Raw genomic sequence first — 56217 nt, 5'->3', positions numbered from 1 at the left:
CGATGTCACCGACCAGTTCCTCGGCGATGTCCTCGTAGGTGACGATCCCGGCCACTCCGCCGTGCTCGTCCAGGACGACGGCGAACTCGTCGTCCCGCTCCCGCATCTGCTCCACCGCCTCGGGCAGCGGCAGGGTGTCGGGCAGCAGCAGCGGCCGCCGGGCGAGGACGCCGGCCGTGGCATCGGCCAGACGGTCGGCGGGCAGCCGCATCAGCTCACGGACGCCGAGCACACCGGTGACGTCGTCCGGGTGGTCGTCGAGCACCGGGTAGTTGGAGTGACCGTGCTCCGCGATCAGGTCGACCGCCTCACCGGCGGTGGCGTCCCTGCGGACGAAGACGGCGTCCGCGCGCGGCACCATCACCTCGTCCAGGGTGCGCTCGGAGAACTCCAGCGCGTGGTCCAGCAGTACGGCGGTGTCCCCGGGGAGCCGGCCCTGCTCGTGCGACTCGCCGATCAGATGGCCGAGCTCCTCCAGGGTGGCGCCGTGACGCAGTTCCTCGACGGGCTCGATACCGGCCTTGCGCAGCAGCCTGTTCGCCGCGCCGTCGAAGATGCGCACGACGGGTCCCACGACCTTCAGATACGCCAGCGTGGAGCCGGCCAGTGACTTGGCCAGCTTCTCGGGCACCGCGATCGCGAGGTTCTTCGGGGCCAGTTCGCCCAGCACCATCTGCACCACCGTGGCACCGACGAACGCCAGGACCACGGACAGGCCGGTGACCGCCGCGTCCGGGATGCCCACGCCCGACAGGGTGGGTTCGAGCAGCGCGGACACCGACGGCTCGGCGATGAAGCCGACCACCAGACCGGTGACGGTGATGCCGAGCTGGGCACCCGACAGCATGAACGACAACCGCTCGAGCACCCTCAGTGCCCGGGTGGCCCCGCGGTCCCCGGCCTCCGCCTCACGGGCGAGAGCGAGCCGGTCGGCGGAGACGTAGGCGAACTCCTGGGCCACGAAGTAGCCCGTACCGGCGGTCAGCACGAACACGGCCAGCAGGCCCAGGACAGCGTTGGCGGCACTCAACTGACACCACCCCGCCGCGTGCCGTACTCAGGAGAGTCCTGGCGGGATGGTCGGGGACTGTGCCCCGGGGGGTCCGTCGGTCCGGCGGACAAGCTGGTGACTCCTTGTGCTCGGTCTGTGTCAGGACAACGCTTTCGACCCGGTCCGAGTTCCCGGTTCGCGCCTCGGTTCCGGAACGGGCCGCCGGTCGGGCGTCTCCCGTCGAAAAGCCCATTCCATGTTCGGCTCCACCACGAACCGGAAGATCCGCCGGACGGGCGGTGTGCACAGAACCGTCACCACCGCCGCGGCGACGAGGGTGACGGTGATCTCACCCGGTGGCCGGTGCACCCACCCGGGCGAGTACCAGCCCCAGAACCTCGACCCCTGCGCGAGGAAGCCGTGCAGCAGATAGCCGTAGAGCGTGCCCGCGCCCAGTGCGGTGAACCACGTCCGACGGCCCGGTACCCAGGACAGGAAGCAGACGACCAGCGTCATCGAGCAGCCGAAGACGACCAGTGTCATCAGCGGCCCGTACCAGGCCGGCGCGCCGAGTTCCGGCGCGCTGTCCCGGTGGAAGAACCAGGCCCCGGTCATCCGCGGGACCGTCCAGTACGCCACCACGAGCGCGCAGACCGCGACCGGAACGGCCGCCAGCCGTACGCGACGGCGGCGCACCAGCCGGAAGTGCTCCGGCCGCAGGCACAGCCCCAGCACGAAGTACGGAAGGAACTGCAGCACCCGCTGCAGATCGAGGTCGTTGCCGATGGACGGGGAGACGGTCGCCAGCGCCGCGACGGCCAGCGCGACCGGCAGCGGCCATCGCATCCCCAGCCAGAGCGGGGTGGTCAACCGCCAGATGAACAGCGCGATCAGGAACCAGGTCAGATACAGCGGGTCCAGCAGGCTGATCGGGCGGTCCGGCTCCTGGTCGGTCCAGCGGGTGAAGAGGGTGTACGCCGTCTCGAACACGATGTACGGGACGGCCACCCCGGTCACCAGCCGTCTGAGCCGCCCCGGGCTCGCGTCGAAGTTCCGCGAGAAGTACCCGGAGACGACGATGAACGCCGGCATGTGGAAGGCGTAGACGAAGGTGTAGAGCGCGCTGACGGTACGGCTGCCGTCCCGCAGCGGCTCCCAGGCGTGGCCGACGGCCACCAGCACGATCGCCAGGTACTTGGCGTTGTCGAAGTAGGCGTCGCGCTGCTTCTCGGTGGAGTGGGGCTGGGACATCCCAGCCGCCTCACCAGTTACGGCAGGCGTAAACCAACCGGATCGGCCGAGGCGGCTGTCGTGGCGGGCGCCGCCCGCGCGGGGGCGGTCAGAGGTCGAACTCGTGCGGAGGCAGGTCGAGGGCGAAGCAGGCCTCCCGGACCACGGCCTGTTCGGTCTTGTCGAAGTCGCCGTCGGCGCCGCCGATCACGATGCCGATCTGGATGACGGCACGCGCCTCGGCCGGCTTCTTCTTCGCCTTGGCGATCTCCTGCAGCACACTGACCTTGCCGAAGGCGAAGTCCGCCGTCAGCTTGTTCAGGTTGTCCTCGAAACGGCGGCGCAGGTCGTCGGCGGGGAAGTTCTGCAGGACCTCGTTGGTGGCGATCAACTGGGCCACGCGCTGCCGCTCGGCCGGGTCGATGGTGCCGTCGGCGGCGGCCACCAGGGCGCACATCGCCATGCTGGCGTCGCGGAAGGCGCCGCTCTTCAGGTCGTTCTTCTTCGCCACGAGCTGGGTCTGCATCGTCGACGCGGATTCCTTGATGCGGTCCCACAGGGCCATGCGAACTCCATGTGTTCGGTGTCGTGAGAGATCTGTCGTGAGAGATCTGTCGTAAGAGGTCTACAGCACCGTGGAAACTCATCGCGCGGTGGATAAGTTCCAGCCGTTCCAGGAAAGTTCATCCGCGGCGGGCCGCCGGAAAATCCGGTGCCCCGCGCCCTCCCGCCTCCCTACACTCGCCAGGCACCGCGCGTCGCCGTGACGTGCGGCACGAGTGAGGGGAGACCGGTCGTGCGTCACCGCACCGCTGTCGTCGTCCCCGGCTCGCGCTACGAGGTGATCCTCGTGTCCCCGTCCGTCCGGTGCCCGCTGCGCGGCCGGTACCGGACGCCCGTGGCGAACGTCTGACCCGAGGTCCGTTCGCCCGGGAATCGCGCTGCCCTTCCGATCGCCGTAGATCACCAGAAAGGCCAACGGGCCGTGCGCACCCACCTCAACCCCCTCACCGCCGTACGCAACCTCGGCATCCTCGCCCACGTCGACGCGGGCAAGACCACCGTCACCGAGCGGATCCTCTACGCCACCGGCACCATCCACCGGCGCGGAGAGGTCCACGACGGCACCACCGTCACCGACTTCGACCCCCAGGAGCGCGACCGCGGCATCACCATCTTCGCGGCGGCCGTGAGCTGCGCCTGGGACGGCCACCGGATCAACCTCATCGACACCCCGGGGCATGTGGACTTCGCCGACGAGGTGGAGCGTTCACTGCGGGTGCTCGACGGCGCCGTCGCGGTGTTCGACGCCGTGGCCGGGGTCGAGCCGCAGAGCGAGTCGGTGTGGCGGCAGGCAGACCGGCACGGCGTGCCGAGGATCGCGTTCGTCAACAAGCTGGACCGCGCGGGCGCCGACCTCGACACCGCCGTGGCCTCGATCCGGGACCGCCTCCATCCGGCGCCCCTGGTCGTCCAGTTGCCCATCGGCGCGGAGGACCGCTTCAGCGGAGTCGTGGACCTGTTGCGCCTGCGCGCGCTGGTGTGGGCGGACGACGGCGACGGCGCGGCCGACCTGCCGGTGCCGGAGGAGCTCCGCGAGGAGGCCGACCGGCGCCGACGGCTGCTGGAGGAGGCCGTCGCCGAACTCCACCCGGCCGCGCTGGAGGAGTTCGTCGAGCGGGACGAACTGTCCGCCGGGACCCTGGCCGCGGCCCTGCGGGACCTGACCCGCAGTGGCGACGCCGTGGTGGTCCTCTGCGGCTCCGCCTACCGCAACCGCGGTATCGAGCCCCTGCTCGACGCCGTGGTCGCCTACCTGCCCTCACCGCTGGACGTGCCCGCCGTACACGGCGGTCACGACGGCATGGCGCGGGAGCGGGCGGCCGATCCGGCGGCGCCGTTCGCGGCGCTGGCGTTCAAGGTGAACGCAACACCGACCGGGCGGCTGACGTACATACGGATCTATTCGGGAACGATCACGAAGGGGGACACCGTGTGGGACGCGGGCACCCGCCGCACGGAGCGGATCGGGCGCATCCTGCGGGTCCGGGCCGACCGGCACGACCGGGTGGACCGCGCGGTCGCCGGGGACATCGTCGCCGTCGTCGGGCTGAAGTCGGCCCGCGCGGGCTCGACGCTGTGCGCTCCCGGCGACCCGATCGTCCTCGAACCCCCGGGCGTCACCGAGCCGGTGGTCTCGGTGGCGGTCGAGGCCCGGCGGTCGGCCGACGCCGGCCGGCTGGCCTCGGCGCTCGCGCGGCTGGTCGAGGAGGACCCGTCGCTGGTCGTGCGTACCGACCCCGAGACCGGCCAGACCGTCCTGTCCGGCATGGGCGAACTGCACCTGGAGGTCGCGGCCGAGAAGCTCCGGCTCACCCACGGCATCGAGGTCAACGTGGGCCGTCCGCGGGTGAGTCACCGCGAGACGGTCGGGCGCGGGGTGTCCGGGTTCGTCTTCCGGCATGTCAAACAGGACGGCGGGGCGGGCCAGTTCGCCCATGTCGTGCTCGAAGTGGAGCCGCTCGAGGCGGGTTTCGAGTTCCGCTCGGCCGTCGTCGGCGGGTGCGTTCCGCAGGAGTACGTCCGCGCGGTGGAGGCCGGCTGCCGGGACGCCCTGGCCGAGGGACCGCTCGGCGGGCATCCGGTGACGGGCCTGCGCGTCACCCTCACCGACGGCTCGACGCATGTGAAGGACTCGTCCGACACCGCCTTCCGCACGGCGGGCAGGCTCGGTCTCCGCGAGGCCCTGCGCGGCTGCGCGATGGTCCTCCTCGAGCCGGTCGTCGAGGTCACGGTCACGGTGCCGGAGGACGCCGTCGGCTCCGTGCTCGGCGACCTCGCCGCGCGGCGGGGCCGGATCTCGGGCTCGGTCACCCGAGCGGGGGCGGCGGTCGTCACGGCCACCGTGCCCCTGGCCGAACTCTTCGGCTACGCGACCCGGTTGCGCGGTCGCACCCAGGGCCGCGGCACCTTCACGGCCCGCCCGACCGGCTACGCCCCGGCCCGGGCCTAGCGGCCGAGCACGGGCTACGCCCCGGCCCGGGCCTAGCGGCCGAGGCGGCCCCCGCCGTACCTGGCAGGGGCCGCTCCGGCGGCGATCGACCGCACGTGGCCGGCGTCGGCGGCCTGTGTCGTACCCCTTGACGGGGCCATCCGCCGAGGATTAACTCACGTTCTAAATTAAGCCATGAGTGCAATCTCCGAAGGGACACCGGGAGCCATGCGCAGCATCCGAGCCGCGGCCGTAGGCGCCGTCACCCTGTCACTCGCCCTCGCCGCCTCGGCCTGCGGAGGCGGTTCGTCGACGAGCGGAGGGTCCGACGACTCGCCGAAGACCCTCACCTACTGGGCCTCCAACCAGGGCGCGAGCATCGCCGTCGACAAGAAGGTCCTGTCGCCCGAACTCGCCAAGTTCGAGAAGCGGACCGGGATCAAGGTGAAGCTGCAGGTCGTGCCCTGGTCCGACCTGCTCAACCGCATCCTCACCGCGACCACCTCGGGCCAGGGCCCCGACGTCCTCAACATCGGCAACACCTGGAGCGCCTCCCTGCAGGCCACCGGCGCGCTGCTGCCCTGGGACGCGAAGCGTTTCGCCGAGATCGGCGGAAAGGACCGCTTCGTCGACTCGGCCCTCGGCTCGACGGGCGCGGCCGGCCAGGACCCGGCCGCCGTACCGCTGTACTCGATGGCCTATGCCCTCTACTACAACAAGCAGATCTTCGCCGACGCCGGGATCACCCAACCCCCGGCCACCTGGGCCGAGTTGGTCGCCGACGGCAGGAAGATCCAGGCCAAGGGCAAGTCCGCGCTGGGCGCGGAGGGTTCCAACCTGTCGGAGAACATCCACCACGTCTTCGTCTTCGCCAAGCAGCACGGCGGCGAGTTCTTCACCGCCGACGGCAAGGCCGACTTCACCCGTGACAACGTGGTGGCCGCGGTCAAGCAGTACGTCGACCTGATGGCCAAGGACAAGGTCATACCGACCGGGGACGCCGAGTACGCGCAGAACCAGTCCGTGAGCGACTTCGCCAAGGGCAAGCAGGCCATGCTGCTGTGGCAGTCGGCCTCCGCCAACCTCACGTCGCAGGGCATGAGCGAGAGTTCCTACGGTGTCGCACCCGTCCCCGTGCAGTCCGGCACCCCCGGCTTCGGCACCCAGGTCGACTCGATGGTCGCCGGCATCAACCTGGCCGTCTTCAGGAACAGCCACAACCTCGACGGCGCCACGAAGTTCGTGAAGTTCATGACCAGCGACGAGGAACAGAAGATCCTCAACACGGCCTACAGTTCGATCCCGCCGGTGAAGGCGGCGCAGACCGGCGCGGCCTTCGACTCCCCGTCGAACGCGGTCCTCAGGGACACACTCGCCAAGAGCGCCGCCGCGCTGCCGCAGGTCGCCGACGAGTCGCAGTTCGAGACGGCGGTCGGTACGGCGGTCAAGGACCTGTTCGCCGACGTGGCCGCCGGGCGCGCCGCCACCACCGACTCGGTGAGGGCGAAGCTCGAGAAGGCCCAACAGCAGATGCCGGCGAAGTGAGCCCGATGACCACCACCACCCTCAACAAGCCTTCCACGAGGGGGAGTTCCACCGGGGCGGCGGCGCCCGAGCGACGTCGCCGCCCCGGCCGGATCCGCCGCGTCGGACTGCCGTATCTGCTCCTGCTGCCCGCCCTGCTCCTCGAACTCCTGGTCCACCTGGTGCCGATGGTGATCGGCATCGTGATGAGCTTCAAGGAGCTCACCCAGTTCTACATTCGCGACTGGGGCAGCGCGCCCTGGTCCGGCCTCGGCAACTACCAGGTGTCGGTGGACTTCGACGCCCCGGTCGGCCAGGCCCTGCTGCACTCCTTCCTCGTCACCGTCGCCTTCACCCTGCTCTCGGTCGCCCTGTGCTGGCTGACCGGCACGGCGGCGGCGATCTACATGCAGGACACCTTCGTCGGCCGCGGACTGCTGCGGGCGCTGTTCCTGGTGCCGTACGCCCTGCCCGTCTACGCGGCCGTGATCACCTGGGTGTTCATGTTCCAGCACGACAACGGCCTGGTGAACCACGTCCTGCATGACCAGCTGCACCTCACCGGCAAGCGCTCCTTCTGGCTGATCGGCGACAACAGCTTCTACGCCCTGCTCACGGTGTCGGTCTGGAAGGGCTGGCCGTTCGCCTTCCTGATCGTCACGGCCGGCCTCCAGAACATCCCGAAGGAGCTGTACGAGGCGGCAGCCCTGGACGGTGCCGGGATGTGGCAGCAGATCCGCCGCATCACCCTGCCCTCGCTGCGCGCGGTCAACCAGGTGCTGGTGCTGGTCCTGTTCCTGTGGACCTTCAACGACTTCAACACACCGTACGTCCTGTTCGGCAAGGCCGCCCCCGAGGCCGCGGACCTCGTCTCGGTCCACATCTACCAGGCCTCCTTCGTCACCTGGAACTTCGGCACCGGCTCGGCGATGTCCGTGCTCCTGCTGCTGTTCCTGCTCGTCGTCACCGGCGGGTATCTCGTGCTGACCTCGCGTGGACGGAGGGCCGTCGATGTCTGACGCGCACCCCAAGTCCCCCATGGCGCCGCCGAGTTCCTTCGTCTGGTCCCGGCGCGTCTTCCTCACCCTGCTCACCGGGTTCGTCCTGGTGCCGGTGTACGTCATGGTCTCCAGCTCGCTGAAACCGCTCGCTGACGTGACGGGCGAATTCCGCTGGCTGCCCAGCCGGTTGACGATACGTCCGTACATCGACATCTGGTCGACGGTCCCCCTCGCCCGCTACTTCGTGAACTCGCTGATCGTGGCGGGTTCGGCGACCGCCTGCTCGGTGGTGATCGCGGTGTTCGCCGCCTACGCCGTCAGCCGCCACAGCTTCCGCGGCAAGCGCGTCTTCACGGTCACCGTGCTGTCCACCCAGATGTTCCCGGGCATCCTCTTCCTGCTCCCGCTGTTCCTCATCTACGTCAACATCGGCAACGCCACCGGCATCGCCCTGTTCGGCTCGCGCGGCGGACTCGTCCTGACGTACCTCACCTTCTCCCTCCCCTTCTCGATCTGGATGCTGATCGGGTACTTCGACTCGGTGCCCCGCGACCTGGACGAGGCGGCGCTGGTGGACGGCTGCGGGCCGCTGGGAGCCCTCTTCCGCGTGGTCGTTCCCGCCGCGATTCCCGGCATCGTCGCCGTCGCCGTCTACGCCTTCATGACGGCGTGGGGCGAGGTGCTCTTCGCCTCCGTCATGACCGACGACGCCACCCGCACCCTCGCCGTCGGCCTCCAGGGCTACTCCACCCTCAACGACGTGTACTGGAACCAGATCATGGCCGCCTCCCTGGTCGTCAGCGTGCCCGTGGTCGCCGGCTTCCTGCTGCTGCAGCGCTACCTCGTCGCCGGACTGACGGCAGGAGCCGTCAAGTGACCGACTCCGCCGCATCCGAAGGGACTTACGTGTCCGACCGCATCGACCTCGCCGCCCTCCCGTCCGACTTCCTGTGGGGAACGGCCACATCGGCGTACCAGATCGAGGGGGCCGTCGCGGAGGACGGTCGCGCCCCGTCGATCTGGGACACCTTCTCGCACACCCCCGGAAAGACCGCGGGCAACGACCACGCAGACGTGGCCTGCGACCACTACCACCGCTGGCGCGAGGACATCGCCCTGATGCGTCGACTGGGCACGAACGCCTACCGGTTGTCGATCGCCTGGCCGCGCGTGCGGCCCGACGGGAGGGGACCGGTCAACACACGCGGACTGGATTTCTACGACAGGTTGGTGGACGGTCTGCTCGAAGCCGGCATCACTCCGTCCGTCACCCTCTACCACTGGGACCTTCCGCAGGCCCTCCAGGACCGCGGCGGCTGGCCGGAGCGGGACACCGCGCTCGCGTTCGCCGAGTACGCCTCCGTCGTGGCGGCCCGCCTCACCGACCGGGTGACCCTCTGGGCCACCCTCAACGAGCCGCTCTGCTCGGCCTGGATCGGTCATCTGGAAGGCAGGATGGCCCCCGGCCTCACCGACCTGACGGCCGCCGTCCGAGCCTCCTACCACCTCCTCCTGGGCCACGGTCTCGCCACCCAGGCGATCCGTGCCGCGTCCCCGTCCGCCGAGGTCGGCATCGTCACCAACCTCTCCACGATCCATGCGGCCACGGACCGCGAGGAGGACGTCCGGGCCGCCCGCCGCATGGACGGCCATGTCAACCGCTGGTGGCTGGACCCGGTGCACGGCCGGGGCTTCCCGGCCGACATGCGTCGGCTGTACGGCGTCGAACTCCCCGAGCGGGAAGGCGACTTGGCTGCCATCGCCGCCCCGCTCGACTGGCTCGGGCTGAACTACTACATGCCGGCCACCGTCGCCGACGACCCCACCGGGCCCATGCCGAGGGTCCGTTCGGTCCGACGCCTCGGTGTCCCCCGTACCGGAATGGACTGGGAGGTCGACGCCGGCGGCATCGAGACGCTCCTGCTCCGCCTCACCGACGAGTACGGCGCGCGCAGGCTGTACGTCACCGAGAACGGCTCCGCCTACCCGGACGTCGTACGACCCGACGGAACCGTCCACGACCCCGAGCGCCAGGACTATCTGGAGCGCCACCTCGCCGCCTGCGCCTCCGCAGCACGCAAGGGTGCCCCGCTGGCCGGCTACTTCGCCTGGTCGCTGCTGGACAACTTCGAGTGGGCGTACGGCTACGACAAGCGGTTCGGACTGGTCCACGTCGACTACCGGACGCAGGTCCGCACGATCAAGGGGAGCGGACACCGGTACGCGGACATCATCCGCGCGCACCGCGAAGGAGCGCGGCGCGCGGCCTGAGGGGACCGGGCGTCAGCAGTCCCTGAACTCCGGTGACTGGTTCAGTACCTGGGAGCGCACCGACGTGAACCGCCCGTAGGTCTCCCCGTCCCGCGCCCCGGGCCGGAACGCCGCCACCCGGTGGCAGTTCTGGAAGGCCAGTTCGATGCCGAAGTGGCGTTCCAGACTGCCCCTGATGGCGTCGCTGGCGAGGGCGCGCAGGAGCTGTCCGCGCTCCCGCTCCGACGGGGGAGGGGTCTGGTTGTCGGAGAACTCGGCAGTGCCGGAGCCGAGTTCGCCGGCGAGGGAGGCGATGAGGTCGTAGGCGTACGGCAGGGACGTGCGGACCGTGTCCACGAAGTCCTCCTCGCGGATGTGACCGGACTCGGCTTCGGCGAGGAGCTTCGGGGAGACGTCGAGAGACATGAAGAGGCTTGTCCTGTCTGTGAGTTGTGGAGGGGAGGGGAGTGGTCAGGAGAGTGACACGGGGCCCGGTACGAAGTCCGGGTCGATCTGGGACGCCAGGTCCTCGCCGGCCCACGCCCGGGCGTTGCGCAGATGGAACTCGACGGCATGGCGGTGGAGCGTCCGCCAGTCGCGGGGGCTCGCGTCCACGGTTTCGCGCAGGACGTGCAGGGCCTGGCGGTTGGATGGCTCCAGGGACTCCAGCGCCTTCGCCCCGCCCTGCCGCCGGCCCTGTTCGGCCGCGCGGACCCACGGGGAGTGGACCAGATGGGTCAGCAGGTCGTCTCCGACCTGCTCCTTGAGGAAGAGCAGGTCGTCCTCGCCGGTCACCTTGTTGCCGACCACCGCGATCCGGATGCCGAACTCCCGGGCGTGGTCACGGTACTGGCGGTACACCGAGACGCCTTTGCGGGTGGGTTCCGCCACCAGGAAAGTCACGTCGAAGCGGGTGAAGAGGCCGGAGGCGAACGCGTCGGCGCCCGCGGTCATGTCCACCACCACGTACTCGCCGGGGCCGTCGACCAGATGGCCCAGGTAGAGCTCCACCCCGGCGAGCTTGGAGTGGTAGCAGGCCACCCCCAGATCGCTCTCGTCGAACTCGCCGGTCACCATCAACGGGACGTCGCCCACCCGGCGGACGTGCCGGGCGTGGAGGTCGTCGTCACCGAGCAGGCCGAGGAGACGGGAGCCCCTGCCGGGCGGTGTCGTCTTGATCATCGCCTCGCGGGAGGCGATACGGGGGTTGGTGCCGCGCAGGTAGTCCTTGATGTCGTTCAGGTGCGCACCCAGGGGCGGTGCGCCCGGCGACCCGCCTTCGTGGCCGAGCGCCTCGGCCAGGTGCTGGTTGATGTCCCCGTCGATCGCGAGGACGGGGGCGCCTGAGGCTGCCAGGTGGCGGGCGAAGAGTGCGGACAGGGTCGTCTTGCCGCTGCCGCCCTTGCCGACGAACGCGACCCGCATTACCGGGCCGACCTCATTTTGAAAATGAATGTCATGTCGCTAGGTTTTAGGCAGCCACCGCGACTCTGTCAAATCGACGGCCCTGAAGGAGGATGCTTAGTGCACACCGAGAGCCTCGCCGCCCACACCTTGGCGCTGTTGCGGCAGGAGCGGGGCGCGCCGCATGTGACGGCGGCCCGCGGACTGGGCGCGGACAGCCGGACATCCTCCTGCGTGAACTCCTCCCGTCGGTCGCCGCGCTCGCACTGCTCGGTGTGGTGGCGGTGAGCGGGGTCCGGGGAGTGCGGTCGCTCCGGCGTCGTATCGTCCGGACGGCCGTGGAACCCGACGCGGAACAGCACTCACCCGCAAGGGAGTCGGTGACCGCCGAATGAGCCGGCCGCCGGGCGGGCGGTACCCGTCTCACGCCCCTGCTCCGGCCGCTGATCGAGGGCGTGGACGCCGGCGGTCGTGGGCATGAGGGCGTCGGTCTGTTGGCGGGGAGGCTCTGGGGGCTTGGCGAGTCGCCCGTGGGGCGGGTGTCCGAACCGTGGACCTGGTCTGTCGGCCGGACCGCGCGTGGCCATGGGGGGAGTCGGTGGTGTGCCGGTACCCCGGCGCGCAGTGAGGTTTCCTCTGGGGCGGCCTGTCCGGTTCCCGGAAGCTGCCGTAACCCGGTGCCGGGAGGCGCTGCCGCTCATTCCCGGACGGCTGTCGCTCAGGAAGCGACCGTCTCCCGCTCCGCCTCCAGCTCCAGCATCTCCTCGACCTCGCCCTCCTGGACGCGGGAGGTGCGGTGCAGCCAGCGGACGTCACGGCCGAAGGACCAGGTCAGGGAGGCGAGGGCCAGGGCGGTGACGCCGAAGGACGCGGTGGCGGGAAGGTAGTCGGAGGCGGCCAGGAGGAGGCAGATGCCCTGCATCGCGGCGACCGTCTTGCGGGCCATGCTCGGCGGCAGCGGGGCGTTCAGCCACGGGTGGACGCGGGCCGCCGCCACGAAGCCGTAGCGCATGCCGCCGATCAGCAGGACCCAGGGGCCCTGCTGCATGGAGACGTAGACGCTCAGAACCAGGATCAGGAAGGCGTCCACCTCCATGTCGAAGCGGGCGCCCAGCGGGGTCGAGGTGTTGGTGGCCCGGGCCACCTTGCCGTCCACGCCGTCCAGGATCAGGGCCACCGCCGTCAGCCCCACGAAGACCGTCACCGGCGGGGAGCTCTCGAAGGAGTCCGCGACCAGGGCCGTCACACCGCCGACCAGCGTGGCCCGGCCGAGCGTCACCCGGTTGGCAGGCCCGAAGGAACGCGGCCGGGTCCGGTGCAGCGCCCGCGAGAGCACCGCCCAGGTGGCGCCGGCGAAGGCGAGGCCGGTCAGCCAGCCCGCCGGCCCCAGGCCGATCGCCGTACCGAGCAGGGCCAGCAACAGGATCTGGACGCCCGCCCCCACAGCGGTCTCCTGCTGAACCAGCCTCGCGTCGTAAGTGTTGTTCAGGGCCACCGCAGGTCCTCCGGCCATGTGACAGAGTCGATCACGCCGCGTACTGTGCGCGGCCTGTGCACACCTCGGTACGTGAACCACTTCCCGATCGTTCAGGAGTACGTCGATGAACCGCATGGCACGCGCGTTCTGGCTCGCCCGTCCGGGGCAGGGCGAGATACGGGACGTCGACCTGCCGGAACCCGCCGCGGACGAGGTCGTGGTGCGCTCGCTCTTCTCCGGGGTGAGCCGCGGCACGGAGACCCTCGTCTTCCGGGGCGGGGTGCCCGAGAGCCAGCACGCGGCCATGCGGGCACCCTTCCAGGAGGGCGACTTCCCGGCACCGGTGAAGTACGGCTACCTGAGTGTGGGCGTGGTCGAGGAGGGGCCCGGGAAGCTGGTGGGGCGGACGGTGTTCTGCCTCCATCCGCATCAGACCCGGTACGTCGTGCCCGCCTCCGCCGTCACCGTCGTACCGGACACCGTGCCCGCCGAGCGCGCCGTCCTCGCCGGGACGCTGGAGACCGCCGTCAACGCCCTCTGGGACGCCGCACCCCTGATCGGCGACCGGATCGCCGTGGTCGGCGGCGGCATGGTCGGCTGCTCGGTGGCCGCCCTGCTCGCCCGTTTCCCGGGCGTACGGGTCCAACTGGTGGACGCCGATCCCGGCCGCGCCAAGGTCGCCCAGGCCCTGGGCGTCGACTTCGCCCTGCCCGCGGACGCCCTCGGCGACCGGGACCTCGTGGTGCACGCGAGCGCCACCGAGCAGGGGCTCGCGCGCGCCCTCGAACTGCTCACGCCCGAAGGCACGGTCCTGGAACTGAGCTGGTACGGCGACCGGAAGGTCTCCCTCCCGCTCGGCGAGGCCTTCCACTCCCGGCGGCTGGTCATCCGCTCCAGCCAGGTCGGCACCGTCTCCCCGGCCCGCCGCGGCAGCCGTACGTACGCCGACCGGCTCGCCCTCGCCCTGGAACTCCTCGCCGACCCTGCCCTCGACGCCCTCGTCACCGGTGAGTCCGCCTTCGAGGAGCTGCCGGACGTCATGCCGCGACTGGCCTCCGGGGAGATCCCGGCGCTCTGCCACCGGGTGCGGTACGCGGACACAGCCTGACGCAGTCGTTCAATCCGGGACGACTTTCGGGACGGCAGGACCGCCTGACCTTGAGAAAAGAGTGAGAGGCGGCTGAACGCGGGGAAGCGAAGAGCCGTACTACACGGCATCCCCCGGCGGCCAACGGCCGGGGGACCAGACGCGCCGCACCTGGAGGGTCGTCCGTTGTTCAGTGTCACCGTCCGCGATCACATCATGATCGCCCACAGCTTCCGCGGCGAGGTCTTCGGGCCCGCGCAGCGCCTGCACGGAGCCACGTTCCTGGTGGACGCGACGTTCCGGCGCGAGCAGCTGGACGACGACAACATCGTCGTCGACATCGGACTGGCCACGCAGGAACTCGGCGCCGTGGTGAGTGAGCTGAACTACCGCAACCTCGACAACGAGCCGGAGTTCGCAGGGACCAACACCTCCACGGAGTTCCTCGCCAAGGTCATCGCCGACCGGCTCGCCGAGCGCATCGCCAAGGGCGCGCTCGGCGAGGGCGCCAAGGGCATCGCGGGCCTCACCGTCACGCTGCACGAGTCGCACATCGCCTGGGCGAGTTACGAGCGTGCGCTGTGACCGACGTGACCCTGGAGAAGGAGGCGGGGAAACGGGCACTCGACTACGTGCCCGTGCAGAACGCCCTCCTCAAGAACGCCGAGATCCTGCCCATGTCCCTGCGCTCCGTGCACTTCGTGATGCCGGGCGGGGTCGACGACCCGGCCGCGCCGAGCGGTGGCAACGCCTATGACCGGCGCGTCAGCCTGGACCTGCCCGGCTTCGGCTGGCAGGTGCACAAGCACGCCGTGAGCGGCCGGTGGCCCCGGCCGGGCGCGGAGGCCCGCGCGGAACTCGCCCGTACGCTGCGGGAGTTGCCCGACGGGACCGTCGTGCTGCTGGACGGCCTGGTCGCCTGCGGCGTCCCGGAGATCGTCGTACCGGAGACGGAGCGGCTGAACCTCGCCGTCCTCGTGCATCTGCCGCTCGGCGACGAGACCGGCCTGGAGGCTTCCGTGGCCGCCGAGTTGGACGCCAAGGAGCGTGCCGTGCTGCGGGCCGTGCCCGCCGTCGTCGCCACCAGCGACTGGGCCGTACGACGTCTGGTCTCGCACCACGGCCTCGCCCCCGAGCGCGTCCATGTCGCCGCCCCCGGCGCCGACATCGCGCCCCTCGCCTCCGGCACCGACGGTGTCTCCCGGCTGCTGTGCGTGGCCGCGGTGACGCCGCGCAAGGGCCAGCACCGGCTGGTGCAGGCGCTGGCCGCGGCGGCCGACCTGCCGTGGAGCTGCACCTGCGTCGGCGGGCTCGGACAGGACCCCGAATACGTCGCCCATCTGCGGACCCTGATCAGGGAGAACGGTCTCGAGGACCGTATCCGCCTGGTCGGTCCGCAGGCGGGCGCCGAGCTCGACGCCAGCTACAACAGCGCCGACCTGATGGTCCTCACCTCGTACGCGGAGACGTACGGCATGGCGGTGACCGAGGCCCTCGCGCGCGGAATCCCGGTCCTCGCGACCGATGTCGGCGGGGTTCCCGAGGCGGTCGGCCGCGCCCCCGACGGCGGTGTGCCCGGCATCCTCGTCCGGCCGGAGGACCCCGCCGCGCTCGCCGCCGAACTGCGCGGCTGGTTCGGCGAGGCCGACGTACGGCGCCGGCTGAAGGCCGCGGCCCGGCGGCGACGCTCCGCCCTGGACGGCTGGGCGACCACGGCCCGCAGCCTCGCCGGAGTACTGGGCCGGCTCCCGAGCGAACCCAGGAGGGCCGCATGAGCAGGACGGTACGCATCAGCGGAAAGATCCCGGCACAGCCGGGGCCGAGGGAGGCGAAGGTGGGTTCTGCGACAGACCTGGAGCTCGGTGCGGACTCGGTGATCCCCGGCGCCGGGCCGGCCGGCCGCCCCGGTGAGCGGGCCACCGTACGGCTGCGGGAGGCCGGTCCGGACGAGCCGGCCCGTTACGCGCCGGAGTGGCTGGAGCTGCGGGAGCCGGCCGACGCGGCCGCGCGCTCGCACGACCTGCTGGACCCGCTGCGGATCCGGCTCGCCAACCTGCCCGGCAAGGCCGGTCTGGTCATCCACGACCTGGGCTGCGGCACCGGCTCCATGGGCCGCTGGCTCGCGCCCCACCTCGACGGACCCCAGCACTGGGTCCTGCACGACCGCGACCCCTATCTGCTGCACTTCGCGGCCGTCGCCTCGCCCCGGGTCGCCGCCGACGGCAGCCGGGTCACCGTCGAGACCCGGCGCGGTGACGTCGCCCGGCTCACCCCGGACGGACTCGCCGGCGCCTCCCTGGTGACCGCCTCCGCACTTCTCGACGTGCTCACCCGCGAGGAGATCGAGACCCTGGCCGCCGCCTGCACGGGCGCGGGCTGCCCGGCGCTGCTGACCCTCTCGGTCGCCGGACGCGTCGAACTCACCGCGTCCGACCCGATGGACGAGGAGATCGCCGAGGCCTTCAACGCCCACCAGCGGCGCGACGGCCTGCTCGGCCCCGACTCGGTCACCGTCGCCTGCGAGGCCTTCTCGGAGCGGGGCGCCACGGTACGGGTCAACCCCAGCCCCTGGCGCCTCGGCCCCGGCGAGGCCGCGCTGACGGCCCAGTGGCTGCGCGGCTGGGTCGGCGCGGCCGTCGAACAGCGCCCCGAGCTCCAGGTTCGGGCGGAACGGTATCTGCGCGACCGTCTGGAGGCCTGCGCGGCCGGCGAACTCCACGTCACCGTCCACCACAGCGACCTGCTGGCGCTGTCCCGCCCGATGGGCGGGGCGTCATGAGCGTGGAGACGGTGCGCGCGGCAGCGGCGGGTGTCGATGGTGTGTCCCGGGTTCCGGCGGGCTCCGGGGTCGTGGAGCGGGCCGAGGGTGAGATCCGCGCGGCGGCGAGGGGGCTGGGTGTCGTGCCCTGGACGTCGGCGGGTCTCGGCGCCGGGGAACTCGCCGGGGGTGCGGGAGTGGTGGGTGCGGGTGGCGTGGCTCGGGTTTCGGCCGGGTCCGACGCCGAGCGGCGGGACCGGTGCGCGGTGCGTCCGGTGCCGGAGGACGCGGCTGCCGTGCCCGCCTCGGTCGTGGTCGAGGTGTGGGAGGACGGGTCGGCCTGTCTCGCGGCGCGGCAGGCGGCGCTGCGGGCGCGGACCGGGGTCCTCGACGCCGCCGTCTCCCAGGACCGTATCGGCGTGATCGTCTCCTCCGCGCGACCCGAGACCCGGGCGCCCCGGTGGCGCCGGGTCCTGTCCCGTCTCAACTCCCGTGCCGTGCGCACCCACTTCGGGACCGTCGCCGGTGTCGTCATCCTCGGTGCGCTGCTGTGGCGGCTCGGCACCGGCGTGCTGCTCGACGGGCTGCGGCGGATCGACGCGACGACCCTCGTGGCGGCACTCCTGATCGGCGTCGCCACCACCGTGCTCAGCGCCTGGCGTTGGGCGCTGGTGGCCCGGGGACTGAAGATCCGGCTGCCGCTCGCGGCGGCCACCGCCGACTACTACCGGGCGCTGTTCCTGAACGCCGCCCTGCCCGGCGGTGTCCTCGGCGATGTGCACCGGGCCGTACGGCACGGGCAGAGCGCCGGTGACATGGGCCGCGGTGTGCGCTCGGTCGTGCTCGAACGGGTCGCCGGGCAGATCGCGTTGGCGGTCGTGGGCGGCGCCGTACTGCTGACCATGCCGTCGCCGGTGCTGAGCGAGGCCCGGCACTTCGCCCCGCTGGTCGCGCTCGCCGCCGTGGGCGCCCTCGCCGTGGTCGTCGCCGTCCGGATGAACCGGCCGGCTCCGTCCCGTCGCGGTCGGGCCCTGCGCGCCACGCTCGCCGAGGCCCGCGAGGGTCTGCTGTCCCGCCGCAACTGGCCGGGCGTCACCGTCTCCTCGCTGCTCATCCTCGCCGGCCATCTCGGGATGTTCGTGCTCGCCGCCCGCGTCGCCGGCTCCGGCGCCTCCGTCGCCGTACTGATGCCGCTGGCCGTGCTGGCGCTGCTCGCCATGGGAGTGCCGCTGAACGTCGGCGGGTTCGGGCCCCGCGAGGGCGCCACCGCCTGGGCGTTCGGCGCGGCCGGGCTCGGCGCGAGCAGCGGGGTGGCCGTCGCCGTCGTGTACGGGGTGCTCAGCTTCGTGGCCGCGCTGCCGGGCGCCGTCGTCCTCGTCGTCCGCTGGTACGAGGGCTTCCGGACGGGTCGCCGGGCGGCCCCGGAACCCGCCGCCGACGCCTACGCGGGCCCGGTCCCGGAGTCTTCCGGCGCGAGCAGCGAGAAACACGCTCCGAAGGAATCCACGAGGCTCGCCAGCAGTTCCTTCCCCTTTTCCGCGGAACCCAGCGAAGGGCGTCCGATGACGCCCGAATCGGTATAGCCGGACATACCGAGGGTGAGCAGATGACGCCGGTCGTCCGCGACGAAATCGGAGGTCTCATAACCAGGCTTCAGCAATTCGGGGTGCGTGTGCAGAAGGATGGAGGTCTCGATTTCTCCCGCGTGCATGTCGGTCAGCGGCGAGGTGACCACCCCCGCCCGCCGCAGCGCCGCTTCCCAGTCCTCCGCGGCCGGGAAGAGCGCCATGCGCTCACCGCGGGCCGAGGATTCCTGGACGACGTTGCCCAGTACGTAGTTTCCGCCGTGTCCGTTGACCACCACCAGGGCGTCGACGCCGCTGCGGCGGAGCGAGGCCGCGATGTCCGACACCACCGCATGAAGGGTCACGGAGGAGATGCTGACGGTACCGGGCCAGGCCGCGTGCTCGTGCGAGCAGGAGACCGTCACCGGCGGAAGGAGGTGCACCGGGTACGCCTCGGCGATCTCCCGGGCCACGGCACAGGCGACCAGCGTGTCGGTCGCCAGCGGAAGGAACGGACCGTGCTGTTCGAAGCTTCCCACCGGAAGGACGGCGACCTGCTTTGAGACACCCGCCGCCCTGGTGCGTACCTCTTCGGTAGTGTCCGCCGGCACCAGTCCGTATGCCGCCGTACGCGCGCCCGAACCACTCATTTCTTCACGGCCTTTCGTCTCTGCTTAGGAATCAGATCATGACAGACAACATCGGCGTACTCGGCAAGAAGACCGTCAAGCGCACCGGCGTGGAACGCGTCGTGAATGCTCCACTGCCCACGGTGTACGGGCAATTCCGGGCGGTCGGCTACATGGACCACGATCGCGGCGACGAACAAGTGGCCCTGGTTCACGGTGAGATCGGCACGGACGATGTGCTGACCCGACTGCATTCCGAGTGCCTGACGGGGGACGCGTTCGGCTCCCAGCACTGCGAGTGCGGTGATCAACTGGCCTCCGCGCTGAAGGCGGTGGTCGCCGAGGGAAGCGGCATCGTCGTGTACCTGAGGGGACACGAGGGCCGTGGCATCGGCCTGCTCGCCAAGCTGCGCGCGATGGCCCTGCAGGCGGAGGGGCTGGACACCGTCGAGGCCAACCTGGCGCTCGGACTGCCGGTGGACTCCCGTGACTACAAGGTCGCCGCCGAGATGCTGCACGACCTGGGGGTGAACTCGGTCCGCCTGATGTCCAACAACCCGCGCAAGCGTGAGGCGTTGGTGCACCACGGCATCAAGGTCGCCGAGACCGTCCCGCTGCTGATACCGCCGTGCGAGAGCAACATCACCTATCTGCGCACCAAGCGCGAGCGGCTCGACCATGTGCTGCCGCACCTGGACGCCGTGGCGCACCTGTCCTGAACATGCGATTACGGGCCGGGGAGTACGGACAGGAACAGGGGACGACCCGACACCCCTGGGAGGCTCGCCCGTGAACATGCAGGCCAGTGCCGTCGTCATCGGCGGTGGGGTGATGGGCGCGAGCATCGCCTACCACCTCGCCGCCGCCGGTGTCCGCGACGTGATCCTCGTGGAACGCGACGAACTCGCCTCGGGGTCGACGTCGAAGGCGGCGGGCGGGGTGCGGGCGCAGTTCTCCGACGAGCTGAACATCCAGCTGGGCGCGCGCAGCCTGGAGGCCTTCGGCCGCTTCGAGGAGGAGACCGGGCACGACATCGGGCTGCACCGCGTCGGCTACCTCTTCCTCCTGTCGACGCCGGAGGAGGTCGCCTCCTTCGAGGAGAGCGTCCGGCTGCAGAACTCGCTCGGCGTGCCCAGCCGCATGATCACCCCGAAGGAGGCCCGCAGACTCTCCCCGCTGATCAGCACCGACGGCCTGCTCGCCGCCGCCTTCTCCCCGGACGACGGCCACTGCACGCCCGAGGCGGTGGTCCAGGGGTACGCCTCCGCCGCCCGCGCGCTCGGCGCCCGCGTCCTGCGCCACACCGAGGTCACCGGCATCGAACTGCACGGCGAGCACATCACCGCCGTGACGACGACCCTCGGCCGGATCGCCACCCACACCGTGATCTGCGCGGCCGGCCCCTGGTCGAAGGCGGTCGGCGCGATGGCGGGCGTGGACCTGCCGGTGGTGCCGCTGCGCCGGCAGATCGCGTTCACGGAACCCGTCACCGGACTGCCTCCCGAGCTGCCCATGACGATCGACTTCACCACCAGCCTCTACTTCCACGCCGAGGGCCCCGGACTCCTCCTCGGCATGTCCGACCCCGACGAGCGTCCCGGCTTCGCCACCGACACCCACGACCGCTGGATCCCCGCCCTCTACGCGGCCATGGAGCGGCGTGCCCCGGCCCTGCTCGACCTGCGCCGCACGGGCGGCTGGGCGGGCCTCTACGAGATCACCCCCGACCACAACGCCCTGATCGGCGAGGCTACTTCGGTCTCCCGCTTCCTCTACGCCACCGGCTTCTCCGGGCACGGATTCCTGCAGGGACCCGCCGTCGGCGAGGTGATCCGCGACCTGTACCTGGGCCGCGTACCCTTCGTGGACGTCAGCCCCTTGAGTGCCGGCCGGTTCGCGGCCGACGCCCCCCGCCCGGAGGCCAACCTCGTATGACAGAGCTCCACCTGTGGCTGCGCCACGAGCCCCGTACGACCGAACGCCGCACACCGATCGTCCCGTCCGACGCCCGGCGGCTCGTCGACAGCGGGGTGAGGCTGACGGTGGAGGAGTCCCCCCAGCGGATCTTCCCGATCGAGGAGTACGAGGCGGCGGGCGCCGCCGTCGCGCCCGCGGGCTCCTGGGTGTCGGCGCCGCGTGCCGCCGTGATCCTCGGTCTGAAGGAACTCCCGGACGAGCCGGGCGAGTTGCCGCACCGGCACATCTTCTTCGGGCACGCCTACAAACGGCAGCCGGGCGCCGAGGCGCTGCTCGGGCGCTTCGCCGCAGGCGGCGGCTCGCTCCTCGACCTGGAGTACCTGGTCGACGACGACGGCCGCCGGCTCGCCGCGTTCGGGTTCTGGGCCGGATATCTGGGAGCCGCGCTGGCCGTGCGGCAGCACCGGGGGAGCCTGGTCGCCCCGCTGGTGCCGGGGTCGAAGGAGGAGCTGGACGAGACACTCCGACCCGTCGCCGGGGACGAGGAGTTCACGGCCCTGGTGATCGGCGCCCTGGGCCGCAGCGGCCGGGGCGCCCGCGTGGCCTTCCGCACGGCCGGTATCGAGCCGACGTGCTGGGACCTCGCCGAGACCCGAGACCTGGACCGCCCCGCCCTGCTCGCCCATGACGTCCTGGTGAACTGCGTCCTCGCCACCACACCCGTCCCGCCCTTCCTGCGCGAGGAGGACCTCGACGATCCGTCGCGGCGCCTGCGCACGCTCTGCGACGTGACCTGCGACGTCGGCTCGCCGCTCAACGTCCTGCCGGTCTACGACCGCACCACCGAGTGGGACGACCCCGCGCGCCGGCTGCGCAAGGAGCCCCCGCTGGACCTGATCGCCATCGACAACCTGCCGTCACTGCTCCCACGGGAGTCCAGCACCGACTTCTCCGCCGCGCTGGTGCTCCAGCTGCTGGAGTTCGGGGTGGGCGGGGCGTGGGGGCGCTGTCTGGACCGGTTCCACCAGGCGTGCCGCGAACTCGGCATCGTAGAGAAGGAGTTCGGTGATGACTGAGCGGGTTGCCGCCACCGGCACGGTCCACTGGATCGGCGCGGGGCTGTCCACGGGCAGTGGTCTGGCCCGCCTGTGCGAGACCGCGGACCGGGTGAGACTGTGGCACCGCACCGAGCGGCGTGCCGCCGACGCGCTGGCGGCCCTCGGCCTCACCGGACGTGCCGAGCCGCGCGCCCTCACCCTCCCGGCGCTCACCGCCGAACTCGCCCCGGGTGACGTCGTCGTGTCGATGCTGCCCGCGCCGGAGCACGCCGGCGTCCTCGCCGCGTGTGTCACCTCCGGCGCCCACTTCGCCTGCTCCAGCTATGTCTCGGACGCGGTCCTGGAACAGGTCCCGCAGGCCACGGAGGCGGGCCTGGTCGTCCTCACGGAGGCGGGCCTCGACCCCGGCATCGACCACCTGTTCGCGCACAGCCTGGTGGCCAGGGCCCGGGAGGCGATCGGCGCCGACACGGCGGCCGCGTACACCTTCACCTCCTACTGCGGAGGCATTCCCGCCGTTCCGAACGACTTCAGGTACCGCTTCAGCTGGGCCCCCGCGGGCGTCCTCAACGCCCTTCGCTCACCGGCCCGTTACCTCGAGGACGGCGCCGAGACCACCGCGGACCGGCCGTGGGAGGCCACCCGCCCCCACGTCCTGGACGGCGAGACCTTCGAGGTCTACCCGAACCGGGACAGCGTTCCCTTCGTCGAGCAGTACGAGCTCCCATCCGCCTGGCGGCCGCGCTCCTTCGTCCGCGGCACCCTGCGGCTGGAGGGCTGGCTGCGGGCCTGGGACGCGGTGTTCGAGGAGCTGAAGGCGGGCGACGACGCCCGGATCGCCGCACTGGCCCAGGAGTTGGCGGCCCGCCATCCGACCACGGACGCCGACCGGGACCGGGTCGTCCTCGCGGTGTCCCTGGACGTGCGGGCGGCGGACCGGAGCTGGTCGGGAAGCTACCTCCTCGACCTGGTCGGCGACGCGCACGAGAGTGCCATGGCCCGCTGCGTCTCCCGCCCCCTGTCCCTCGCCGTCCGCCACATCCTGGACGGCAGCCTGCCGGCAGGGCTGAGCCGGGCGGCCGGGACGGCGGCGCGATCGGAGCGATGGCTCGATGAACTGGCCGACGACGGGCTGAAGTTCACCCTCCGGGCCGATCAGTAGACGGGCCGGTCAGTAGACACAGACTGGGCCCGCTCCACGTCGGGGAGGGTGGCGCGGACCTCGGCCGAGGAGAGCAGGAAGTTCCCGCACCAGCCGGGCAACAGCGCCGCACGAACCGGGCCGATGGCGTGGAAGAGCGCGGCGACGGCCCACTCCTTGCTCTGCACGGACACGAACAGGCGCTCCGGTTCGTCCCGAGCCCGCCCGCCGGATCGGGATCCCCGTGCCGCCACCGCTCCCACAGCTCCCGCGCACGCGGGTCGTCGCGTTCCGCGGCGAGCAGGGGGAGCATGCGTGGGGCCAGGTGTGCGACGAAGGCGTCCTCATGGGCCGTGATGCCCCAGGCCGTGGTGATTCCCATGAGCGGGACCGTGACCGGGGTCAGTCGGTGATCGCCTCGTGGACCAGGCGCCTGAGGTCCGGGAGGACTTTCAGGGACGTCTTCGGGCGGAGCTGGGTCATGAACTGGACCGTCACGTCATGGGTGGGGTCGACCCAGAAGGTGGTGGTGGCGGCGCCGCTCCAGCCGTAGGTGCCCAGGCCGGTCGGGGCCAGGGTCCGTTCGGGGTCGACGACGACCGAGACACCGAGGCCGAAGCCGACGCCGTCGTTGTTCGGCTCGTCGTGGGCCGGGCGGCAGCCGAAGGCGCGGAGGTCGGCGTTGTCGGGGAGGTGGTTGCGGGTCATCAGGTCCACCGTGGCGGGGGACAGCAGGCGGACTCCGTCCAACTCGCCTCGCCGGCGCAGGAACTCCATGAAGCGGTGCATGTCGTGCGCCGACGCCACCATGCCGCCGCTGCCGGACACGAAGCGGGGGCGGCCGCCGCGCAGCGGCAGGCCGGGGGTCGGTTCGATGCCGCCGGACTCCGTCTCGCCGTACAACTCCGAGAGTCTGGGCGCCTGTTCGTCGGTGACCCAGAAACCGGCGTCCGTCATGCCGAGGGGGACCAGGACGCGTTCGGTGATGAAGGCGTCGAGCGGCTGTCCCGTCACCACCTCGATGAGCCGGCCCAGGACGTTCGTGGAGACCGAGTAGTTCCACTGCGTGCCCGGGTCGAACTGCAGCGGCAGGCTCGCGTAGACGTCGACCGTCTCGGCCAGGGTCGTGCCCGGGACGACCGAGGACTCCAGGTTGGCCGCGCGGTAGAGGGCGTCGACGGGGTGGGAGTGGTAGAAGGCGAAGGTCAGGCCCGAGGTGTGGGTCAGCAGATGCCTGACGAGGAGGGGGCGGCGGGCCGGGCGGGTCCGGACGTCGGCGCCCGTGCCGCTCTCGTACACCTGCGGCTCGGCGAAGGCCGGGAGGTGGCGGGCGACCGGGTCGTCCAGCGAGAGGCGGCCCTCCTCGACGAGCATCAGCGCGGCCACCGAGGTGACCGGCTTGGTCATGGAGTAGATCCGCCAGAGCGTGTCGGGCTCCACGGGCAGCCCGGCCGCGACATCGCGCCGGCCCATCGTGGTGAGATGCGCGACGCGTCCGCCGCGGGCCACGGCCACCAGATGACCGGGCACCCGGCCCTCGTCGACGTAGTGGGCCAGGTGCTGGTCGAGACGGTCCAACGCCTTGGCGTCCAGCCCGACCTCACTCGGGTCGACCTCTTGTCGCAGCTGTGCCATCGCTCTCCTCCGAATGCGCTCGCCGAGGTGCGACACGGAATGTCCCGCCGCATCGGCCTCAGACCTCATCGTCGCTCAGGAATGTGCGGAAGGTCCTCCGCTTGACCGGGAATGATCGCCAGGATGGAAGGTTTCGGCAGAGCCGTGGCCATTCCCTGCGGCTCCCTGTATGGCCGGGAATCAGGGAAGCGGCCCCCGAGTTCTCCTGATATGACTCAGGACACACTGCTCGAGCTGCTCTCCGACCACCGCGGCGGCGTGCTGGTCACCCTCAAGCGCGACGGCCGACCGCAACTGTCGAACGTCAGCCACCACTACGACCCCGACGAGCGGATCATCCGGATCTCGATCACGGACGACCGTGCCAAGACCCGCAACCTGCGCCGGGACCCACGGGCCTCGTACCACGTCTCCAGCTCCGACCGCTGGGCCTACACGGTCGTCGAGGGCACTGCCGACCTCTCGCCCGTCGCCAAGGACCCGCACGACGACACCGTCGAGGAGCTGGTCCGTCTGTACCGCGACGTCGGGGGCGAGCACCCCGACTGGGACGAGTACCGCGCCGCGATGGTCCGCGACGGGCGGCTGGTGCTGCGGCTGAAGGTGGAACGGGCGTACGGCATCCCGAAGGGCGCCAACCTGGGCTGATCCCGAGGACCGGGCAGCGACGGCCCTAGGACCGGAGGCGCAGGGCGGATGGCCGATGGTACGGGGGGCGGCGGGTGCCTAGGCTGCCGTGGACGAACCAGCAGCCCGGGAAAGGGGCTTGATGCCTGTCGACGGCCGTAGCCACCTGCGTGTCGCCCGTCCGTCCCGCGACCTCGCCGCCGCCGAGCGGTTCTGGGTGCGGGGGCTGGGACTGAGTGTCCTATGGCGGACGGAGGGCGGGGGCGAACCCGGTGAGCACGCTCTGCTGATGGTGGGGTGGCCGGACGCGGGATGGCATCTGGAGCTGGTGCATGCGGCCGGTGCGCCCGTGGAGCCCCGGCCCACCGAGGAGGACCTGCTGGTGGTCTACGTCGATGGGCCGGTGCCCGAGGAGCTGGTCGCCCGGCTGGAGGCGCACGGCGGCAGGCGGGTGTCCTCGCCGAACCCCTACTGGAACCGGTGGGGCGTCACGATCGAGGACCCCGACGGGTACCGGTTCGTGCTGTGCGAGCGGGGCTGGTCCGCTCAGTGATCCGTGACCGTGACAGGCGTCGCTGATCCGGACTCATCCGACGTAGGCCGCCAGGTGCTCACCCGTCAGCGTCGACCGGGCCGTCACCAGATCCCTCGGCGTTCCCTCGAACACGACCCGTCCGCCCTCGTGGCCCGCCCCCGGTCCCAGGTCGATGATCCAGTCCGCGTGGGCCATCACCGCCTGGTGGTGTTCCACGACGACGACCGACTTGCCGGCGTCCACCAGACGGTCCAGCAGGGCGAGGAGTTGTTCCACGTCGGCGAGGTGCAGGCCGGCCGTCGGCTCGTCGAGGACGTAGACGCCGCCCTTGTCGGCCATGTGTGTGGCCAGCTTGAGCCGCTGGCGTTCGCCGCCGGAGAGGGTGGTGAGGGGCTGGCCGAGGGTGAGGTAGCCGAGGCCGACGTCGGCGAGCCGCTGGAGGATGCGGTGGGCGGCCGGGGTACGGGCCTCCCCGGCGGCGAAGAACTCCTCGGCCTCCGCGACGGGCATCGCCAGCACCTCGCTGATGTCCCGGCCGCCGAAGCGGTACTCCAGCACCGACGCGTCGAACCGCTTGCCCTCGCAGTCCTCGCAGGTGCTGGAGACGCCCGCCATCATGCCGAGGTCGGTGTAGATGACACCCGCGCCGTTGCACGTCGGGCAGGCGCCCTCGGAGTTGGCGCTGAACAGGGCCGGCTTGACGCCGTTGGCCTTGGCGAAGGCGCTGCGGATCGGGTCGAGCAGGCCGGTGTACGTCGCCGGGTTGCTGCGCCGGGAACCGCGGATCGGACTCTGGTCGACGGAGACGACGCCCGCCCCGTCCGGGATCGAGCCGTGGACGAGGGAGCTCTTGCCGGAGCCCGCGACCCCCGTGACCACGCACAGCACCCCGAGCGGGATGTCGACATCCACGTCCTGGAGGTTGTGGGCCGAGGCGCCCCGGATCTCCAGGGTGCCGGACGGTTCGCGGACCGTGTCCTTGAGGCCGGCCCGGTCGCCGAGGTGGCGGCCGGTGATGGTGCCCGAGGTCCGCAGGCCGTCCACCGGACCCTCGTAGCAGACCGTGCCGCCCGCCGTGCCGGCGCCGGGGCCGAGGTCGACCACATGGTCGGCGATCGCGATGACCTCCGGCTTGTGCTCCACGACCAGCACCGTGTTGCCCTTGTCGCGCAGGCGCAGCAGCAGGTCGTTCATGCGCTGGATGTCGTGCGGGTGCAGGCCGATGGTCGGTTCGTCGAAGACGTACGTGACATCGGTGAGGGAGGAGCCGAGGTGGCGGATCATCTTGACGCGCTGGGCCTCGCCGCCCGAGAGGGTGCCCGCGGGGCGGTCGAGGGAGAGATAGCCGAGGCCGATCTCGGAGAAGGAGTCGAGGGTGTGCTGGAGGGCGGTGAGGAGCGGCCCCACCGAAGGCTCCTTCAGACCGCGCACCCAGTCGGCCAGGTCCCGGATTTCCATCCCGCAGGCGTCGGCGATCGAGAATTTCCCGATCTTCGCGGAGCGGGCGTGCTCGGCGAGGCGGGTGCCGTCGCAGTCGGGGCAGACGGTGAAGGCGACCGCGCGCTCCACGAACGCCCGGACATGCGGCTGCATCGCCTCCTTGTCCTTGGCGAGCATCGACTTCTGGATGCGCGGGATCAGACCCTCGTACGTCATGTTGATGCCGGCGATCTTCATCCGGGTCGGTTCGCGGTGCAGGAGGTCGTGGAGCTCCTTCTTGGTGAACCGGCGGATCGGCTTGTCCGGGTCGAAGAAGCCGGACTCCGCGTACAGGCGGGAGTTCCAGCCGCCGCCGGTGTAGCCGGGGATGGTGAAGGCGCCCTCGTTGATCGACTTGGTGTCGTCGTAGAGCTGGGTCACGTCGAGGTCGGAGACCGCTCCGCGGCCCTCGCAGCGCGGACACATCCCGCCGACCCTGTTGAAGGTGACCTTCTGCCGGCTGCCCGTGCCCACCTTGATCGCGCCGGCCGCCGAGACCGAGGGCACATTGAAGGCGAACGCGCCGGGCGGGCCGACGTAGGGCTTGCCGAGGCGGCTGAAGAGGATGCGGAGCATCGCGTTGGCGTCGGTGGCCGTGCCGACCGTGGAGCGCGGGTCGGCGCCCATGCGCTGCTGGTCGACGCTGATCGCGGTGGTCAGGCCGTCCAGGACGTCCACCTCGGGGCGGGCGAGCGTCGGCATGAAGCCCTGGACGAAGGCGCTGTAGGTCTCGTTGATGAGCCGCTGCGACTCCGCGGCGATGGTGTCGAAGACCAGGGAGCTCTTTCCCGAGCCGGAAACACCGGTGAAAACGGTCAGCCTGCGTTTCGGCAGCTCGACGCTGACGTCCTTGAGGTTGTTCTCGCGGGCGCCGTGCACACGGATCAGATCGTGGCTGTCGGCGGCGTGCTGCGAAGTGCTCGGGGCCTTGCTCATCGTCTCTCCGTCCGTAGCGCGGGTACGCCCGTGACGGTCAGGCTAGGCGAGGCCCGGTGCCGATGCTTCTCCATTCCTGACAGGAGTGCGTAGTCTCCGCCCTGTGATCAATGGTGCACATATGGTGATCCACTCCGCCGACGCCGAGGCGGACCGCGTCTTCCTCAGGGACGTCCTCGGCTGGGCCCACATCGACGCCGGACACGGCTGGCTGATCTTCAAGGCGCCGCCGACCGAGGTCGCCGTCCACCCGGCCGACGGCGCGCCGTCGCTCGAACTGATGCTGATGTGCGACGACCTGGACCGGACGGTGGCCGAACTCGTCGACCGGGGAGTGGAGTTCACCCGCCCCGTGCAGGACGCGCGCTGGGGCCGGGTGACCGCCTTCCGCCTGCCCGGGGGCGGCGAGATCGGCTTGTACGAGCCCCGCCACCCGCGGGCGTAGGCAGGACCGTCGTCACGCCGTCACCGTCTCCGGCTGGGAGGACTTTCGGGCCGTGCGTTCGCCCAGGTGTTCCGTCGGGACCTGGGCCGTCTCGCGGGCCGAGAGGGCGGCGATGGCCGGCGGGACGCAGAGGGCCGCGGTGAACAGGGCCACGGCCGACCAGTCGTCGCCGTCGGGGCCCGCGATCCGGGCGGCGAAGGTGACCGCGAAGCCGGCCACGGCGAAGCCGATCTGGGTGCCGATGGCCATGCCGGACAGACGCACGCGGGTGGAGAACATCTCGCCGTAGAACGACGGCCAGACACCGTTCGCGGCGCTGTAGACGACGCCGAAGGCCACGACGCCGAGGATCAGGGTCAGCGTGTAGTCGCCGGTCGAGATCGCCCAGAGATACCCGGCCATCGCCACCGCGCTGCCGACCGCGCCGATCAGGTACACGGGACGCCGGCCGACACGGTCGGACAGCGTCGCCCACGCGGGGATCGCGCCCAGCGCCACGAGGTTGGCCAGCGCGCCCACCCACAGCATCGAGGAGCGTGACATCCCGACGGCGTCACTGGTGGCGTAGGCGAGCGCCCACACCGTGAAGATCGTGGAGACCGAGGCGATCAGCGCGCCCGCGACGACGCGCAGGACGTCCGCCCAGTGCTCGCGCAGCAGGACCACCAGCGGGAGTTTCACGATGCCCTCGGAGGAGGCCGCCTGCTGGGCGAAGACCGGTGTCTCCTCGAGCCTGCGGCGGATGAGGTACCCCACGACCGCCACGACGACGCTCGCCCAGAACGGGACGCGCCAGCCCCAGGACATCAGCTGGTCGTCGGGAAGCTGGGCGACGGCCAGGAAGACCAGGGTGGCGATGAGCTGGCCGCCCTGGGTGCCGCTGAGCGTGAAGCTGGTGAAGAAGCCGCGCCGGTGCGCAGGCGCGTGTTCCAGTGTCATCGAGTTGGCGCTGGCCTGTTCGCCGGCCGCGGAGATGCCCTGCAGCACTCGGCAGAGCACGAGCAGGACCGGCGCGAGGGCGCCGACCTGGTGACGGGTGGGCAGACAGCCGATGAGGAACGTGGAGACACCCATCAGGATCAGGGTGAAGACCATGATCTTCTTACGGCCGGCCCGGTCACCGAAGTGGCCGAGGAAGAGCGCGCCGACCGGCCGGGCCGCGTAGGCGACACCGAACGTGGCCAGCGAGAGCAGGGTCGCGGTGGCGGGGTCGGACTCGTCGAAGAACACCTTGGGGAAGATCAGCGCGGCCGCGCTGCCGTAGATGAAGAAGTCGTAGTACTCCAGGGCGCTGCCGATCCAGGCGGCGGCGGCCGCCTTCTTCGGCTGCCCGACGGCTTCGGCGGGGACGGACGACACGGCGGTGCTCCTTCGGGGGAACTCCAGCGTAGGCGGAGTGAGCGGAGAGGGGAGGTGCCGGAACCCTGGGGTGGCGGGACGGCCGTGCCGGGTGCTACCCGGCTAATGAACGCACTGGATAGTTAGTAGCGGTCGTCCACGGATGTTGCGCTCACGTTTCCCGGGTGTCAAGAGGTGCCGTCGAAGGATCTTGCGGGTGCTTCTCCGTGCTCGTCAGTCGTCGGCGCGGTCCGCCGTGAGGTACGCGATCACCATGTCGCCCAGCATGTTCCGGTAGTGCTCGCGCTGGGCCGGGTCCACCAGGTCGCGGCCGAACAGGGCGCCGAAGGTGTGCCGGTTGGCGACCCGGAAGAAGCAGAAGGAGCTGATCATCGCGTGCAGGTCGACGGCGTCGACCTCGGCCGTGAACAGACCGGACTCGCGCCCGGACTTCAGGATCCGGCGGATGACGTCCAGGGCCGGCGAACCCATCCGGCCGAGCTTCTGGGAGGCCACGATGTGCTCGGCCTCGTGGATGTTCTCGATGCTGACCAGCCGGATGAAGTCCGGGTGCTGCTCGTGGTGGTCGAAGGTGACCTCGGCCAGCCGCCGGATGGCCGCGACCGGGTCCAGGTGGTCGACGTCCAGCTTCTGCTCGGCCTCGCGGATCACGCCGTAGGCCCGCTCCAGGACGGCCGTGAACAGCTGCTCCTTGCCGCCGAAGTAGTAGTAGATCATCCGCTTGGTGGTGCGGGTGCGGGCGGCGATCTCGTCCACCCGGGCACCCGCGAAGCCCGCCCTCGCGAACTCATGGGTCGCGACGTCGAGGATCTCGGCCTGCGTGCGTGCGGCGTCGCGGATGCGTCCGCCTGGCCGTGCCGGTTCTTCGACGCTGGTCATCGGGTTCCTTACGGGCGAGGGGCCGGTGCCGCAGATTGTAGAAGAGGCCTTCCCACGGGCCGAGCACCCTGCTATGACTAACGTACTAGTTCGTACATTAGCGGGCTGCGCAAGCATCGGTGAGGCGTACAGGAGGGCCGTCGTGGCCAAGGAGTCGTATCTCGTCGGACTGATCGGTTCCGGCATCGGCCCGTCGCTCAGTCCGGCGCTGCACCAGCGGGAGGCCGACCGGCAGGGGCTGCGCTATCTGTACCGGCTCATCGACATCGATGTGCTGGGGGTGGCGCCGGCGGCGGTCGGTGACCTGGTGCGCGCGGCGCGGGACCTGGGCTTCGACGGGCTGAACATCACGCACCCCTGCAAGCAGCTCGTCATCGAGCACCTGGACGCGCTCGCTCCGCAGGCGGAGGCGCTCGGCGCGGTCAACACGGTCGTCTTCGAGGAGGACGGGCGGGCCGTCGGCCACAACACGGACGTCACCGGGTTCGCGGCGTCGTTCGCGCGAGGGCTGCCGGATGTGCCGTCGGAGCGGGTCGTGCAGGTGGGTGCGGGGGGCGCGGGGGCGGCGGTCGCCCACGCGACGCTGACGCTGGGAGCCGAGCGGGTCACGGTCGTGGACGCGCTGGCCGACCGGGCGGCGGACCTGGCGGCCGCGTTGAACCGGCACTTCGGCGCGGGGCGGGCGGCGGCCGCCACACCGGACCGGTTGGCGGGGTTGCTCTCCGACGCCGACGGTGTGGTCCATGCCACGCCCACGGGGATGGCCGCGCATCCGGGGCTGCCGTTCGCCGCGGAGCTGCTGCGTCCCGGGTTGTGGGTGGCCGAGGTGGTCTACCGGCCGCTGGAGACGGAGCTGCTGCGCGCCGCTCGGACCCTCGGCTGCGCCACGTTGGACGGGGGCGGGATGGCCGTGTTCCAGGCCGCGGACGCGTTCCGCCTGTTCACGGGCCACGAGCCGGACACCGGACGGATGCTGACGGACATCGCCGAGATGGGCGCGGTGGTGGAGAGCTCCGCGGGCTAGGGCCCTTTTGACGGATCTCCGCGGCGTCACCGATCCCGCCCGCGCAGCCGAAAGCGCCCCGCCCCCCACGCGCCCCTCACGGCGCAGTGGTCCCGCAGGTTCGAAGGAGCACCTATGCGCACCTCCATTGCCACCGTTTCGTTGAGCGGGTCTCTCAGTGAGAAGCTCGCCGCCGCCTCCCGGGCCGGGTTCGACGGGGTCGAGATCTTCGAGAACGATCTGCTGGCCAGCCCCCTCACTCCCGAGGAGGTCCGCGCCCGCTGCGCCGATCTGGGGCTGACCGTCGACCTCTACCAGCCCCTGCGGGACATCGAAGCCGTACCCGAGGACGAGTTCGCGCGGAATCTGCGGCGAGCCCGGCACAAGTTCGCACTCATGCGCAGGCTCGGGGCCGGCACGGTGCTGGTGTGCTCCAGCGTGAGCCCCCTCGCGATCGACGACGACGCCCTGGCCGCCCGGCAGCTGGGCCGACTCGCCGATCTGGCCGAGGACTTCGGCATCCGTGTCGCCTACGAGGCGCTCGCCTGGGGGCGTCACATCAGTACGTACGACCATGCCTGGCAGGTCGTCGAGGCCGCCGGGCATCCCTCCCTCGGCACCTGTCTCGACAGCTTCCACATCCTCTCCCGGGGCTCCGACCCCAAGGGCATCGAGGACATCCCCGGTGACAAGATCTTCTTCCTGCAGCTCGCGGACGCGCCCCCGCTCGCGATGGACGTGCTGCGCTGGAGCCGCCACTACCGCTGCTTCCCGGGGCAGGGCGGCTTCGATGTCGCGGGCCTCGTACGGCACGTACTGCGCACCGGATACGACGGTCCGCTGTCCCTGGAGGTCTTCAACGACGTCTTCCGGCAGGCCGAGGCCGGCCCCACGGCCGTGGACGCGCACCGCTCGCTCCTCGTGCTCCAGGAGCAGGTCGCCCCGGCCGAGCTGCCCGCCCCCGTCGTCCCCACCGGCGTCGCCTTCGCCGAGCTGGTCACGCCCGACGCCGAGCCGGTCACCGAGCTGCTGGGCGCGCTGGGCTTCGCCCGTACCGCCCGGCATCGCGGCAAGCCCGTCGATCTGTGGCAGCAGGGTGAGGCCCGTGTTCTCGTCAACACCGGGCCGGCCGTACGGCGTGGCGACGGCACCGGACTCGCCGCGATCGGCCTGGAGTCACCCGACCCGGCAGGCGCCGCCCGCCGCGCCGAGGCGCTGCTCGCGCCGGTGCTGCCGCGCAGGCGGGCGCCCGAGGACGCGCCGCTGGACGCGGTGGCCGCCCCCGACGGCACGGAGCTGTTCTTCTGCGCCACCGGCCGGCCCGGACTGCCCGACTGGCGCGCCGACTTCGAGGACGTCCCGGGTGAGGAGCCGGAGCCGGTGGTGACCCGCATCGACCATCTCGCCCTCGTCCAGCCCTGGCACCACTTCGACGAGGCGGCCTTGTTCCACCGCGGCGTGCTGGGCCTGTCCGCGCAGGAGAGCGTGGACGTCGCCGACCCGTACGGCCTCCTGCGCAGCCGTGCGGTGACCACCGCCGACGGCGGCGTCCGCATCGCCCTGTCCGTGGGAGCGGCGCCCGCCGACGACACGGTCCACGCCCAGCACATCGCCCTGGCGACGGACGACGTGGTGGGCGCGGCCCGCCGCTTCCGGGCCGCGGGTGGGACGCCGCTGCCGATACCGGCCAACTACTACGACGATCTGGCCGCCCGGTTCGAGTTCGCCGAGGGGGAGCTGGAGACCTATCGCGAGCTCGGGATTCTCTACGACCGTGACGCCCACGGCGAGTTCAGGCACTGCTACACCCGCACCGTGGGGCGCGTCTTCTTCGAGCTCGTCCAGCGCGACGGCGGCTACCGGGGGTACGGCGCCCAGAACGCGCCCGTCCGGCTGGCCGCCCAGCACACGGCCCGGCGGCTCACTGGCGGCTGACCGTCCTGGTCACGCCGGTGACGACCGTCGTGGCCAGGATCCAGCCGGTGATGATCAGGGCGTACGCCAGATACTGGTACCAGCCGGCCGGGGCGAAGGCGTCCTCCTGGCCGAAGGAGATCACCGGCAGGAGCAGGTCGAGGGTGTAGAAGACCGGGTTGAAGTGCGGGGCCTCCGACGCCTTGAGCGGGCGCGGGTGGTGCAGCCCGTACGCGAGCGAGCCGACCGCCAGCAGCGACAGCAGCCAGACGGCCGCGCGCAACGGGTGGAAGCCGTAGCCGACGGTGGCGTCCTGGACGTAGCCCCAGACCCGGCCGTACCAGGCGCGGGTGGTGCGCAGACGGCGCTGCTTGGCCAGCTGGACCAGACGGGCCGCGTAGTCGTCGCCGATACGGCGGTAGGCGGCGGTCAGCTGCTCGTAGGTGTGCGGCTCGTAGCGCAGGTCGCGCTCCAGCATGGGCAGGCGGTGTTCGGCGGGCAGGTGCGGGGTGAGCGTGGTGTAGGTGAGGTCGCTGAGGAAGACCCTCTCCGGCAGCATCTCCGGTTCCAGGTACAGGACTTCGATCCGGGCCCGGCGCAGGTTGAGGATGCCGTCGAGGGGCGGGCCCTTGCGCAGCCACAGCTCTCCGACGGCGGCGCTGCTCAGCCGCAGCGCCGTGCCGTCGGGGTTGGCCAGCCGGGCGAAGGTGAGCTCGAAGCGCCCCGGTACGCGGGCGCCCCGGAAGTCCACCCGCCCCAGCGTACGGGCCCGCCGCATCCGCAGGTCGGAGCCGGTGTCGAAGGTCAGGGCACTGATGGCGGTGCCGCCCGGGGCGAGGAACTCGGCCCCCTCCAGGTTCACCGCGCCGGTGACGGACGCCCCGTCGAGACGTACCTGCCCGCGCACCCGCAGCTCCGGAGCCCACAGGTCGTCACCGATCTCGGCGTGGTTCAGCTCCAGGACCGGTTCCGTGTCGTCGTCCGAGGCGAGGTGCGTTCGCTCCATGAACAGCGCCCCGGTGATCCGTGCCCCGCCCAGCCGCACCGGTCCGCCGATCCGGCAGTCCGTCAGCCGCAGCACACCGTCCACCCGCACGGTGGCGGCCGCCAGCCCGGACAGCACCGAGTCGCTCAGGTTGAGCTGGCGGAACCGGGCCCCGTACAGCTGCGGGACCTCGTCGAAGTGGCAGTGGCTCAGCCGGACGGCGAAGTCGGTCGTGCCGTACCGCAGGTCGAGGACTCCGGTGATCCGGGCCCCGGAGAGCTTGAGGGCGGCGATCTCACCGGGCTCCTGCGGCCCGTCGAGCAGCAGGGCCCGCAACACGGCCGCCCGGACCGTGCGTTCGGGCCCCCACCGCCCGCCCCGCGCCGTGTCCTCGTCGTCCGCCTCCCGGAAGTCGACCGGCGCCCCCGTCGCGAACGCCCGCCACACTCTCCGTTCGGCCGGCGTCAGATCGTTGATCTCCACGAAGCGCGACTCTAGTCGCACAACTGCGCGTGACGGCGGCGGACTTGTGCCGACTGGTCCGGCAACTCCCCTTCACCTGCTCCTTCGACGATCGCGGTCCGGGTCGCGGTGCCCGGCTACGCCCTGGTGTTCCATTCTGCGATGACCGGCCGTCCGTGTTCGGTCGACAGCCGGCTGACCGTGCCGGTCGACAGCTGGAACAGCCGTCCCTCGGCGGGCGGCAGGCCCAGTCTGCGTGCGGTCAGGACGCGCAGGAAGTGGGCGTGGGCGACGAGGACCACATCGCCGGTGCGGTTGGAGAGGGCCGCGTCGACGCGGGCCAGTACCCGGTCGGCCCGGTCGCCGACCTCGGCCGGGGACTCGCCCGGATGTCCCTCGGGACCCGGCGGGACCCCGTGCAGCCACAGGTCCCAGTGCGGGCGGCTGCGGTGGATCTCCACCGTCGTGATGCCCTCGTAGGCGCCGTAGTCCCACTCGTGCAGGTCGGGTTCGACAGTGGTGCCGGTGATGCCGGCGAGTTCGGCGGTGCGTATCGCCCGGCCGAGCGGGCTGGTCAGCGCGAGTGCGTAGGTCCGCTGCGAGAGGAGTGGAGCGAGGGACTTGGCCTGCTCCTCACCGTGCTGGGTGAGGGGCAGGTCGGTCCAGCTGGTGTGCTGGCCCGACACGCTCCACTCCGTCTCGCCGTGGCGGACCAGGAGAAGGTCCCCCACGACGGACCTACTTCGACTCGACGGCGTGCCCGCCGAACTGGTTGCGCAGCGCCGCGATCATCTTCATCTGCGGGGAGTCGTCCTGCCGGGAGGCGAACCGCGCGAAGAGGGAGGCCGTGATCGTCGGCAGCGGGACGGCGTTGTCGACGGCCGCCTCGACCGTCCAGCGGCCCTCACCGGAGTCCTGCGCGAAGCCCTTCAGCTTGTCGAGGTGCTCGTCCTCGTCGAGGGCGTTGACCGCCAGGTCCAGCAGCCAGGAACGGATGACCGTGCCCTCCTGCCAGGACCGGAAGACCTCGCGGACGCTGTCGACCGAGTCGACCTTCTCCAGCAGCTCCCAGCCCTCGGCGTACGCCTGCATCATGGCGTACTCGATGCCGTTGTGGACCATCTTCGAGAAGTGCCCGGCGCCGACCTTGCCGGCGTGGACATAGCCGTACGGGCCCTCCGGCTTGAGCGCCTCGAAGATCGGCTTGAGCCGCTCGACGTGCTCCTTGTCGCCGCCGACCATCAGCGCGTAGCCGTTCTGCAGGCCCCACACACCGCCGGAGACGCCGGCGTCGACGAAGCCGATGCCCTTGGCACCCAGCTCCTCGGCGTGCTTCTCGTCGTCCGACCAGCGGGAGTTGCCGCCGTCCACGACGGTGTCACCGGGGGAGAGGAGACCGCCGAGCTCGTCGACGACGGACTGGGTCGGCCCGCCGGCCGGGACCATCACCCAGATCACGCGCGGGGCTTCGAGCTTGTCGACGAGCTCGGCGAGGCTCGCCGCGTCGGAGAGGTCGGGATTGCGGTCGTAGCCGATGACGGTGTGGCCGGCGCGGCGGATCCGCTCGCGCATGTTGCCGCCCATCTTGCCGAGACCAATCAGACCGAGCTGCATGTCAGTTCACTTCCGATGCGTTCTTGAGTTCGCGGTACGCGGCCACGAGGGCGGTGGTGGACGGGTCGAGACCGGGGACGTCGGCGCCTTCGGTCAGGGCGGGTTCGACGCGCTTGGCGAGGACCTTGCCGAGCTCGACACCCCACTGGTCGAAGGAGTCGATGTTCCAGATCGCGCCCTGGACGAACACCTTGTGCTCGTAGAGGGCGATCAGCTGACCGAGGACCGACGGGGTCAGCTCGCGGGCCAGGATGGTGGTCGTGGGGTGGTTGCCCTGGAAGGTGCGGTGGGGCACCTGCTCCTCGGGCACGCCCTCCGCGCGCACCTCGTCCGCGGTCTTGCCGAAGGCCAGCGCCTGGCCCTGGGCGAACAGGTTGGCCATCAACAGGTCGTGCTGCGCCTTGAGTTCGTCGCTGAGTTCGGCCGCCGGCCGGGCGAAGCCGATCAGGTCCGCCGGGATCAGCTTGGTGCCCTGGTGGATCAACTGGTAGTAGGCGTGCTGGCCGTTGGTGCCGGGCGTGCCCCACACCACCGGTCCGGTCTGCCACTCCACGGGACGCCCGTCACGCTGCACCGACTTGCCGTTGGACTCCATGTCCAGCTGCTGCAGATATGCCGTGAACTTGGAGAGGTAGTGCGAGTACGGCAGCACGGCGTGCGACTGGGCGTCGTGGAAGTTGCCGTACCAGACGCCCAACAGGCCCAGGATCAGCGGGGCGTTGTCCTCGGCGGGCGCGTTCCGGAAGTGCTCGTCGACGATACGGAAGCCGTCGAGCAGCTCCCGGAACCGGTCCGGGCCGATGGCGATCATCAGGGACAGGCCGATGGCCGAGTCGAAGGAGTAGCGGCCGCCGACCCAGTCCCAGAACTCGAACATGTTGTCCGGGTCGATACCGAACTCGGTGACCTTCCCGGCGTTGGTCGACAGCGCCACGAAGTGCCGGGCGACCGCCTTCTCCTCGCCGAGGCCACGCGGGCCGTTCAGCAGCCAGGACCGCGCCGACGTCGCGTTGGTGATCGTCTCGATCGTGGTGAACGTCTTGGACGCGACGATGAACAGCGTCTCCGCCGGGTCGAGGTCGCGCACGGCCTCGTGGAGGTCGGAGCCGTCCACGTTCGACACGAAGCGGAAGGTCAACTCCCGTGCCGCGAAGGTCCGCAGCGCCTCGTACGCCATCGCCGGACCGAGGTCCGAGCCGCCGATGCCGATGTTGACGACGTTCCTGATGCGCCGCCCGGTGTGACCGGTCCACTCACCGGAGCGGACCCGGTTCGCGAAGTCGCTCATCTTGTCGAGAACGGCGTGCACACCTGGCACGACGTTCTCGCCGTCGACCTCGATCACCGCGTCCCGGGGGGCCCGCAGCGCGGTGTGCAGCACCGCCCGGTCCTCGGTGACGTTGATCCTCTCGCCGCGGAACATGGCGTCGCGCAGCCCGAACACATCGGTGGCGGCGGCCAGTTCACGCAGCAGCCGCAGGGTCTCGTCGTTGATCAGGTGCTTGGAGTAGTCGATGCGCAGATCGCCCACGCGTACGACGTAGCGCTCCGCGCGGGAGGGGTCCGCCGCGAACAGCTCACGCAGCCGCGGCCGTCGCAGCGCGGACTCGCGGTGCTCCTCCAGCGCCGTCCACTCGGGACGCCGGGTCAGCTGGGGTGAGTCAGACATCGACGGTCTCCTTGCTGCCCTCGCCCCGCAGCGCGACGGCGTACATCTCGTCGGCGTCGAGGCGGCGGAGTTCCTCGGCGATGAGTTCGGAGGTGGTGCGGACCTTGAGTGCCAGGGTGCGCGAGGGCTGGCCGGGCAGGGAGAGCGTGGCCAGCGGGCCCTCGGGGCGGTCGATGACGATCTCGCCGTCGGCGGTGCCCAGGCGCACCGCGGTGACGACCGGACCGGCGGTGACCACCCGGTCGATCCGCACGTTCAGCCGTGCCTCCAGCCAGCGTGCCAGCAGCTCGGCGGCCGGGTTCTCCGCCTCGGCCTCCACCGCGCCCGAGATGATCTGGGCACGGGCCTGGTCGAGCGCGGCGGCCAGCATCGAGCGCCACGGCGTCAGCCGGGTCCAGGCGAGGTCGGTGTCACCGGGCGCGTAGGAGCGCACCCGGGTCTCCAGGGCTTCGAGGGGGTTCTCGACGGCGTACAGGTCGGTGATCCTGCGCTGTGCGAGCGCGCCCAGCGGGTCCTTGGACGGCACCTCGGGCGCGTCCACCGGCCACCACACCACCACCGGGGCGTCCGGCAGCAGCAGCGGCAGGACGACCGAGTCGGCGTGGTCGGACACCTCGCCGTAGGTGCGCAGGACGACGGTCTCGCCGGTTCCCGCGTCGGCGCCCACCCGGACCTCGGCGTCCAGCTTGGAGGCCATGCGGTCGCGCGGGGTGCGGGCGTGCCGCTTGATGACGACCAGGGTGCGCGAGGGGTGCTCGTGCGAGGCCTCCTCGGCCGCCTTGATCGCGTCGTAGGCGTTCTCCTCGTCCGTGACGATGACCATCGTCAGGACCATGCCCACGGCGGGGGTGCCGATGGCGCGGCGACCCTGCACCAGCGCCTTGTTGATCTTGCTTGCCGTGGTGTCGGTCAGGTCGATCTTCATGGCCTGCGCCAGCTCCGTCCGTCTCGTGCGAGCATCTCGTCGGCTTCCTCGGGTCCCCATGTACCCGAGGCGTACTGCGCCGGCTTGCCGTTCTTCGCCCAGTACTCCTCGATCGGGTCGAGGATCTTCCAGGACTCTTCCACTTCCTGGTGACGGGGGAAAAGGTTGGCGTCGCCGAGCAGCACATCCAGGATGAGGCGCTCGTACGCCTCCGGGCTGGACTCGGTGAAGGACTCGCCGTACGCGAAGTCCATCGTGACGTCCCGGATCTCCATCGAGGTGCCCGGCACCTTGGACCCGAACCGGACCGTCATGCCCTCGTCCGGCTGGACGCGGATGACGATCGCGTTCTTGCCCAGCTCCTCGGTGGCCGTGGAGTCGAAGGGGGAGTGCGGGGCGGTCTGGAAGACGACCGCGATCTCGGTGACCCGGCGCCCGAGGCGCTTTCCGGTGCGGAGGTAGAAGGGCACGCCCGCCCAGCGCCGGTTGTCGACGTTCACCTTGATGGCGGCGTACGTGTCCGTGGTGGAGGCCGGGTCGATGCCGTCCTCCTCCAGATAGCCGAGCACCTGCTCGCCGCCCTGCCAGGCGCCCGCGTACTGCCCGCGCACGGTGTGCCGGCCCAGGTCCTGCGGCAGCTTCACGGCCCGCAGGACCTTCAGCTTCTCGGTGAGCAGCGACTCGGCGTCGAAGGCGGCGGGCTCCTCCATGGCGGTGAGCGCCATCAGCTGCAGCAGATGGTTCTGGATGACGTCACGGGCGGCGCCGATGCCGTCGTAGTAGCCGGCCCGGCCGCCGATGCCGATGTCCTCGGCCATGGTGATCTGGACGTGGTCGACGTACGACCGGTTCCAGATGGGCTCGTACATCTGGTTGGCGAAGCGGAGCGCCAGGATGTTCTGGACGGTCTCCTTGCCGAGGTAGTGGTCGATCCGGAACACCTGGTCCGGCTCGAACACGTCGTGCACCAGCGCGTTCAGCTCCCGGGCGCTGGCCAGGTCGCGTCCGAAGGGCTTCTCGATGACGGCACGCCGCCAGGACCCCTCGGGCGCGTCCGCGAGACCGTGCTTCTTCAGCTGCTGGACGACCTTGGGGAAGAACTTCGGCGGTACGGAGAGATAGAAGGCGTAGTTGCCGCTCGTACCGCGTGCCTTGTCCAGGTCGTCGACGGTCCGGCGCAGCTGGTCGAACGCGGTGTCGTCGTCGAAGTCGCCCGGGATGAACCGCATCCCCTCGGCGAGCTGCTGCCAGACCTCCTCACGGAACTCGGTGCGCGCGTGCTCGCGCACCGAGTCGTGCACGATCTGCGCGAAGTCCTCGTCCTCCCAGTCCCGGCGGGCGAACCCGACGAGCGAGAAGCCCGGCGGCAGCATGCCGCGGTTGGCGAGGTCGTAGACGGCCGGCATCAGCTTCTTGCGGGACAGGTCGCCGGTGACGCCGAAGATGACGAGCCCGGACGGGCCGGCGATACGGGGCAGCCGCCGGTCGCGCTCGTCGCGGAGCGGGTTCGTCCAGTCGGAGGCGGTGGTCATTCCGCGTCAGCTCCCTTGCTGTCGAGCGACTTCGTCACGGCGTCCAGCAGGTCCTGCCAGGCCACCTCGAACTTGGCGACGCCCTCGTCCTCGAGCTGCTGCACGACCTCGTCGTAGGAGATGCCGAGCGCCTCCACGGCGGCCAGGTCGGCACGGGCCTGGGCGTAGCCGCCGGTCACCGTGTCGCCGGTGATCTCGCCGTGGTCGGCGGTGGCGTCGAGGGTGGCCTCCGGCATGGTGTTGACGGTCCCGGGGGCCACCAGCTCGGCCACGTACAGCGTGTCCTTGTAAGCCGGGTCCTTCACACCGGTGGAGGCCCACAGGGGGCGCTGCCTGTGGGCGCCGGCGCCGGCCAGGGCGGTCCAGCGCTCACCGGCGAAGACCTCTTCGTAGGCCTCGTACGCCAGACGCGCGTTCGCCAGCGCGGCCCTGCCCTTGAGGGTGGACGCCTCGGGGGAGCTGAGGGCGCCCAGCCGCTTGTCGATCTCGGAGTCGACGCGGGAGACGAAGAAGGAGGCCACGGAGTGGATGGTGCCCAGGTCGAGTCCCTTGGCCCGTGCCTTCTCCAGGCCGGCCAGGTAGGCGTCCATGACCTCGCGGTAGCGCTCCAGGGAGAAGATCAGCGTGACGTTGACGCTGATGCCGAGGCCGATGACCTCGGTGATCGCCGGGAGGCCGGCCTTCGTCGCCGGGATCTTGATCATGACGTTCGGGCGGTCGACGAGCCAGGCGAGCTGCTTGGCCTCGGCGATCGTGGCCTTGGTGTGGTGGGCCAGGCGCGGGTCGACCTCGATGGAGACCCGGCCGTCCCGGCCGCCGGTCGCGTCGTACACGGGCCGCAGGACGTCGGCGGCGGCGCGGACGTCGGCGGTGGTCATCATCCGCACGGCCTCCTCGACCGTGACGCCCCGCGCGGCCAGGTCGGCGAGCTGCTCCTCGTAGCCCTCGCCGGAGCCGATGGCGGCCTGGAAGATCGACGGGTTGGTGGTGACGCCGACCACGTGCCGGTTCGCGACGAGTTCGGCGAGGTTGCCGGACTCGATGCGCCGTCGCGACAGGTCGTCCAGCCAGATGGAGACGCCTTCGTCGCTGAGGCGCTTGAGGGCTTCCGCGGTCGCGGTTGCTTCGGTCACTTTCATCATCTTCTTTCTGGCGATCGGATCAACCGCGGGCGGCGGCCAGGTCCTTGACTGCGTCAAGTGAAGCCTTGGCGGCGGCGGCGACGTTCTCGGGGGTGAAGCCGAACTCGGCGAACAGGATCCTGGCGTCGGCGGAGGCGCCGAAGTGTTCGAGGGAGACAATGCGTCCTGCGTCACCTGTGAAGCGGTACCACGTCAGGCCGATGCCCGCCTCCACCGCAACGCGGGCCTTGACCGAAGGCGGAAGAACCCGCTCGCGGTACTCCCGCGGCTGCTCCTCGAACCACTCCACGGACGGCATCGACACGACCCGGGTGCCGATCCCCTCGGCCTCCAGCTGCTCCCGTGCGGCGACGGCGAGCTGGACCTCGGAGCCGGTGGCGATCAGGACGACGTCCGGGGTCGGCTTCGAGGACTCCCGGAGGATGTAACCGCCCTTCGCCGCGTCCGGGTCGGGCGCGTACGTCGGCACGCCCTGACGGGTCAGCGCGAGGCCGTGCGGGGCCGGGTCGGTGGCGTGGCGCCTGAGGATCTCGGCCCAGGCGATGGCGGTCTCGTTGGCGTCGGCCGGGCGGACCACGTTCAGGCCCGGGATGGCGCGCAGCGAGGCGAGGTGCTCGACCGGCTGGTGGGTCGGCCCGTCCTCGCCGAGCCCGATGGAGTCATGGGTCCAGACGTAGGTCACCGGGAGCTGCATGAGCGCCGACATCCGCACCGCGTTGCGCATGTAGTCGGAGAACACCAGGAACGTACCGCCGTAGACACGGGTGTTGCCGTGCAGGGCGATGCCGTTCATCTCGGCGGCCATCGAGAACTCGCGGATGCCGAAGTGGACGGTACGGCCGTACGGGTCGGCCCCGGGCAGCGGGTTGCCCTTCGGCAGGAAGGACGAGGTCTTGTCGATGGTGGTGTTGTTCGAGCCGGCGAGGTCGGCGGAGCCGCCCCACAGCTCGGGCAGTACGGCACCCAGCGCCTGGAGCACCTTGCCGGAGGCGGCGCGGGTGGCGACCGACTTGCCCTCCTCGAAGACGGGGACCACGGACTCCCAGCCCTCGGGCAGCTGCCCGGCCACGATCCGGTCGAACAGCTCGGCGCGCTCGGGGTTGGCGCCGCGCCACTTGTCGAGCTGCTTGTCCCAGGCCGCGTGCGCCTCGGCACCGCGGTCGAGGGCCTCGCGGGTGTGGGCCAGCACATCGGCGTCGACCTGGAAGGACTGGTCGGGGTCGAAGCCGAGGAGGCGTTTGGTGGCGGCGATCTCGGCGGCGCCGAGCGCGGAGCCGTGGGCGGCCTCGGTGTTCTGCGCGTTCGGGGCGGGCCAGGCGATGATCGTGCGCATCGCGATGATGGAGGGCCGCCCGGTCTCGGCCTGCGCCGCCCTCAGGGCCGCGTGGAGGGCCGGTACGTCGATGTCGCCGCCGAGCGAGGGCTCGACGCGCTGCACATGCCAGCCGTAGGCCTCGTACCGCTTCAGGACGTCCTCGGAGAACGCGGTCGCGGTGTCGCCCTCGATGGAGATGTGGTTGTCGTCGTAGAGGAAGACCAGATTGCCGAGCTTCTGATGGCCGGCCAGGGAGGAGGCCTCCGCGGAGACGCCCTCCTCCAGGTCGCCGTCGGAGACGATCGCCCAGATGGTGTGGTCGAAGGGGGAGGTGCCCTCGGGGGCCTCGGGGTCGAACAGGCCGCGCTCGTAGCGGGCGGCCATCGCCATTCCCACGGCGTTGGCGGCGCCCTGGCCGAGCGGACCGGTGGTGGTCTCGACACCGGCGGTGTGCCCGTACTCGGGGTGCCCCGGCGTCCTGGAGCCGCGGGTGCGGAACGCCTTCAGGTCGTCCAGCTCCACCTCGTACCCGGAGAGGAACAGCTGGGTGTAGAGGGTCAGCGAGGTGTGGCCGGGGGAGAGGACGAAACGGTCCCGGCCGGTCCACTCGGGGTCCGCCGGATCGTGACGCATCACCTTCTGAAAGATCGTGTACGCGGCGGGGGCAAGGCTCATCGCGGTGCCCGGGTGGCCGTTGCCCACCTTCTGTACGGCGTCGGCCGCGAGCAGACGGGCGGTGTCGACAGCCCGGCGGTCGAGTTCGGTCCATTCGAAGCTGTCCGGTGTCTGCGTACTCATCTTCAAGAAGTCCTCGTTCGCAGCGGTATTTCGATTGTTTCGGCGTTGTTGCGTTCAACCTTAAAAATCTGACTTTTACTGGGGAAGGTCGTCGTGTGCCAGCCTGTGGTGAAAGTGGGACAACGAGAGCACCGGCTGGGCGGCGTGAGAGGGACATGGCGGACAGAACCATCCAAGGCGGAGACGGTGAAGCAGGCATGGACGGGATCAGAACGTTCCCCTTCCCTGTCGAGCTGAGCGTGTGGGGGGTGGGCATGCAGGCGGGCCCGATGGGCACGAACCGCACCTGGCACGCCGACGCCCCCCTTCTGCGTGTCCACCGCATCGACTTCCATGTCGTGATGCTCTTCGACGCGGGCCCCGTCCGCCACATGATCGACTTCGCCGAGTACGAGGCGGACGCCGGCGACCTGCTCTGGATCCGCCCCGGTCAGGTCCACCGCTTCTCGAAGACGAGCGAGTACCGCGGAACCGTCCTGACCATGCAGCCGGGCTTTCTGCCCCGGGCGACGGTGGAGGCGACCGGCCTCTACCGCTACGACCTGCCGCCCCTGCTGCGCCCCGACGGACTCCAGCTGGCGGGCCTGAAGGCGGCCCTCACCCAGCTCCAGCGGGAGTACGAGGACACCACGACCCTCCCGCTGAGCCTCCACACGGCGGTCCTGCGCCACTCCCTCACGGCGTTCCTGCTCCGCCTCGCCCATCTGGCCGCCAGTTCGGCCGAGGCGGCCCGCCGCCAGGCGGACACCACCTTCACCCTCTTCCGGGACGCGGTGGAGAAGAACTTCGCCACCAACCACAGCGTCAGCGCCTACGCCGACTCCCTCGGCTACTCCCGCCGCACCCTCGTCCGCGCGGTCCGCGCCGCCACCGGCGAGACCCCCAAGGGCTTCATCGACAAACGGGTCGTCCTGGAGGCCAAGCGCCTCCTCGCCCACACGGACATGCCGATCGGCCGCGTGGGCGCGGCGATCGGCTTTCCGGACGCGGCGAACTTCTCCAAGTTCTTCCACCAGCACACGGACCGGACGCCGGCCGCGTTCCGGGCGGAGCTGCGCTGACTCGGCCGCACGCGGGGACCGGGCCCCGGCGCGAGCCGGGAGTCGTCATGCCGACGGCGCCAGGGGCCGACCCGTACGTGAAGGTCGAGCCGCCCGGCGCCGCCGGCTCCTCGCTCAGTGGCCGAAGTCGAACCAGTTGACGTTCACGAAGTCGGCCGGCTGGCCGCTGCTGAACGTCAGATAGACGTCATGGGTGCCGGTCACCGAACTGATGTTGGCCGGGACCGTCTGCCAGGTCTGCCAGCCGCCCGTGTTGGCGACGGAGAAACTGCCGATGGGGGTGGCGGTCTGGCTGTCGAGGCGGACCTGGACCAGTCCGCTCACCCCGCTCGCGGCACCGCTCGCCACCCGGGCGTAGAACTGGGTGGCCGCCGTGGAGCCGAAGTTGACGCCCTTGTACAGGGCCCAGTCGCCGCCCGCGAGGTAGCCGAGGTCCGAGCCGCCGCCGGTGTCGGTGGTGGTCTCCGTGGTGGTGCCGGACTGGCTGTCGTACGACTCGGCCTGGATGGCGCTGTAGGCGTCACGGTTGCCGGACGGAGGGGTCGTGGTACCGCTCCCGCTGGACGACAGCACCTGGACGTAGTCCACGAGCATCGGGTGACCGGACTCCGTGGCGCTGGTCGGGCCGCCGCCGAACGCCGCCGGGAAGGCGCCGCCCATCGCCACGTTCAGGATGACGAAGAAACCGTGGTTCGTGGCATTGGCCCAGGTGGTTGCATCCACCTGACTGGCCGTCACGGTCTGGTAGTTGACGCCGTCGACGTAGAAGCGGATCGCCTCGGGGCTGACCGAGCGGTCCCACTCCATGGTGTAGGTGTGGAAGCCGGACTGGCAGGTCGTGTTGGGGCAGGCCGTCGAATTGCCCAGGCCCGTCGTCTCGTTGCAGGGACCGCCCGAGCCGGTGCCGCAGTGCATGGTCGCCCATGTCTTGTTGATGCCGTTGACGTTCTCCATGATGTCCAGCTCGCCGACGCTCGGCCAGTTCTGGTAGTTGCCGCGGTAGGGCGCGCCCAGCATCCAGAACGCGGGCCAGTAGCCGGCGGCCGCGTTCCCGGTGACGTTCGGCATCTGGATACGTGCCTCGACACGCAGCTTGCCGCCCGCGGGGGGCTGGAAGTCGGTCCGCTGGGTCTCGATACGGCCCGAGGTCCAGTTGCCGGACGCGTCCCGGACCGGCGTGATCCTCAGATCGCCGCTGCCGTCGAGCGCGACGTTGCCGGTGCCGCTGGTCATCGATTCGACCTCGCCGGTACCCCAGCCCGCGGGTCCGCCGGGGTACGAGGTGCCGGTGTCGTAGAGCCAGTTGGAGGTGTTGACGCCGGTGCCGGCCGCGCCGTTGAAGTCGTCGGCGAAGACCTGGGTCCAGCCGGCCGGGGGCGTGGGGGCGGACGCGCTGGCGGACGGGACGCCGGCCAGGGCGGCGACCGCGGCGAGCGCGAGGGTGCCGAGAGCGGCGACGAGCGCCCGGCCGAGCGGGCGTCGTCTGCGGTGTATGCCGGAGGTGTCACTCATGAGGGGTGCCTCTCGGGTACGGGGTGTCTGGCTGCGGGGGCCATTGAGAGCGCTCTCAAAGTGGGCCCAATGTGCTCTCCGTCACCGAGGCCGTCAAGAGTTAAAGCAAGGAAAGTCCTTTCGGAGCGCGGAAGTTCACCACCTGAACGGTGCAAACGGGCTAAACCGCGCTGCCCGCCTTCCACTGGGTCCACGACAGGTTCCAGCCGTTGAGACCGTTGGCCGGATCGACCGTCTTCTCGCCGGAGTTCCTGACGACGACGTCGCCGAGCATCGAGGAGTCGTAGAACTTGAAGCCGGCCACGGAGGTGTCGTCGGCCCCCTTCGCGTCGTGCAGGCCGACACAGCCGTGGCTGGTGTTCTCGTGGCCGAACACCGCGGTGGACGCCCAGTAGTTGCCGTGCACGAAGGTGCCGGACGTGGTCAGGCGCTGGGCGTGCGGGACGTCGGGGATGTCGTACTCGTCGCCGAGCCCGACCGTCGAGGACTCCATGCGGGTCTGCTTGAAGCGCTCGCTGATCACCATGATCCCGGACCAGGTGGTGTGCTGGGCGTCGCCGCCGGAGACCGGGTAGGTGGCGAGCCTCTCGCCGTCCCGCTCGACCACCATCTCCTTGGTGGCCAGATCGACCGTGCTGATCTGGGAGCGGCCGATGTGGAAGGTGACGTCCTTGTGCTGGACGCCGTAGACGCCGTCGGTGCCCTCGACGTCCTTCAGCCGCAGACTGAGGGTGATCTTCGTGCCGGAGGCCCAGTAGGTCTGCGGGCGGAAGTCGAGGCGGGTGTCGCCGAACCAGTGGCCGACGACCTCGACGGCCGGCTCGGCGGTGACGGTGATGGCCTTCTGGACGGCGGCCCGGTCCTTCACGGCGTGGGTGAAGTTGATCGAGACGGGCATGCCCACGCCCGACGTCGAGTCCGCTTCCGGCGTGAAGTAGCCGACGAAGGTCTCGCCCGGGGACCTGGTGGTGAAGGTCGAGGTCCGTGCCGAGGCACCCTCGGCCGTGGCCGAGACCGTGTACTTCGTGCCGGAGTAGGGGTTCCCGCTCGAAGTCCACCTCGTCTTCGCGGCGTTGAGCGAACCGGCCAGTGTGGAGCCGTCGTTGCCGGTCACCTTCACCGAGGCGAGCGTGCCGTCGGTCACGGTGACCTCGACGGGGCGGGAGAAGTCCGCCTTCCTGGCGCCGTCGGCGGGCGTGACCGAGATGGCCGGCTTCCTGCTCACGGCGGCCTTCGGGGACGTGCCGGGCTCCGTCGCGCCCTCCGAGGCCCCCGCCGAACCGCTGCACCCTGTCAGCGCGACGGCGGCCGGAACCCCGCCGAGAACGCCGAGCAGCCCGCGCCGGGACCACTTCCGCGACTGCTCGGACCGGTTCGATATGTGCGAGACGCCCACGGCAGGCCTTTCTGGGATGTCCACCTTTTCCTGGTGCATCCTGCGCCGCGCAGATTTGTTGATCCTTTGAATTTCCGGGTCGATTCCTGAGATTCCTGTGAGGACTCACGATGAGAAGGCCAGAAACCACGGTTGTCCCGGTCCCCGGATTTGCGATCAGAGTATGAACGACCACTCGGAGCGGCTCGAAGCGGTCCGGAGCAGCCCGGAGCCGGGGAACGGCCGACCATCGCCGGAGGCATACGTGACCGAAGTCCGCGAGCGACGCACCGTGGCCGTCCGTCGTCGGAGCGGGCGCGGCGGGCACCCTCACCGCCGTCCAACTCTGCGAGACGGCGACGCGCCGCCGGACACCGCTCGACGTGGTCCTGATCGATCCGGCCCCGGAGGCCGGCCGGGGTGTCGCCTACGCCACCCCCGACCCGCGCCATCGTCTCAACGTCCCGGCGGGCGGCATGAGTTGCTACCCCGACGATCCCGGCCACTTCACCCGCCGGCTCTGCCGCCACGGCGAACCCACCGTCCGGGCCGCCGACTTCGCCACCCGCTACCGCTACGGCGCCTACCTCGCCGACACCCTCGCCCGGGCGATCGTCCGCACTGGTGGCGGCGGGGCGTTGTGAAGCGGCGCGGGTGCTGCTGGACGCGCGGTTGGACCGGAAGGAGGCGCCGCGGGACCGGCGGATGCGGGCCGGCCTGCCGGCCTGAGGGCCGCAGCGCCACGGGAGGCGTCGCGACCGATCGCCGGGCGGCCGCGGCAGGGTCGGGGACGGTTCGGTGGGCCGCCTCGGACTCCGGTCGGCCAGGGGCCCGGCGGATCGCCGAAGGGAGCGGTCCACGGGCCCGGGCCGCACGGGTGAGGTGGCGGCCCGGCTCATTCCCGTGGGGGAGGCGGGAATCGTTGCGCTCCCCGCGGAGGTTGACCGGGTCAGTGCCCGCGATCTTCGAGGAGTGCCGAGTGTCCGAGGAACCCGCTGTCCGTGAACTCCGCCTGGTCGTCACGGCACCCGACTACGACGAGGCCCTGCGCTTCTACCGTGACGTCCTCGGGCTGCCGGAGCGCGCCGCGTTCTCCTCTCCCGACGGCCGGGTCACCATCCTCGAAGCGGGCCGTGCCACGCTGGAGCTGACCGACCCGAACCACGCCGACTTCATCGACGAGGTCGAGGTGGGCCACCGCGTCGCCGGCCATCTCCGCGTCGCCTTCCAGGTCGACGACTCCACCGCCGTGACGGCCCGGCTGGCCGCGGCGGGTGCCGAGGTCCTCGCGGAGCCGACCCGCACCCCGTGGAACTCCCTCAACTCCCGCCTGGAAGCGCCGGGTTCCCTCCAGCTCACCCTCTTCGAAGAGCTGGACGGCCAGTGAGCCCGGGTGCTCGCTGAGGAAGGCACCGGCCACGACCACCGGCACGGCGTGCGACCAGGTCGTCCCCGAGGGGTGCCGAGGCTACTCGTCGGCCAGCCTCATCGCTTCCCGGTGCGTGGGGAGCGGACGGCCCGGAGCGCCCCGGAGACGTCCTACGGCGTCTCCTTCGCCGGCCGCCACCCCAGCGCCCGCGATATCCCGCGTGCCGCGAGGCGTACCGCGGGGATCAGTACCGGTACCTGGGCGTCGGTCTGGGGCACCACCACCGACACGGCGGCGACGACCGTGCCGGCCGGTCCGCGGACGGGGGCCGCCACCGAGAGGGCGTCGGCGGTGATCTGGCGGTCGCTGACCGCGACGCCCGTGCGCCGTACGTCGGCCAGCATGCGGCGCAGCCGGCCCCCGTCGGTGACCGTGTACGGGGTGAAGGGGGCGAGGGGGCCGGCGCAGTACTCGTCCTGGAACTCGGCGTCGGAGTGCGCGAGCAGGGCGAGGCCGACCCCGGTGGCGTGCAGCGGCCAGCGTGCGCCGACCCGGATGTGTACGCCGACGGCCGAGCGACCCGACAGCCACTCGATGTAGACGACCTCGCCGCCGTCGCGCACCGCGAGCTGCACGTTCTCGTGGGTCGCCTCGTACAGGTCCTCCAGGTACGGCAGCGCGATCTGGCGCAGGGCCAGCCCGCGCGGGGCGAGCGCCGCGACCTCCCACAGCCGGAGTCCCACGTGGTAGACGCCGGACTCGTCCCGCTCCAGGGCACCCCACTCGGTGAGGGCGGCGACCAGCCGGTGCGCGGTGGTCAGGGTCAGCCCCGCCCGCCGGCTGATGTCGGTGAGGCACAGCGCCGGATGCTCGTGGTCGAACGCGGCGAGCACGGCGAGCAGCCGGTCGGGTGCGGAGCGGGCGGTCATCAGGCCAGTCCGTCCTCCGCGATGCGCAGCAGCAGCGCGTGCAGCGCGTCCTTCTCGGCCGGGTCCAGCGGGTCCAGCAGTTCGTTGGTCACCCGCAGACCCGCCTCGTCGGTGTCCCGCAGGAAGGCGCGGCCGTCCTCGGTCAGGGCGACGATCCGGCTGCGGCGGTCGTCGGGGGAGGGGCGGCGTTCGGCGAAGCCCAGCTTCTCCAGGTCGTCGACGAGGCCGACGATGGCGCTCGGGTCGTAGCCGAGCCGGGTGCTCAGCTCACGCTGGAGGGCGCCGTCGGAGGTGGCCAGGAAGCGCAGCACCGCGTAGTGCCGAAGGCGCACTCCGGACTCCTGCAGAAACGTGTTGAAGAGCTGCCCGGAGCGCAGGCCCAGGCGGTACAGCAGGTAACCCGTGTCCGCGTGCAGCCCGCGCATCCAAGGCTCGTCCGCGTCGATCGGGGCTGCGTTCGTTGCGTGCTGGCGGGTGATGGCGGGCTCCCTGGTGTCGGCCCCGGAGGGGGAAGTGCGTCGTACGGATTCCAGCATGTCCCACCCGTGGGTCGACAACAACTATTGACGTCAACAATTATTGCTCTTAGCTTCGATCTCGCAGCCGCACCCCATGTCCATGTGAAGGGACCCGCTCGTGCCCAGCATCGATCTCTCCGGCAAGGTCGCCGTCGTCACCGGCAGCGGCCGGGGCCTCGGCCTCGCCTACGCGCAGGCCCTCGCCGCCCACGGCGCCGCCGTGGTCGTCAACGACGTCGACGAGGCCGTGGCCGAGGCGGCCGTGAAGTCCATCACCGAGGCGGGGGGCAGGGCCGTCGCCGAGGTCGTCCCGGTCGGCACGACCGAGGCCGCCGAGCGCCTGGTGAACCGTGCCGTGGAGGAGTTCGGCCGGCTGGACGTCCTGGTCACCAACGCGGGCATCCTGCGCGACAAGGTGCTGTGGAAGATGACCGACGACGACTTCGACGCGGTGATCGGCACCCACCTCAAGGGCACCTTCACCTGCGCACGCGCCGCCGCCGTCCGTATGCGCGAGCAGGGCGAGGGCGGCACGCTGATCCTCGTCGGCTCCCCGGCCGGCCAGCGCGGCAACTTCGGGCAGACGAACTACGCCGCCGCCAAGGCCGGCATCGCCGCTTTCGCCCGCACCTGGTCCATGGAGCTGGGCCGCGCGAACATCACCGTCAACGCGATCGTCCCGGTCGCCGCGACCGCGATGACCGAGACCATCCCCGCCTTCGCCCCGTACATCGAGGCCATGAGGAACGGCGAGCCGCTCCCGGACTTCCTCCGCAAGGGCGAGGGCTTCGGCACCCCCGAGGACTGCGCCGCTCTGGTGCCGTTCCTCGCCTCCGAGGCCGCCCGGGGCATCACCGGCCAGGCCATCGGCATCGGCGGCGACAAGGTGGCACTCTGGTCGCATCCGCAGGAGATCAAGACGGCGTACGCCGACGGCGGCTGGAGTCCCGAGTCCCTCGCCGACGCCTTCCCCACCTCGGTCGGTGCCGAGCTCCAGTCGGTCGGTATCCCGGCGCCCAAGCTCCCGGAGGCATGATGGCTCCCTCGATGAACGTCGACGACCTGGTCGCCATCGACGTCCACACCCACGCGGAGGTGTCCTCCAAGGGCCACTCCTCGCTGGACGACGACCTCCACGACGCCTCCTCCGCCTACTTCAAGGTCGAGGGCAAGCGGAAGCCGACCCTGGAGGAGACGGCCGCCTACTACCGCGAGCGGAAGATGGCCGCCGTGATCTTCACCGTGGACGCCGAGTCCGCGACCGGCACCGCGCCCGTCCCGAACGAGGAGGTCGCCGAGGCCGCCGCCGCCAACTCCGACGTGCTGATCCCCTTCGCCTCCATCGACCCCTTCCGCGGGAAGGCGGGCGTGAAGCAGGCCCGCCGCCTGGTCGAGGAGTACGGGGTCAGGGGCTTCAAGTTCCACCCGAGCATCCAGGGCTTCTTCCCCAACGACCGCTCGGTGGCGTACGACCTGTACGAGGTGATCGAGGAGACGGGCACCATCGCCCTCTTCCACACGGGTCAGACGGGCATCGGCGCCGGGGTCCCGGGCGGCGGAGGCATCCGCCTGAAGTACTCCAACCCCCTCCACGTGGACGACGTGGCCGCCGACTTCCCGCATCTGAAGATCATCCTGGCGCACCCGTCCTTCCCCTGGCAGGACGAGGCCCTCGCCGTGGCCACCCACAAGCCGGGCGTGCACATCGACCTGTCCGGCTGGTCGCCGAAGTACTTCCCGCCGCAGCTCGTGCAGTACGCGAACACGCTGCTCAAGGACAAGGTCCTCTTCGGCTCCGACTTCCCCGTCCTGACCCCCGACCGCTGGCTCGCCGACTTCGAGAAGCTGCCGGTCAAGGACGAGGTCAAGCCGAAAATCCTCAAGGAGAACGCCGCCCGTCTGCTCGGGCTGACCAAGCCGTAAGGGGCCCCAGATGCGCAACGAGGGACTGGGGTCGTGGCCCGCACGCCGGGCCCGCAAGACCCCGCACCGCACCGCCCTGATCCACGGCGGCACCTCGCTCACGTACGCGCGGCTGTACGACCGCACCACCCGCCTCGCCCACGCCCTGCGCGCACGGGGCGTCCGGCGCGGCGACCGCATCGCCTACCTCGGCCCGAACCACCCCTCCTATCTGGAGACGCTCTTCGCCGCCGGCACGCTCGGCGCCGTCTTCGTCCCGCTCAACACCCGTCTCGCGGGCCCGGAGATCGCCTTCCAGCTCGCCGACTCGGGCGCGAAGGTTCTCGTCTACGGCCCCTCGCACGCCGGCCTGGTCGCGGGGCTGCCCGGCAACACCGACGTCCGGGCGTACATCGAGGTGGGCGCCGAATACGAGGAGGCGGTGGCGTCCGCGGGGAGCGAACCGATCGACGAGCCGGTCGTCCCGGACGACACCTGCATCATCATGTACACCTCGGGGACGACCGGCCGCCCCAAGGGCGCCATGCTCACGCACGGCAACCTGACGTGGAACGCGATCAACGTCCTGGTCGACACCGACCTGATCGCCGACGAACGCGCCCTGGTCTCCGCGCCGTTGTTCCACACGGCGGGCCTGAACATGCTGACGCTCCCGGTCCTGCTGAAGGGCGGCACCTGCGTCCTGGTCGAGTCCTTCGACCCGAACGCGACCTTCGACCTGATCGAACAGCACCGGATCACCTTCATGTTCGGGGTGCCGACGATGTTCGAGCAGGTGGCCAGGCATCCGCGCTGGCCCGGCGCCGACCTGTCCTCCCTGCGCATCCTGACCTGCGGCGGCTCCCCGGTCTCGACCCCGCTGATCGCCGCGTACCAGGAGCGGGGCCTGACCTTCCTCCAGGGCTACGGCATGACGGAGGCCTCTCCCGGCACCCTCTTCCTGGACGCGGAACACGCGATCAGCAAGGCGGGGTCGGCGGGGGTGCCGCACTTCTTCACCGATGTGCGGGTCGTACGGCCGGACTTCACCCCGGTCGACGTCGGCGAGACCGGTGAGGTCGTGGTCCGCGGGCCGCATGTCATGCCCGGCTACTGGGGGCTGCCCGAGGAGACGGCCGCCTCCTTCGCCGACGGCTGGTTCCGCAGCGGGGACGCGGCCCGGCTCGACGAGGACGGATACGTCCATATCGTCGACCGCATCAAGGACATGATCATCTCCGGCGGCGAGAACATCTACCCGGCCGAGATCGAGGACCTGCTCCTCGGGCATCCCGACATCGTCGAGTGCGCGGTCATCGGCGTACCCGACGACAAGTGGGGCGAGGTGCCGCGGGCGGTCGTCGTCCCCCGCGAGGGCGCCTCGGTCGACCCCGACGAGGTACTGGCCTCGCTCGCCGGGCGTCTCGCCAAGTACAAGATCCCGAAGTCGGTGGTCCTCGCGGAGGAACTCCCGCGCACCGCCTCCGGAAAGCTCCTCAAGTCCCGCGTGCGCAAGCGCTTCGGGAACTGACCGACTCCCTTAAGGAACACACCACTCATGAGCGTCACCGTCAACGGCATCGACGAACTGAAGAAGCTCGCGGGCAGCGACCTGGGCACCAGCGAATGGATCGAGATCACCCAGGAGCGCATCAACACCTTCGCCGACGCCACCGGCGACCACCAGTGGATCCACGTGGACCCGGAGAAGGCCGCCGAGGGCCCCTTCGGCGCCCCCATCGCCCACGGATACCTCACGCTCTCCCTCTTCATCCCCCTCTTCACCGAACTGCTCGACGTCCAAGGCGTCACCACGAAGGTCAACTACGGCCTCAACAAGGTGCGTTTCCCCTCCCCGGTGAAGGTCGGCTCCAAGATCCGCCTGGTCGCCGGGCTCGCGGCCGTCGAGGACGTCCCGGGCGGCGTCCAGATCACCGTCGACGGCACCATCGAGATCGAGGGCGCCGCCAAGCCGGCCGCGGTACTGCAGAGCCTGTCCCGCTTCTACGCCTGATCGGCGCGGACCGGCACCAGGTCGAGAAGGCGTTCGGCGGCGTCCCGGGCGGGCGGTGTGAGCTGGTCGTACACCGCGCGGAACGTCTTCTCCGCCTGCTCCGCCGGCCAGTCGTCGGGCAGGTGCTTCACCGGCAGACGGGGGTCACGGCGGATGGTCCGCAACCACTCCGCCTGAAGGACGAGCCGGCGGGCCAGGGCGTCCTCGGGAGCCGCGGTGGCGGTCTGCCAGGGCTGCCAGCGGCGCACGAACTCCTGGTAGCCGGCGCCCAGTTCGGACAGGTCCCAGGTCTCCTCGATCATCGCGCCGATGTCCGTGCCGGCGTCGGCGTGCGCGCGGAAGACCTTCACATGGGCCGACAGACCCAGCTCGGAGACCAGCTCCGAGACGTCGACCTCGCCGGGGGCCAGCCACAGCCCGCTGAACAGCGGGCCGAAACCGCTCCAGGTCAGCTTGGAGCGCAGGTCGTGGCGCTGGCGCTGCCAGGACTCCGGCAGCGAGAAACCGAGCAGGGTCCAGGTGCCGTCCCAGTCCCGGTTGACGGCACCGGTCTGCCAGATGCGCCGCTCGCCGTCGCGCAGGACCGCCGTGGAGTGCTCGGTGAGCCCGAAGTACATCCGGCGGCCCTCGCGCTGGCGGCGCAGCAGGTCCCGCTTGACCATCCGGGTCAGGGTCGACCGCGTCGCCTGCTCGCCCACCCCCGCCCGCTCGAACACGTCGATGACACTGCCCGAGTACACACAGACGTCCCGTCCCAGCACCTGGTCGCCCAGGAAGGTGAGCAGCAGGGACTGGGGCCGCAAGGACGATTCCTCACCGTTCATGCGGCCCACGGTACGACGTCATCGATCAGCGCCGCTCAGCCGCCCGCCACATCCACGAAGACGGGGTTGGAGTAGAACCACGTGTCCGCCCACGGGTCACCGTTCCCGGGCTCGTGGGGGACCGGCCCGTGGGGGTCGACCGAGGCGCCGAGGTAGCCGGCACCGTGCCGGTTGCCGTCGCTGCCGCGCAGCCGGACGTAGAAGGACTCGTCCCCGGCGGTCAGCGGGATACGCAGGGTGTACGTCCCCTTCCGCCCCGACACGTCCTTCGTCTGTACGACCCTGGTGTCCGGCGCCTTCCAGGTGTCGAGGTCGCTCACCGGACCGCGCACCGCGCCCCGGATGACGTCCAGGTGCGCCAACTGGGGCAGGATGCCCTGGGGGTTGGCGCGGCTGGCGGTCGTGACGGTGACGTACAGCGTGATCCTCTCGCCC

General features: G+C 70.9%; 50 protein-coding genes and 3 pseudogenes (1 of these 53 only partly in view). 27 read left to right on the top strand and 26 right to left on the bottom strand.

All coding sequences use genetic code 11. From position 1 onward, the window contains the following. The 3 genes from ABZT17_RS22770 to ABZT17_RS22760 form a co-directional block, all read right to left on the bottom strand. Positions 1-1030: the 5' portion of a hemolysin family protein gene (locus ABZT17_RS22770; RefSeq protein WP_356351382.1), read on the bottom strand. The gene continues 332 nt to the left of window position 1, outside the view; only the first 1030 of its 1362 coding nucleotides appear in the window; the start codon lies at positions 1028-1030; the stop codon falls past the left edge of the window. 120 nt (positions 1031-1150) lie between these two features. Then, positions 1151-2242, bottom strand: coding sequence for an acyltransferase family protein (locus tag ABZT17_RS22765; RefSeq protein WP_356351381.1), 1092 nt, complete (start codon positions 2240-2242; stop codon positions 1151-1153). 88 nt (positions 2243-2330) lie between these two features. After that, positions 2331-2786, bottom strand: coding sequence for a TerB family tellurite resistance protein (locus ABZT17_RS22760; RefSeq protein WP_356351380.1), 456 nt, complete (start codon positions 2784-2786; stop codon positions 2331-2333). A gap of 420 nt (positions 2787-3206) precedes the next feature. Between ABZT17_RS22760 and fusA the strand changes: the two genes are divergently transcribed. The 5 genes from fusA (at position 3207) to ABZT17_RS22735 (ending at position 10009) form a co-directional block, all read left to right on the top strand. Next, complete coding sequence (gene fusA / locus ABZT17_RS22755; protein ID WP_356351379.1) at positions 3207-5234, top strand: elongation factor G; 2028 nt, start codon at positions 3207-3209, stop codon at positions 5232-5234. Positions 5235-5441: 207 nt separating this feature from the next. Continuing rightward, complete coding sequence (locus ABZT17_RS22750; RefSeq protein ID WP_356351377.1) at positions 5442-6758, top strand: sugar ABC transporter substrate-binding protein; 1317 nt, start codon at positions 5442-5444, stop codon at positions 6756-6758. Between the two features lie 5 nt (positions 6759-6763). Next, on the top strand, positions 6764-7756 hold the full coding sequence (locus ABZT17_RS22745; RefSeq protein ID WP_356351375.1) for a sugar ABC transporter permease: 993 nt from the start codon (positions 6764-6766) through the stop codon (positions 7754-7756). A gap of 19 nt (positions 7757-7775) precedes the next feature. Next, complete coding sequence (locus ABZT17_RS22740; protein ID WP_356351411.1) at positions 7776-8615, top strand: carbohydrate ABC transporter permease; 840 nt, start codon at positions 7776-7778, stop codon at positions 8613-8615. 29 nt (positions 8616-8644) lie between these two features. Continuing rightward, positions 8645-10009 carry a GH1 family beta-glucosidase gene (locus tag ABZT17_RS22735; RefSeq protein ID WP_356351373.1) on the top strand — a complete coding sequence of 455 codons (1365 nt, stop codon included), beginning with the start codon at positions 8645-8647 and terminating at the stop codon, positions 10007-10009. A 12-nt stretch (positions 10010-10021) separates the two neighbouring features. On the opposite strand, the gene ABZT17_RS22730 is transcribed toward ABZT17_RS22735, so the two are convergent. Together ABZT17_RS22730 and ABZT17_RS22725 are read right to left on the bottom strand one after the other, a co-directional pair. Beyond that, positions 10022-10414 (bottom strand): SCO5389 family protein, encoded by a 393-nt coding sequence (locus ABZT17_RS22730; RefSeq protein ID WP_356351371.1) that lies wholly within the window; start codon positions 10412-10414, stop codon positions 10022-10024. A 45-nt stretch (positions 10415-10459) separates the two neighbouring features. Next, on the bottom strand, positions 10460-11413 hold the full coding sequence (locus ABZT17_RS22725; RefSeq protein WP_356351370.1) for an ATP-binding protein: 954 nt from the start codon (positions 11411-11413) through the stop codon (positions 10460-10462). Positions 11414-11512: 99 nt separating this feature from the next. On the opposite strand from ABZT17_RS22725, the gene ABZT17_RS22720 reads away from it, so the two are divergent. Further along, complete coding sequence (locus tag ABZT17_RS22720; RefSeq protein WP_356351369.1) at positions 11513-11680, top strand: hypothetical protein; 168 nt, start codon at positions 11513-11515, stop codon at positions 11678-11680. Positions 11681-12110: 430 nt separating this feature from the next. On the opposite strand, the gene ABZT17_RS22715 is transcribed toward ABZT17_RS22720, so the two are convergent. Beyond that, positions 12111-12887 (bottom strand): CDP-alcohol phosphatidyltransferase family protein, encoded by a 777-nt coding sequence (locus ABZT17_RS22715; RefSeq protein WP_356351410.1) that lies wholly within the window; start codon positions 12885-12887, stop codon positions 12111-12113. 106 nt (positions 12888-12993) lie between these two features. Between ABZT17_RS22715 and ABZT17_RS22710 the strand changes: the two genes are divergently transcribed. From ABZT17_RS22710 to ABZT17_RS22690, 5 genes and pseudogenes are all read left to right on the top strand, one after another. Further along, positions 12994-13977 carry a zinc-binding alcohol dehydrogenase gene (locus tag ABZT17_RS22710; protein ID WP_356351368.1) on the top strand — a complete coding sequence of 328 codons (984 nt, stop codon included), beginning with the start codon at positions 12994-12996 and terminating at the stop codon, positions 13975-13977. Between the two features lie 165 nt (positions 13978-14142). Continuing rightward, positions 14143-14541 carry a 6-carboxytetrahydropterin synthase gene (locus ABZT17_RS22705; protein WP_356351366.1) on the top strand — a complete coding sequence of 133 codons (399 nt, stop codon included), beginning with the start codon at positions 14143-14145 and terminating at the stop codon, positions 14539-14541. Beyond that, positions 14538-15731, top strand: coding sequence for a glycosyltransferase family 4 protein (locus ABZT17_RS22700; protein WP_356351364.1), 1194 nt, complete (start codon positions 14538-14540; stop codon positions 15729-15731). Before ABZT17_RS22705 ends, ABZT17_RS22700 begins: the two co-directional genes overlap by 4 nt. Further along, the gene (locus ABZT17_RS22695) at positions 15728-16735 is read left to right on the top strand and encodes a class I SAM-dependent methyltransferase (RefSeq protein ID WP_356351363.1); all 1008 of its coding nucleotides are present in this window, start codon (positions 15728-15730) and stop codon (positions 16733-16735) included. Before ABZT17_RS22700 ends, ABZT17_RS22695 begins: the two co-directional genes overlap by 4 nt. Then, positions 16732-18018, top strand: a pseudogene (locus ABZT17_RS22690) (lysylphosphatidylglycerol synthase transmembrane domain-containing protein); the annotation flags it as partial. The gene ABZT17_RS22695 and the pseudogene ABZT17_RS22690, both read left to right, overlap by 4 nt. A 137-nt stretch (positions 18019-18155) precedes the next feature. Here the strand turns inward: ABZT17_RS22690 and ABZT17_RS22685 are convergent. Beyond that, the gene (locus tag ABZT17_RS22685) at positions 18156-18929 is read right to left on the bottom strand and encodes a creatininase family protein (RefSeq protein ID WP_356351361.1); all 774 of its coding nucleotides are present in this window, start codon (positions 18927-18929) and stop codon (positions 18156-18158) included. A 38-nt stretch (positions 18930-18967) separates the two neighbouring features. On the opposite strand from ABZT17_RS22685, the gene ribA reads away from it, so the two are divergent. The 4 genes from ribA to ABZT17_RS22665 all read left to right on the top strand — a co-directional run bounded on the left by ribA (position 18968) and on the right by ABZT17_RS22665 (position 23045). Next, entirely contained in the window at positions 18968-19627 is a 660-nt protein-coding gene (gene ribA / locus ABZT17_RS22680) for a GTP cyclohydrolase II (RefSeq protein WP_356351360.1), read from the top strand. Between the two features lie 76 nt (positions 19628-19703). After that, positions 19704-20843: an FAD-binding oxidoreductase gene (locus tag ABZT17_RS22675; RefSeq protein ID WP_356351409.1), complete on the top strand. Its 1140-nt coding sequence runs from the start codon at positions 19704-19706 to the stop codon at positions 20841-20843. Continuing rightward, a complete protein-coding gene (locus ABZT17_RS22670) occupies positions 20840-21901 on the top strand; it encodes a saccharopine dehydrogenase (RefSeq protein ID WP_356351358.1) in 1062 nt (353 codons plus the stop codon). The genes ABZT17_RS22675 and ABZT17_RS22670 overlap by 4 nt, the downstream gene beginning before the upstream one ends. Then, positions 21894-23045, top strand: a complete 1152-nt coding sequence (locus tag ABZT17_RS22665; protein WP_356351357.1) for a saccharopine dehydrogenase family protein — start codon at positions 21894-21896, stop codon at positions 23043-23045. Before ABZT17_RS22670 ends, ABZT17_RS22665 begins: the two co-directional genes overlap by 8 nt. On the opposite strand, the gene ABZT17_RS22660 is transcribed toward ABZT17_RS22665, so the two are convergent. Both ABZT17_RS22660 and ABZT17_RS22655 read right to left on the bottom strand, forming a co-directional pair. Next, entirely contained in the window at positions 23039-23218 is a 180-nt protein-coding gene (locus tag ABZT17_RS22660; RefSeq protein WP_356351356.1) for a hypothetical protein, read from the bottom strand. The two genes, ABZT17_RS22665 and ABZT17_RS22660, sit on opposite strands and share 7 nt — an antisense overlap. Before the next feature lie 208 nt (positions 23219-23426). Further along, positions 23427-24659 carry a serine hydrolase domain-containing protein gene (locus ABZT17_RS22655; protein ID WP_356351355.1) on the bottom strand — a complete coding sequence of 411 codons (1233 nt, stop codon included), beginning with the start codon at positions 24657-24659 and terminating at the stop codon, positions 23427-23429. Between the two features lie 210 nt (positions 24660-24869). On the opposite strand from ABZT17_RS22655, the gene ABZT17_RS22650 reads away from it, so the two are divergent. Further along, positions 24870-25307 carry a PPOX class F420-dependent oxidoreductase gene (locus tag ABZT17_RS22650; RefSeq protein WP_356351354.1) on the top strand — a complete coding sequence of 146 codons (438 nt, stop codon included), beginning with the start codon at positions 24870-24872 and terminating at the stop codon, positions 25305-25307. 121 nt (positions 25308-25428) lie between these two features. After that, positions 25429-25839: a VOC family protein gene (locus ABZT17_RS22645; RefSeq protein ID WP_356351353.1), complete on the top strand. Its 411-nt coding sequence runs from the start codon at positions 25429-25431 to the stop codon at positions 25837-25839. A gap of 33 nt (positions 25840-25872) precedes the next feature. Here the strand turns inward: ABZT17_RS22645 and ABZT17_RS22640 are convergent, their stop codons facing one another. Further along, positions 25873-28236: an excinuclease ABC subunit UvrA gene (locus ABZT17_RS22640; protein WP_356351352.1), complete on the bottom strand. Its 2364-nt coding sequence runs from the start codon at positions 28234-28236 to the stop codon at positions 25873-25875. A 121-nt stretch (positions 28237-28357) separates the two neighbouring features. Between ABZT17_RS22640 and ABZT17_RS22635 the strand changes: the two genes are divergently transcribed. After that, positions 28358-28681 carry a VOC family protein gene (locus ABZT17_RS22635; protein ID WP_356351351.1) on the top strand — a complete coding sequence of 108 codons (324 nt, stop codon included), beginning with the start codon at positions 28358-28360 and terminating at the stop codon, positions 28679-28681. Positions 28682-28693: 12 nt separating this feature from the next. Here ABZT17_RS22635 and ABZT17_RS22630 read toward each other — a convergent pair whose 3' ends face one another. Together ABZT17_RS22630 and ABZT17_RS22625 are read right to left on the bottom strand one after the other, a co-directional pair. Further along, the gene (locus tag ABZT17_RS22630; protein ID WP_356351350.1) at positions 28694-30040 is read right to left on the bottom strand and encodes an MFS transporter; all 1347 of its coding nucleotides are present in this window, start codon (positions 30038-30040) and stop codon (positions 28694-28696) included. 213 nt (positions 30041-30253) lie between these two features. Further along, positions 30254-30919, bottom strand: a complete 666-nt coding sequence (locus ABZT17_RS22625; protein ID WP_356351349.1) for a TetR/AcrR family transcriptional regulator — start codon at positions 30917-30919, stop codon at positions 30254-30256. Positions 30920-31061: 142 nt separating this feature from the next. Between ABZT17_RS22625 and ABZT17_RS22620 the strand changes: the two genes are divergently transcribed. Both ABZT17_RS22620 and ABZT17_RS22615 read left to right on the top strand, forming a co-directional pair. After that, positions 31062-31943 (top strand): shikimate dehydrogenase, encoded by an 882-nt coding sequence (locus ABZT17_RS22620; RefSeq protein WP_356351348.1) that lies wholly within the window; start codon positions 31062-31064, stop codon positions 31941-31943. 114 nt (positions 31944-32057) lie between these two features. Next, a complete protein-coding gene (locus ABZT17_RS22615) occupies positions 32058-33857 on the top strand; it encodes a TIM barrel protein (RefSeq protein ID WP_356351347.1) in 1800 nt (599 codons plus the stop codon). Here the strand turns inward: ABZT17_RS22615 and ABZT17_RS22610 are convergent. The 8 genes from ABZT17_RS22610 to tkt form a co-directional block, all read right to left on the bottom strand. Next, entirely contained in the window at positions 33844-35304 is a 1461-nt protein-coding gene (locus ABZT17_RS22610) for a membrane-associated oxidoreductase (protein WP_356351346.1), read from the bottom strand. The genes ABZT17_RS22615 and ABZT17_RS22610 overlap by 14 nt on opposite strands. 116 nt (positions 35305-35420) lie before the next feature. Further along, entirely contained in the window at positions 35421-36014 is a 594-nt protein-coding gene (locus ABZT17_RS22605) for a histidine phosphatase family protein (RefSeq protein WP_356351345.1), read from the bottom strand. Positions 36015-36021: 7 nt separating this feature from the next. Next, the gene (gene gnd, locus ABZT17_RS22600) at positions 36022-36897 is read right to left on the bottom strand and encodes a phosphogluconate dehydrogenase (NAD(+)-dependent, decarboxylating) (protein ID WP_356351344.1); all 876 of its coding nucleotides are present in this window, start codon (positions 36895-36897) and stop codon (positions 36022-36024) included. A gap of 1 nt (position 36898) precedes the next feature. Beyond that, positions 36899-38566, bottom strand: coding sequence for a glucose-6-phosphate isomerase (pgi, locus tag ABZT17_RS22595; RefSeq protein WP_356351342.1), 1668 nt, complete (start codon positions 38564-38566; stop codon positions 36899-36901). Then, on the bottom strand, positions 38559-39491 hold the full coding sequence (opcA, locus tag ABZT17_RS22590) for a glucose-6-phosphate dehydrogenase assembly protein OpcA (protein WP_356351341.1): 933 nt from the start codon (positions 39489-39491) through the stop codon (positions 38559-38561). Before opcA ends, pgi begins: the two co-directional genes overlap by 8 nt. Then, a complete protein-coding gene (zwf, locus tag ABZT17_RS22585) occupies positions 39488-41023 on the bottom strand; it encodes a glucose-6-phosphate dehydrogenase (RefSeq protein ID WP_356351339.1) in 1536 nt (511 codons plus the stop codon). Before zwf ends, opcA begins: the two co-directional genes overlap by 4 nt. Continuing rightward, positions 41020-42165, bottom strand: coding sequence for a transaldolase (gene tal / locus ABZT17_RS22580; protein ID WP_356351337.1), 1146 nt, complete (start codon positions 42163-42165; stop codon positions 41020-41022). The genes zwf and tal overlap by 4 nt, the downstream gene beginning before the upstream one ends. Before the next feature lie 19 nt (positions 42166-42184). Continuing rightward, positions 42185-44278 carry a transketolase gene (tkt, locus tag ABZT17_RS22575; protein WP_356351335.1) on the bottom strand — a complete coding sequence of 698 codons (2094 nt, stop codon included), beginning with the start codon at positions 44276-44278 and terminating at the stop codon, positions 42185-42187. Positions 44279-44433: 155 nt separating this feature from the next. On the opposite strand from tkt, the gene ABZT17_RS22570 reads away from it, so the two are divergent. Further along, positions 44434-45339, top strand: coding sequence for an AraC family transcriptional regulator (locus tag ABZT17_RS22570; RefSeq protein ID WP_356351334.1), 906 nt, complete (start codon positions 44434-44436; stop codon positions 45337-45339). 114 nt (positions 45340-45453) lie between these two features. Here the strand turns inward: ABZT17_RS22570 and ABZT17_RS22565 are convergent, their stop codons facing one another. Together ABZT17_RS22565 and ABZT17_RS22560 are read right to left on the bottom strand one after the other, a co-directional pair. Beyond that, positions 45454-46851, bottom strand: coding sequence for a glycoside hydrolase family 16 protein (locus ABZT17_RS22565; RefSeq protein WP_356351333.1), 1398 nt, complete (start codon positions 46849-46851; stop codon positions 45454-45456). Positions 46852-47011: 160 nt separating this feature from the next. Further along, positions 47012-48247 carry an Ig-like domain-containing protein gene (locus ABZT17_RS22560; protein ID WP_356351408.1) on the bottom strand — a complete coding sequence of 412 codons (1236 nt, stop codon included), beginning with the start codon at positions 48245-48247 and terminating at the stop codon, positions 47012-47014. Positions 48248-48491: 244 nt separating this feature from the next. Here ABZT17_RS22560 and ABZT17_RS22555 point away from each other — a divergent pair. Together ABZT17_RS22555 and ABZT17_RS22550 are read left to right on the top strand one after the other, a co-directional pair. After that, positions 48492-48846, top strand: a pseudogene (locus tag ABZT17_RS22555) (FAD/NAD(P)-binding protein); the annotation flags it as partial. Positions 48847-49205: 359 nt separating this feature from the next. Beyond that, entirely contained in the window at positions 49206-49613 is a 408-nt protein-coding gene (locus ABZT17_RS22550) for a VOC family protein (RefSeq protein ID WP_356351331.1), read from the top strand. A 152-nt stretch (positions 49614-49765) separates the two neighbouring features. Here ABZT17_RS22550 and ABZT17_RS22545 read toward each other — a convergent pair whose 3' ends face one another. Then, complete coding sequence (locus ABZT17_RS22545; RefSeq protein WP_356351330.1) at positions 49766-50524, bottom strand: IclR family transcriptional regulator; 759 nt, start codon at positions 50522-50524, stop codon at positions 49766-49768. Then, on the bottom strand, positions 50524-50949 hold the full coding sequence (locus ABZT17_RS22540; protein ID WP_356351328.1) for a MarR family transcriptional regulator: 426 nt from the start codon (positions 50947-50949) through the stop codon (positions 50524-50526). The genes ABZT17_RS22545 and ABZT17_RS22540 overlap by 1 nt, the downstream gene beginning before the upstream one ends. A gap of 211 nt (positions 50950-51160) precedes the next feature. On the opposite strand from ABZT17_RS22540, the gene ABZT17_RS22535 reads away from it, so the two are divergent. The 4 genes from ABZT17_RS22535 to ABZT17_RS22520 are packed head-to-tail and all read left to right on the top strand — an operon-like array spanning position 51161 to position 54958. Beyond that, positions 51161-52078, top strand: coding sequence for an SDR family oxidoreductase (locus ABZT17_RS22535; RefSeq protein ID WP_356351327.1), 918 nt, complete (start codon positions 51161-51163; stop codon positions 52076-52078). An 11-nt stretch (positions 52079-52089) separates the two neighbouring features. Further along, the gene (locus ABZT17_RS22530) at positions 52090-52965 is read left to right on the top strand and encodes an amidohydrolase family protein (RefSeq protein ID WP_356351326.1); all 876 of its coding nucleotides are present in this window, start codon (positions 52090-52092) and stop codon (positions 52963-52965) included. A gap of 10 nt (positions 52966-52975) precedes the next feature. Further along, complete coding sequence (locus ABZT17_RS22525; protein ID WP_356351325.1) at positions 52976-54475, top strand: long-chain fatty acid--CoA ligase; 1500 nt, start codon at positions 52976-52978, stop codon at positions 54473-54475. Positions 54476-54502: 27 nt separating this feature from the next. Next, positions 54503-54958 carry a MaoC family dehydratase gene (locus ABZT17_RS22520; RefSeq protein WP_356351324.1) on the top strand — a complete coding sequence of 152 codons (456 nt, stop codon included), beginning with the start codon at positions 54503-54505 and terminating at the stop codon, positions 54956-54958. On the opposite strand, the gene ABZT17_RS22515 is transcribed toward ABZT17_RS22520, so the two are convergent. Both ABZT17_RS22515 and ABZT17_RS22510 read right to left on the bottom strand, forming a co-directional pair. Further along, complete coding sequence (locus ABZT17_RS22515) at positions 54949-55782, bottom strand: PaaX family transcriptional regulator C-terminal domain-containing protein (RefSeq protein ID WP_356351323.1); 834 nt, start codon at positions 55780-55782, stop codon at positions 54949-54951. The two genes, ABZT17_RS22520 and ABZT17_RS22515, sit on opposite strands and share 10 nt — an antisense overlap. A gap of 35 nt (positions 55783-55817) precedes the next feature. Continuing rightward, positions 55818-56217 (bottom strand): annotated as a pseudogene (locus ABZT17_RS22510) (histidinol-phosphatase); the annotation flags it as partial.

Source organism: Streptomyces sp. NPDC005648, from assembly GCF_040605395.1.
Lineage (GTDB): Bacteria > Actinomycetota > Actinomycetes > Streptomycetales > Streptomycetaceae > Streptomyces.
The sequence above is the reverse complement of the archived record's forward strand: the minus strand, read 5'-3'. Positions and strand labels throughout refer to the sequence as shown.

What these genes read in the sequence shown, in the direction of transcription:
- ABZT17_RS22670 (WP_356351358.1), top strand. Translation starts at nt 20,840, where the DNA reads ATGACAGAGCTCCACCTGTGGCTGCGCCACGAGCCCCGTACGACCGAA.
- ABZT17_RS22695 (WP_356351363.1), top strand. Translation starts at nt 15,728, where the DNA reads ATGAGCAGGACGGTACGCATCAGCGGAAAGATCCCGGCACAGCCGGGG.
- ABZT17_RS22675 (WP_356351409.1), top strand. Translation starts at nt 19,704, where the DNA reads ATGCAGGCCAGTGCCGTCGTCATCGGCGGTGGGGTGATGGGCGCGAGC.
- ABZT17_RS22570 (WP_356351334.1), top strand. Translation starts at nt 44,434, where the DNA reads ATGGCGGACAGAACCATCCAAGGCGGAGACGGTGAAGCAGGCATGGAC.
- ribA (WP_356351360.1), top strand. Translation starts at nt 18,968, where the DNA reads ATGACAGACAACATCGGCGTACTCGGCAAGAAGACCGTCAAGCGCACC.
- ABZT17_RS22640 (WP_356351352.1), bottom strand. Translation starts at nt 28,236, where the DNA reads ATGAGCAAGGCCCCGAGCACTTCGCAGCACGCCGCCGACAGCCACGAT.
- ABZT17_RS22530 (WP_356351326.1), top strand. Translation starts at nt 52,090, where the DNA reads ATGAACGTCGACGACCTGGTCGCCATCGACGTCCACACCCACGCGGAG.
- ABZT17_RS22645 (WP_356351353.1), top strand. Translation starts at nt 25,429, where the DNA reads ATGCCTGTCGACGGCCGTAGCCACCTGCGTGTCGCCCGTCCGTCCCGC.
- ABZT17_RS22565 (WP_356351333.1), bottom strand. Translation starts at nt 46,851, where the DNA reads ATGAGTGACACCTCCGGCATACACCGCAGACGACGCCCGCTCGGCCGG.
- ABZT17_RS22650 (WP_356351354.1), top strand. Translation starts at nt 24,870, where the DNA reads ATGACTCAGGACACACTGCTCGAGCTGCTCTCCGACCACCGCGGCGGC.
- ABZT17_RS22710 (WP_356351368.1), top strand. Translation starts at nt 12,994, where the DNA reads ATGAACCGCATGGCACGCGCGTTCTGGCTCGCCCGTCCGGGGCAGGGC.
- ABZT17_RS22615 (WP_356351347.1), top strand. Translation starts at nt 32,058, where the DNA reads ATGCGCACCTCCATTGCCACCGTTTCGTTGAGCGGGTCTCTCAGTGAG.
- ABZT17_RS22725 (WP_356351370.1), bottom strand. Translation starts at nt 11,413, where the DNA reads ATGCGGGTCGCGTTCGTCGGCAAGGGCGGCAGCGGCAAGACGACCCTG.
- ABZT17_RS22515 (WP_356351323.1), bottom strand. Translation starts at nt 55,782, where the DNA reads ATGAACGGTGAGGAATCGTCCTTGCGGCCCCAGTCCCTGCTGCTCACC.
- opcA (WP_356351341.1), bottom strand. Translation starts at nt 39,491, where the DNA reads ATGAAGATCGACCTGACCGACACCACGGCAAGCAAGATCAACAAGGCG.
- pgi (WP_356351342.1), bottom strand. Translation starts at nt 38,566, where the DNA reads ATGTCTGACTCACCCCAGCTGACCCGGCGTCCCGAGTGGACGGCGCTG.
- ABZT17_RS22540 (WP_356351328.1), bottom strand. Translation starts at nt 50,949, where the DNA reads ATGCGCGGGCTGCACGCGGACACGGGTTACCTGCTGTACCGCCTGGGC.
- tkt (WP_356351335.1), bottom strand. Translation starts at nt 44,278, where the DNA reads ATGAGTACGCAGACACCGGACAGCTTCGAATGGACCGAACTCGACCGC.
- gnd (WP_356351344.1), bottom strand. Translation starts at nt 36,897, where the DNA reads ATGCAGCTCGGTCTGATTGGTCTCGGCAAGATGGGCGGCAACATGCGC.
- ABZT17_RS22765 (WP_356351381.1), bottom strand. Translation starts at nt 2,242, where the DNA reads ATGTCCCAGCCCCACTCCACCGAGAAGCAGCGCGACGCCTACTTCGAC.
- ABZT17_RS22545 (WP_356351330.1), bottom strand. Translation starts at nt 50,524, where the DNA reads ATGACCGCCCGCTCCGCACCCGACCGGCTGCTCGCCGTGCTCGCCGCG.
- tal (WP_356351337.1), bottom strand. Translation starts at nt 42,165, where the DNA reads ATGATGAAAGTGACCGAAGCAACCGCGACCGCGGAAGCCCTCAAGCGC.
- ABZT17_RS22520 (WP_356351324.1), top strand. Translation starts at nt 54,503, where the DNA reads ATGAGCGTCACCGTCAACGGCATCGACGAACTGAAGAAGCTCGCGGGC.
- ABZT17_RS22750 (WP_356351377.1), top strand. Translation starts at nt 5,442, where the DNA reads ATGCGCAGCATCCGAGCCGCGGCCGTAGGCGCCGTCACCCTGTCACTC.
- ABZT17_RS22730 (WP_356351371.1), bottom strand. Translation starts at nt 10,414, where the DNA reads ATGTCTCTCGACGTCTCCCCGAAGCTCCTCGCCGAAGCCGAGTCCGGT.
- ABZT17_RS22745 (WP_356351375.1), top strand. Translation starts at nt 6,764, where the DNA reads ATGACCACCACCACCCTCAACAAGCCTTCCACGAGGGGGAGTTCCACC.
- zwf (WP_356351339.1), bottom strand. Translation starts at nt 41,023, where the DNA reads ATGACCACCGCCTCCGACTGGACGAACCCGCTCCGCGACGAGCGCGAC.
- ABZT17_RS22655 (WP_356351355.1), bottom strand. Translation starts at nt 24,659, where the DNA reads ATGGCACAGCTGCGACAAGAGGTCGACCCGAGTGAGGTCGGGCTGGAC.
- ABZT17_RS22525 (WP_356351325.1), top strand. Translation starts at nt 52,976, where the DNA reads ATGCGCAACGAGGGACTGGGGTCGTGGCCCGCACGCCGGGCCCGCAAG.
- ABZT17_RS22665 (WP_356351357.1), top strand. Translation starts at nt 21,894, where the DNA reads ATGACTGAGCGGGTTGCCGCCACCGGCACGGTCCACTGGATCGGCGCG.
- ABZT17_RS22740 (WP_356351411.1), top strand. Translation starts at nt 7,776, where the DNA reads ATGGCGCCGCCGAGTTCCTTCGTCTGGTCCCGGCGCGTCTTCCTCACC.
- ABZT17_RS22635 (WP_356351351.1), top strand. Translation starts at nt 28,358, where the DNA reads ATGGTGATCCACTCCGCCGACGCCGAGGCGGACCGCGTCTTCCTCAGG.
- ABZT17_RS22625 (WP_356351349.1), bottom strand. Translation starts at nt 30,919, where the DNA reads ATGACCAGCGTCGAAGAACCGGCACGGCCAGGCGGACGCATCCGCGAC.
- ABZT17_RS22760 (WP_356351380.1), bottom strand. Translation starts at nt 2,786, where the DNA reads ATGGCCCTGTGGGACCGCATCAAGGAATCCGCGTCGACGATGCAGACC.
- ABZT17_RS22685 (WP_356351361.1), bottom strand. Translation starts at nt 18,929, where the DNA reads ATGAGTGGTTCGGGCGCGCGTACGGCGGCATACGGACTGGTGCCGGCG.